The organism is Roseivirga sp. AWQ4_251 (assembly GCF_056158225.1).
The window spans coordinates 1,040,265-1,097,935 of record NZ_JBSWSW010000002.1; the positions used below are offsets into that span (position 1 = coordinate 1,040,265).

A 57,671-nucleotide genomic window follows, 5' to 3' on the forward strand; every position below is an offset into this window, starting at 1 on the left:
TTGCTGCAGTTAAACTGTAATTCTTCCAATATCCCAAGGAAATGAAAGGGCTCGAAACGACAATCTCACCTGTTTCATTGAAAGCAGCTTCAGTTCCGTCTTCCTTGATCACCTTTACTAATTTATCATCAACAGAATATCCAACAGGGATTACTCCTTCTTTCAAATCAGTTTTGTGATCAATAATCCATTCTGAGTGAACCGTTGCGATTTCTGTGGATCCTATTTCTGTATATACCTTGGCCTCTTTTGGAAACGATCTTTTGAATAAATCAATATCGGAGCTAAAAATTCGATCGGCCGCGAGGTAAACAAACCTAACCGATCTATAATATTCTGGCTCTTTATACTTCTGCATGAAGGCTCTGAAAACATTGGGCACAGAATGATAAATGGTGATTTTATGCTGGTTGATAAAATCAGGAATAGATAAAATGCCAGAACGCTTTAAGTTCTTTATATATAGTGAAGCACCAGAAAGTAATGCTCCATAAATATCGCGGATGGCACCATTTACACTTGGAGAATAGAATTGTGTAAGCCTATCCTCATTGTTGATTTTCAGTGTATTTCTATAAATCAGAATATCGTGAAGCAAGTTTTTCTGATTTTGAAAAACCCCTTTTGGAACCCCAGTTGTTCCTGAAGTATAAATAATATAAGCTATATCTTCTGGTGTCGACTTATCTCCAAACTCTTGATTGATGGGTTCAAGCTGATCAACAAAAACTACTTCATATCCATCATAATTGAGCTTACTGTTTGACGTGGTAAGAATTAACTTTGCTTCTGACTGTGATAAAATAAGCTGATTTCTTTCCTCAGGCATGTCTACATCCAAAGGAACGTAAGGACAGCCATTTGCCAAACAAGCCAACATGGCAATAGGAAAGTAAACACCCGATTCAATTGCAATGCCTATGGGTTGCTTATCGAAATTTCTAAGTGCAATTTGATTCGCTATTGCCGAGCTTAAAGCAGCTACTTCAGCATAAGTAAAGAGCTGGCTTTCATCTGATAGCGCTGTCTTATGAGGAAAAGAATGAGCTACTTCCTTAAATAGAGAGAAAATAGAAAGTCCTTCGTTCAATAAGGAACTTGGCTGCTCATTAAAACCTATTTCTGTAATCATTTTTCACAGTAAAAATGAAGTGCGATTTATTTAAAAAACATCAATTCAAAAAACTCCTTATCGTTTCGATAATGTGAAGTGAGTTTCTTGCATTCAAGATTTCATCATGATTTCCTTCCAAAGGAACAAACTTAAATTCCTTTGAGCGTTTCATCATATTCTCCCTTTCTGCTTCTGTAATTGAGCCTCCAGAATAGAAGTAATGAAAGTACCCACTGAAAGAAGTGCTTTTTCTGGAAAACATAATTCTCATTTTTCTTCGGGTTTCATAAGAAGCGAAGTCCTTAGGGTAGATTACTTTGATCAATGGACGCGTTATAGAAACCCTTTCATATAAAAGGCCTGAAGCGCGATATCTCAGGTTTTTAGATTTTAGCAATCGCTTAATTTTACCTAGTGCTCCGACCACATCATGAGTTTGATTATTGATGCGATAACTATAATCAATGATACCAACAAAGCGATCTGAAATATCTAACCCTGTTTCTGCCAAAAATTTAAACAAGACATTTGAGCCATTACAATGCCCAAGAAAACAAGTATCATGATCAATATGGCCATTTAATTGTTCTTGAATATGATTCTGAACGAATTTCCAGTCGTAACCCGATTTTTTGATTTCATCCATCGTTGGATAATGGATCAAATACAAATCGAAATCTTCAGCTAGTTTTCGAAAGAAGGCCCGAGCCCTTTCAGAGGTGCCTGCAATAGGAGGAAAATAGATGATCCTTTGAGCTTTCTTCTTTTTAGCTTTTACACCTTCAATATATTGAATCACATCCGAAGGAGTAAGGCTAGCAATGTTCCATTCTGAAGGAAGTGTTACGCCAAGTTCCGATTCTAACTGTACCAAAAAGTGAACCGCTTCCAAAGAAGAACTTCCCGATTCGCTCCAAGTTAAGTTTTGTTGAAAAGAAAGCTCATCGGCAAAACGACACCAAGTTTTCTTAACAATTTCAGCCACTTCTGAAGTCTGTGTTGTACTTGTACTTGAAACGGACTGAACTTGAACAACTGCCGACAGAATGTTCTTAAGCTGCTTATAGTTTGTTTTAAAATTATCTGATAAAGGAAAGTCTTCCAATCGAATCCATCGCTTTGGAATCATATGATTCGGCAAGGTTTGAGAAAGCCATTCACGAATTTGATGAGAATCAAGCTCATCATCACTTTCATAAAATGCATACAATTCGTTAGGAACTTTGTTGGTTGGTAAAACCCCACATTTGTGAATTTTAGGATGCTTCATGAGCGTTCCTTCAATTTCACTTACCTCAATTCTGTATCCATCAATTTTGGTTTGGCTGTCCTTTCTGCCTATAAATTCCAACAAACCATCTTCATTGATTCGCCCCAAATCACCGGTTTTAAAAGTCCTTTCTTCGGGTGAAGATCCATTTTTCTCAAAATGAATTTGAGTAAGCTCCTCGTTGAGCCAATAACCCAGCGAAACGAAGCAACTCGTGACAGCAATTTCTCCTGTTTCACCTTGAGCCACTTCAAGGCCGCTCTCACTCAATAGACGCATGGTTCTGTCATCAACTTCATACCCCACAGGAGCCAAACCACTCTCCAAAGAGGTATTATGATGGACAAACCACTGACGATAAATGGTCGCAATTTCTGTGGCGCCAATCCCGAGGTAGACGTAGCAACTTTCAGAGAAATACTGATTATAAAGGTCGATATCGCTTTTATAAATTCTGTCTCCAGCCAGGTAAATCAATCGAACAGAAGAGAGATCAATTTCGGGAGAAATTTTCTGAAGAAAGGTTCTAAAAATATTAGGGATGGAATGATATATAGTGATTCCATTTTCCTGAATATACTCGGGGATTGAAAGCACTCCCGATTGCTTCAAGTTCTTTACAAATAGCGTTGCTCCTGAAAGTAGGGCTCCATAAATATCACGAATTCCGCCATTAACACTAGGTGAGTAAAGTAGGCTGAGGCGATCTTCAGAAGTTAATTGAACCGAGTTGATATACTGCATTACATCGTGCAGCAGATTTCTTTGGTTCTGAAAAACACCCTTCGGTTGCCCTGTTGAACCCGAAGTATAAATAATATACGCGTGGTCATCGGGCTGAGCCAAACATTGAAGCTCTTGAGAAAACGGTTCTACATCTTCAATATAAAGTACTGTTTTGTCATTTGTATTGAAGGAAACCGTCTTCGAACTGATTATAACTTGAAGCCCCGATTGAGCAACAATCAAAGCATTTCTATCGGTAGGGAGATTTATATCTAAAGGAACATAGGGCTTACCCAAAGCCAAACAGGCCATCATCGCCACCGGAAAATTGACCTCAATATCCAATGCTATTCCTATTGGCCCTTCAAACTCTAAGGTGTTGATATAATGAGCAATTCCGGAAGCAAGTTCAAAAACCTGCTGATAGGTTAAGTTTTTGGATTTTTGAGAAAGCGCAATTTTATCTGGAAACTTCTCTGCAACGCTTTTAAAGTGGTTAAAAACAGGGGTTTCAATCCAACTGTTTTCCAACTTCACAAAACCATCTCGCTTTGGCAATTTCTTGAAACCCTTCATTCTTAAGCCCTTTTTATTGCTTCAATCCACCGCTTGAGTTGCTCTTCAGGAAAATCCAGAGGAATGACACATTCAGCCGTGACAACTTTCAGATTAGGGTAATCACTTTTAAAATTTGCCAAGAAAGCATCTATTTCCTCTTCTTTAATAAGATTTCTCATTACCGCGGTTGGTATTCCATAGGTTGAAGAAACCCCTCTCAATGCTTCCTCCGCGGATTTATCGGTATAATGAATAATACAATTCTCTGGAATATCGCTTAAAGATGGCACCACGTGATCACCATGCAAATGGAATATACTGTACTCAAACTCTTTGCAAAGAAGTAAACACTGTGTGTCTGAATCCATTCCAAAATCGCGGTAGACAGCAGGCGGAACAAGGGTATCTTGCATATGTTGAGTTACATAATACAAACCTTTCGCTCCATTCTTTTTAAAAGCCTCTATCAGCCATTTGGTATTCTCGGTAATCTGAGCAATTCCTTGTTTTACCTTCTCAGGATGTTCTTCACAATGCTTCAAAAACAACTCTAAACCAGTCATTTGAATGGCCTGTGAAATGGGACAAAACATGGTGGGGAAAACAGCCTTATAAATCTCTGAACTCTCTACCACCAAACGGCAAGCTTCTAACATTTCCTTTAAAAGCTGAGGTTGATCGGCACTAAAATCAATTAGATTCAGCCAATCTTCAGAGCTTTCAATTTTCGCTTTAACCACTGACCTTCTTCCTAAATTGTCATTTTCTAAAGACTGATCCTCTGCTCCATGACACACCGCTTGCCAAGTACCAGCTGGAGTAATCTTCACAAAATCACATTCAAATTCAGCCTGAAAATCAATGGTTGCTTTGGCCAATGCCTCTGCTTTTTGATCGAGAATAGGGAAATGCTTCCAAAAGGATACTTTCATAAACGCTAAAGAGTTGCTGTTGATATTGATTTCCAATATACTAAAACCAGAATTGGCTTAAGTTAAGGGTATGAAAATTCCAGCTAAAAGACCAGCCAGAATGATAAATGGAGGAGGAACTTTCGTGTAAGTTAAAAGCAAGAAAGTGCCCACAATTACACTCACATTGAGAAAAGAGTTTTCGATAGGCTCGAACAAAACAAAAGCTGCCGCTGCCACCATGCCCGCGCTTGCCGCATTAATTCCTTCTAAAGAAGCGCGCACGACCCTATATCGCTTTAAATCTTCCCAAAAACGAATTACAAAGAAGATCAAAAAGGTTCCTGGAAGAAAAATTCCGCAAGCCGATATAAAGCCTGCTAAAATCTGAGTACCCAAACTCATTTCGCGAACCGAAAGTGTTCCTACAAAGGAACAAACGGAAAAAGTTGGTCCAGGAACTGCCTGAACCATAGCCAAGCCTGAAAGAAATTCTTCCGAACTGAGGTAATGCTTGAACTCTACAAATTCAGTGTGAAGAAAAGGGATAAGCACTTGGCCACCCCCGAAAATCAAACTTCCATTTCGATAAAAATTCTCAAAGAGAAGCACGATCCTGTCGTGTGTTGCAGCACCAAGCCCGGCCGCTACAATTAACACCAAGCCCCAAAGGGTAAAATTGCCCCATTTGATTCTGATCTTCTGTTTCTCTTCCGGAGCCTGCTGCTTATACTTAAAAGCGGTAAGGCAACCTGCAAAAACCAAAATCAGTGGCAAGGCTATCGGTTTCGATACAAAATAGGTGACAATAGCGGAAAGCGCCATTAAGCCTCCAGCAGTTCGTGTAGTTACTACTTTGGAAGCGATGATATAAGCCCCATAGCTCACAAAGCCAACCGCCATAGGCTGAATAAAGCGAGTAAATGCCAAACTGAAATTTTTCGTTTGATAAGAATCCACTAGAATCGCGGCTGTGGTCATCACTGCCACAGCGGGAATCATCCAAACCAAAAGCGTAAGGTAAGCCAGGTTGGGCCCGCCAATTTTAAAACCAATTGCAGTAATCGTTTGGGTAGAAGTTGGGCCCGGCAGCACTTGACAAAGCGCATTCAATTCGATCAATTCTTCTTCCGTAAGGTAGCCACGCTTCTTCACCATGATTTTTAGAAGCATGGCAAAATGAGCCTGAGGGCCGCCAAATGCACTGACAGCCATCACGAGAACATCGCGCAAAAAGATATAATATCGAATACGCTTTATCAATGGGTAAAAATTCCCTGCTTACTTTTTGAGCCCTAGCTCAACGAGTTTTTCATTCAAAAATTCACCCGCTGTGATATCGGCATAGAGTTTTGGATGTTCCTCATCAATGCAGTTTTCCAAGCAGGTTAGATCCATATTGGATCTTGGATGCATAAAAAATGGTATTGAAAAACGCGAAGTCTTCATCAACTCTTTAGGTGGATTCACCACTCGGTGGATAGTAGACTTCAATTTATTGTTAGAATGGCGCGACAACATATCGCCCACATTTACTACAAGTTGCTCTGGCAAAGCAGTAATCGGAATCCATTTGCCATCTTTTCTTAATACCTGAAGTCCATCAGCACTTGCTCCCATTAAAAGTGTAATCAGGTTAATATCGCCATGCTCTGCAGCACGAACTGCATCTTCAGGAACTTCTTCTGGATTTTCAATTGGGAAGTAATGAATCGGACGCAAAATGCTATTCCCATTCTTTACTTTATCATCGAAATAGTGTTCATCCAAACCTAAATAAATGGCAATTGCTTGAAGCATTTTAATACCTGCAGCTTCTAATGTTTTATAAACATCTACTGCGATTTCTTCCATTTCAGGAAGTTCTTTAGGCCAAATGTTATCTGGATATTCTTCTTTTATTGGATCACCATCGGTTACTTCTTGCCCTACATGGTAAAACTCCTTTAAATCGCCTGTTTTACGGCCTTTAGCATGCTCTTTACCCTTGCCAATGTAACCTCTTTGACCAGCCAATTCTGGCACTTCATATTGCTGTTTTACCTCATCGGGTAAGGCGAAAAACTTCTGAATGGTTTCGTAAAGCTTTTTTGTTTGAGCATCGGTTAAACCATGATTTTTGATAGCCACAAAGCCAATATTGTTATAAGCCTGGCCAAGTGCTTCTACAAAAGCTTGTTTCTTTTGTGCGTCACCTGAAGTAAAATCCGCCAGGTCGAGTGAAGGAACTTCATCATATAGTTTTTCGCTCATAACTCAATTTCTTTTAAACAGTGTAATTTATTAAATATTCAATGAATGTCGTTTAAGTAAAAGGCGATTATTGTCGTTTTTAAAACCTCCTTCTTGCTTAGATGTTCAAGAGTTTGAAAGTGTTACCCTATTCGCGCAGATTTCTTCAACTCATTACTTCCTTCAACACCTCAAGCGATTTTATTTCATTCAAGCCAGCCACGTGTATTTGATAAAACTTAATGATATGAGAAAGTATATCTCTTCTCAATTGGCTTCCCAGCTGAATTTCGCTCCCCAAAGGTAGGTTCATTAAGTCTGAAATTAAGCTTCTTTCTGCTTCTAATGTTCTAAAATGAAGTCCGTATTCCGCCAATTCGGCTATAAAAGCCTCAGCTGATTCGGGTTGAAAACCTAAATGCGCGCTGCATTTCATCAAAAACTGTAAGTGGAAATTACTCACCGACTTCTCCATATGATCGAAAATCATGATGGCCTGAAATACATAGTTGAACAAATCGTGATTTTCAGATTCCTCTCTTAAAATCTTACTCAATATTTCTGTAAGAAAAATGCTGACCCCAGTTTTTATGGGTTCGAAAGGAATGGAAGAAAAGGCAAAGTGAAATTTAGCTTCTGAAATGCGTTGAATATCCTTTCCGGGTTTGTGGTACACCACCAAATCTAGCAAACTCAAAGGCTGATAAAGCGCCATTTTACCCCGAGCCTTTGGGCTACGAGTTCCGTTAACAATATAACTTTGCATACCGAATTGCTCGGTAAAAATTCTCACAATAATGGAAGTTTCTCTGTACTTCACATAGTTGAAAACGATGCCGCGCGTGCTATGCAACATTAGATTACAGCGATTTTGCCAACAAAGGTCTGGGTTCCGTCCGCATTAGAACTAAACACCAAATAAATACCGGTGCTCACCCTTTGGCCATTGTAGTCGCGGCCATTCCAAGTGGCGGTGCTTCCAAATGCTTGAGCTTCGCGAACCAATTTGCCAGAAACATCGGTAATCTTCAGCTTGGCATTGTTTGCCAAACCTTGAATAACCACAGCATTGTTGAAATCCTTGGTAACAGGATTCGGGTAAATTTCCACATTTTGATGTGCGAAAGAACCTTCTGTAGCATCGCTTCTGAAGGAAACCAAACCTTGATCTGTACCCATGAAAACTTCGCCAGTCTTATTGTCCACCAGCAAACTGGTGATTTTATTGGAAGGCAGCGGACTATTTTGCACCGTAAAATGATGCACAAGTTCCTCGCCCGTTTCGCTGAAAAGCCAAACACCGTTGTTATTCGTTCCAAACCATTTTCTATTGGCAGCATCAATGGCAATGCTGGTTATATATTCTTCGCGAAGCAAAAGTCTGTTTTCGTAAATCGGGATGCTTGCCGTAATCGATTGGCCCTTTAAAATGGCATCGGGATTTGGGAAAAAAGCAATGCCTTCATTCGTACCAACCCATATAAATAAGTTCTGATCCGTAACCATGGAAGTGATGTAATTGCCCGGCAATCCACCTTGACCTCCGTTGGTATTTAAGTAACGTTCGCTATCCGAAGTCTCGTTGAAAACTACAATCCCTCCACCTTGATTTGGGTCTACAGCTAGCCATTTATCTGCGTTAGGAGCCACAAACACATCCAACGCATATTTTGCGCGCGAATTCCCCAATGTATAATTCTGCCAAATGTTATCTGCTATATTCCACTGATAAAGCGAATTGGTAGCGCCATAATTGGTAAGCCAAAGCGACTGGTTTTCCAAAGCCATTCCCGTGAGCTTAAGGTTTCCCGTCAAATTTTGAATGGGAACAGACGAGAAACTTCCGTCAGAAAATTGATACAATCCGTTTTGAAAAGAGGAAAGCAATAAGCTTGGATTTTCATTTTCACCTGTAAATTCAGCGTCAGTGAAATCCATGATAGCGGTTCCATTCGATTTCAGCTCGAATGAAGACCACCCTTCTGAAGGAATGAAAAAAGAAACCGCAGCATTTAGGTTAAGTGGGCTTATTGATTCGGAGTAGCCTCCTGCAATCTTAACGACTGCATCGTTCTGCTTATTCAACAGCCAATTTTCGTCACTGAATGGGCCAGAAGGTTTATAAGATTGTTCAGAAGAACCACTGATTTTTAAAAGCCCTTGCATGCCATCGCCTATCCAAATAGCTTCATTGGTAAGAAGAATTTTATTTCGAAGAACTGCCTGATTTTCGAACTGATGAAGGGAAGACAATTCTTCTTCTTCCAATTGAAAAACACCTTCCGAAGTGAGTAATAAGAGGTTGTTATTTTGCTGCGATAAATCCCGGATTTCCTGTGAAGCAGAAGTAAGAAAAGTCCATTCGTTATTCTGATTGATAAAAATATCAGCTCCGGCACTGGCATAAAGCGTTCCATTTACCGCTTCAATATTTTCAAAGTCAATCCCGGTAAATGCTCTTTTCCAGTTGTTAAAATCCTGACGATTTCCCCCAAGCATACTTGTGGAAAGAATTCCATCTTCCGTAGCGGCATAAAGGCTGTCCTGCGCAAATAGAATTTCTGAAACAGCAAGCGCATCTCCATTCGGTCCAATATTTTGATACAACTCTATGACTTCACCCAAGGCCAGATCAAGAACTACCGTTCCCAAACCTCCATTGAAATAGGCCTTTCCGGCCTGAAAAGTGATACTTCTGAAAGTTTTATTCTGAGTAGAAGAAGCTTCTAAAACGGTTTTAATGTTTGTGATTCCATTTTCAGAAAGCAAATCGATGTTGCCGTTTGCATAACCTACGGCCAATATTTTATCAGCTTCAGAATAACCAATGGCGCCAATGCTAACATCGGACAAACCATTATTTTTTGTAAGTCGATTTACTGAACCTTCTGTTAAATCGAGAAAAAACAGACCATTCGGGGAAGCTGCGTAAATGAGTTCATCGGCCTTAGCGAGATCGATTACGTTATTATAACTGATGTGCGAACGCCAAGTGAAAACGGGAATGCTGCCTTGGGCTAATGCTTTTAAGGGCAAAAGTCCTGTGCAAATCACAATAAGCAAGGCAGACAGTCGCTTAATCACTTCTTTCGATTCTTCTTTTCTTCTAAACCTTGATAGAAATACTTTCTGTTTCGGGCTTCATAAATGTCAGTTTCGCCCAATTCCACAGTTTTTTCCGAATCGGAAAGCTTGTATGAAAAAGAAGCCAAACTTCCACTTACCGAGCAAATGGCATGAAGCTTAGTAACAAATTCGGCAATGGCCAGCAAATAAGGCATTGGGCCGAAGGGATTTCCTTTAGCGTCCATATCGAGGCCAGCCACAATTACACGCTTACCATTATTTGCTAAAGTGCGACAAACATCTACGATTTGATCGTCAAAAAACTGGGCTTCATCAACGCCAACCACATCGCATTCGCCTGCTAACAAAATAATATCCGAAGCAAACTGCACTGGCGTTGACCGAATGGCCGTTCTGTTGTGCGAAACCACGTTTTCTTCGTCATAACGCACATCAATAGCCGGTTTGAATATTTCTACCTTCTGTTTAGCAATGGTCGCCCTTCTCATTCTGCGGATCAGTTCTTCGGTTTTACCCGAAAACATGCATCCACAGATCACTTCAATGGAGCCTGAAGCGTGTTCTCCTGCAATATTTCCCTGGGGTTCTAAAAACATATCAATCAGAATAAGCCATATGCGGAAACTTATTGGTCTCGGCCACCCTCACCACTACATCGCCACAAGGCACAGTTTGGCAAGCTAAACGTTCTCCCGGTTTAAGTTTACCTAAATCATAGAATTTTTGTTCGCATTCATTCACGGGCGAAAGTTGTTCTTTACCTTCAACCACAATAATTTTGCAAGTAGTACAGCGGCCCTTTTTTCCGCAAGCGTGCATCCAGTCAATGCCGTTTTCGTGAATAATATCCAGTACCGTTTTTGAGTTATCAATGTTGGTGACCTCTTTATTATTCAGGTTTTCAATAACGATCTTCGCCATAATTTCTAATTTACAAATCAAAAGAAATAAGCTATGAGCTACAAATTAAAGCATGAATCTATCTCCGGTTTTTCAACAGAAGTGGCCTCAGAAATCTGCGATCGCTTCTATTCATCTCAGAATCGGATGACTGGAGAGGCTTTAATGAACCTTACGGATTCCAAACAGGTGAACTCATTTCTTATTAAAGGGCTGTTTGCACAGTGGCAAAAAGAAATTGTCAATCTTAAAAGTCCATATTTTAATTATGATGAACCCGAGGTTCAAAAGGCTTTAAAAAGCTTTATGAACACGCTTTCGAACTTTATTAGTGTGGAAAGGCCTCACTTAGAACCGCTTTTGGTAGAAGCTTTGGCCGATACCGTTAGGCTTACCTTTGACGCCCGCGATTATATTATCGACAGCTTACCGTTGTTCGATAAAGTCAACTTTTTAAAAGCTGAGTTAAGATATTTCAAAACCCATAAAGAAGCGCTTAAAACCCTAAGCGAACGTATGGAAAATGGAGATTCTTCTGAAGAAATCAGGGCAAAAATGGACGCTTTGGTGTATAAGTTTGAAAGTGCCGACCCAGGTTTGTTTCTGAAAGAATTGAATGCTTTCTCGCATTTAACCCAATTGTTCGAAGTTGTGGCCGATGAGGTAGTGGTGAAGAGCAAACCAACACCTGCTCCCGCTTCTGTTTCTGCACCAGAACCTGTGACTGAAACGCCAAAACCAGAGCCTCAACCTAAAGTTACTTCTGAAGAAAGCTCAAAAGAAACCATAAACGATAGATTCAACGGTAAATCCAGCGGTTTGACATTGGCCGAAAAGCTTCAGAAAAGTGTGAATCAATCCATTGAAAAGAGCCTGACTCTTAATGAGCGGATTATGTTCACGAATGCGCTTTTTGGAGGCAAGAAGGAATTGATGAGCGAAGCCCTTACAGCTATAGATTCTTCAAATACTATGCAAGAAGCTATGACTACGGCCAAGCGCTACAATCAAAACTGGGACATGGAAAGCGAAGAAATGGAAGCTTTTATGCAAGTTTTGGAAAGAAGATTTAATTAAAAACCAACTACCTCACCAACACCTGAGTACGGTGCATATCGATTTTAAGCAGAATAAAGAGCATTACCGTAAAAGACCACAGCGATGAACCTCCATAGCTAAAAAATGGCAGTGGAATACCTACCACAGGAAAAAGCCCGATAGTCATGGCAATGTTGATGGTGAAATGGAAAAAGAAAATACAGGCAATGCAATAGCCATATATTCTAGCAAATTGAAACTTTTGCCTTTCGGCAATGGCCACAATCCGCATTAGTAAAACTAAAAACAGCAAAATCAACACAAAACAGCCTAACCATCCATGTTCTTCGGCCAAGGTACTGAAGATGAAGTCTGTGCTTTGTTCAGGCACATAACCATACTTGGTTTGGGTTCCTTCTAAAAAGCCCTTTCCAGAAAAACCTCCGGAACCAATGGCAATTTTTGACTGGTTCAGATTATAGCCCGCTCCCAAAGGGTCGACAGCATTCGAATCGAAAATAACCAGAATACGATCGCGCTGATATTTTGGCGCCAAGTTGTAAAAGGCGTAACCAAAGCCATAGGAAAAGCCCATGCTGACGACCACTAGAATCAAAGTAATTACGATGTTCTTCCCCGATTTTGAAGTAGCCAAAATCCATAACAAGCCTACCACTCCGATTACAATAGCCACCGTAGTGAATGGCAAAAGGATGGTCATAACACCTACAGCTGCGCAAGCTCCTCCCACAATCAAATAAATAGGAGGCATCCCTTCTCTAAAAAGAGGAAACAGAAATGAGAAATAAACCAATGCTGAACCTAAGTCAGGTTGAAGCATGATAAAACCAACTGGCAAAAAGACGATAATAAAGCTGACTAGTTGGTGCTTAAAAACTGTGAGTTTTACGTTGTTATCCGATACATATTTGGCTAAGAACAAGGCTGTAGCCAACTTTGTAAACTCGGCAGGTTGAAGCCTAAAACCTCCCCCCAATTCAAACCAAGCTCGTGCTCCATTAATTTTGGCCCCGAAAACCAGAACCAACATAAGAAGCAATACAAAAAAGGCATAGAAAAAGGGGGCAAAGGATTCGTAGATTCTAAAATCCAGAAGCAGCACGATAAAGATCAGAACCACCGAAGTGAAAATCCACAATAGCTGTTTTCCCGAGTTTAAGTCCAGATCAAAAATGTTGGAGGCAGTTTCAGGATCGTAAACCGAAGCGAAAATATTGAACCAGCCCATGATCACCAAAATGGTGTAAAGTAATACTACGGACCAGTCTAGATTTTTAAATATTGATTGTGATCTGTTCAATTTATTTCTGAATTGAGCTTTCTCTGCTTTTCTTGCTTAATTTTTTCCAACTTCCTCTTTTGCTCTTCATCCAAGAAATCTCCCTTCAGAACAAACTCTTCGCGGTTACGCCAATCCTTTTCAATATAGCCTTTAAGGTACATTTCCATTACCAAACTGGCTGTACTGGCGGCCGCTCTACTTCCCCACCCTGCATTTTCAACATATACTGAAATTGCAATTTTTGGATCATCAACAGGAGCAAAAGCCATGAAAACCGAATGGTCCATGTTTTCATCTTTAAGGCCATTTTCGGCCGTTCCTGTTTTTCCAGCAATAGGAATTCCCTTAATAGGCGCTCTGTAAGCATGATTTGCCGCTCGAATCATTCCCTCAATAATAGCAGGATAGTAATCAGACCCCTTACCCGTGTAGTTCTTCTCAAATTCAATATTTTCAGTAACTCCATCTTTCTCCAAAGCTTTTACCAAATGAGGTTTGATATAGTAACCTCGATTGGCAATAATGGCAGCCAAATTCGCTACTTGAAGCGGAGTAACTGTAAGCTCGCCCTGCCCAATTGAAAGCGAATAGATGGTTCTGTATAGCCAACCTCTTTCTCCGTAAAGTTTATCATAATAAGAAGCTGTAGGCACTAAACCCGGGTCTTCTCCTGGAATATCAATTCCCACGAGGCCACCAAAACCGAAACGTCTTACTGCATTTGTCCAGTTTTCCATCCCCAAGTGTGTGTCTTTGTAAGGATTTGAATTTTGGTTCTGGTTAATCACTCTTCTCATCACTTCATAGAAGTAGTTGTTGGAAGAAAGCTCAATTCCTTTGGCTACATCGTAATAGCCCGCGGGAGCATGGTCTCCTAAGTTTGAAAGATCACAATAGATTTCTTCGTTAGGTTGAATTACACCCTCATCTAAGCCAATAAGCGCCTGAACCGTTTTGAAAACCGAACCTGCCGGATAACGCGCCATATGTGCTCTGTTGAAAAGCAATTTTGAGCTGTCAGAAGCAATTTGAGCATAATTCTTCGCGAAGTTTCTTCCTGAAAGATCGTTAGGATCATAAGCAGGTGAAGAAGCAAATACTAAAATTTCACCTGTTGATGGTTCAATGGCCACAACACTGCCCGTTTTTCCTTCCAGAAGTTTTTCGGCATACATCTGCAAGTCCATATCGATGGTGGTGATTAGGTTTCTGCCAGGCACGGATGCGGTATCAAGAGCGCCATCTTTAAACGATCCTTTTTCAATTCCACGAACATTTACCTTTTTGTAGCTTACCCCTCGCTTTCCTCTCAGTTCCTTCTCATAATAACGTTCCAAGCCTGTCAATCCAAGGTTATCCCCAGACCGGTAGTAACCAGAAGTATCGCGGTCTAGCTGGTTTTTGCTAATTTCACCGGTATAGCCGAAGCCATTGGCCATAATAGGTTCCGTGTAGCTTCTTACGGTACGCGGGTTTACATAGAATCCATTGTATTTGTAAAGCTCATCTTGAATTTTGGCATATTCTTCTTGCGAAACTTTTTTAAGAAATGCTGAAGGCTTTACCCACGAATACTTTTTGCTAGCCTGCATGTTGGCTTCAAAAACGGACCTTTCGATCCCCAAAAGCTCACAAAACTGAAGGGTGTCGGAAATAGAAACTTCTCTCGGAACCACCATCAAATCGTAAATGGGTTCGTTGTACACCATTAAGTTTTTCTTACGATCGTAAATAAGCCCACGAAAAGGATAATTGATGATTTTTTGAATCACATTTCGATCGGCCTTGGTAGCGTAATCTTCATCAATTACTTGAATAGCAAAAAGCTTGACCAGAAATACCAAGCCTATAAAGATGAAAATGCCTTGAATTACATACCTTCTATTGTCCCACATTACCTTTTCTCTTTAGCATAAAAAAGATACTGAATAGCAAGCATAAAAACCAGTGTAAAAGCTGTTGAAATGGCTGTTTTCGCCAAGGAAAGACCAATTAATCCTGCTGCGGCACCTTCAATCATAAACACGGTTAAAGCATGAATAAAAACCAAAGGCAGCGCATAAGTCAAAAACCAACCTAAACCATAATTGCCAACAGTTGGCAAATCGCCCACTTCATAACCACTTCGGGGCTTGTTCATGCTCATCCAATAAGGGCGAATAAACATAATGAAAACAGAAGCTGCGGAATGAATGCCCAGCGTGTGGTAAAATATGTCGACCAAAAAGCCACTCAAAAGGCCAAGCAACATGGCTGATATGAAGCCAATTTCTTGCGGTAGCATGAGCAAAAAGAGCACATACAAAAAGCAAAAGCCCATACCAAACACTACAAAATGCTGAAGAATTAGCACTTGAATAGCGATAAACACCAAAAAGGTGAAGGCCAATATGATCGTATTCCTACTCATTGTTGATCAAGCGGGTTTGCCTGCTGTAATGAATCTATTTCTTGGCGATAAATATTCTCGATGACATAAACGTAAGAAAGCATGCCAAAATTGGCACTTAGCGTTACTGAAATGTCCAAGTCTCTTTGATTGGCATCGGGTTCAACTTTAGCGACAGTACCCACCATTAAACCTTTTGGATAAATAGCATTGAAGCCTGAAGTCACAATGGTATCGCCTACGGCCACGTTTACATCGCGCGTAACGTACAGCAGTTTGGCTTCGTGCGGATTACGGCTGTCACCATCCCATTGAATGGTACCAAATCGGCCGGAGTTTTTGTGTTCAGCAGAAACTTGATTCTTGGCATTCAACACTGAAATTCCCACCGAAAAATTCTTCGATACCGAAATAATTTTACCCACAACCCCCTTCTGATTAATTACCCCTTGGCCTTGCTTAATGCCATCTTTTAAGCCCTTATCAATAGTAAAGAAGTTATTGGTTTGGCGAATGGAATTATCAACGATTTCGGCCATAGTAAGCTTATACTGAACCGAATCGGTAGTATCAGGTTCAATTTCATAAACCTCCAATGTATCTAAAGGAATTTCAGGCTGCTGAAGCAACAACTGCTTGAGCCTTGCATTTTCTTCTGCCAACTCTCTGTTTACAGCGCCCAAAGTGAAGAAATCGGAAATGTTATCCGTGGTTTCATTCACAGAGCCTACAAAACCAGAGGCCACCCTAAAATAGGCAGCCCGTTGATAGTTGTTATGAGATACGATGAGCCACACACATAGCAGCTCCAGAGTCAGAAATGTGAAAAACGCTCTATATTTATAAAGAAAGGCTAATAGCTGACCCATTCATTAATTAAGTCATTAGCACCGCTCTGTACGAGTCAATATTTTTAAGGGCTTCGCCAGTTCCTCTTACTACCGCTCTCAATGGATCGTCAGCAATATGGATCGGAAGCTTGGTTTTCAAAGCCAAACGCTTGTCCAAACCTTTAAGCAAGGCACCTCCACCAGTAAGGTGAATACCACGATCGTAAATATCGGCTGAAAGTTCTGGTGGCGAAATTTCAAGGGCTTTAAGCACAGCTTCTTCAATTTTAGAAACCGACTTATCAAGTGCGAAGGCAATTTCAGAATAAGAAATCTTGATCACCTTAGGAATACCCGTCATCAAATCACGACCTCTGATTTCGTAATCTTCTGGCGCGTCATCCAATTCTGTTAAGGCAGAACCAATGGCAATTTTCACCTTTTCGGCAGATCTTTCTCCAATCAAAAGGTTATGCTGCCTTCTCATGTAATCCAAAATATCCTTGGTGAAGGTATCTCCTGCTACTCGAATCGACTGATCGCAAACAATACCAGAAAGGGCAATTACCGCAATTTCGGTAGTTCCTCCTCCGATATCCACAATCATTGACCCCATAGGTTCGTCAATCTTAATTCCCGTACCAATGGCCGCAGCAATTGGTTCGTAAATCATGTAAACCTCTTTGGCGTTAGCGTGTTCTGCAGAGTCTCTAACCGCACGTTTTTCCACTTCGGTAATTCCTGAAGGAATACAAATTACCATGCGATGCGATGAAGGCATAAAGCTTCTTCTGTTTAGGTCGATCATTTTGATCATCCCTTTAATCATCAGTTCAGCCGCTTCAAAGTCTGCAATTACTCCATCCTTCAATGGTCGGATGGTCTTAATATTTTCGTGAGTTTTCTCGTGCATATTCATCGCATCCTTACCAATAGCCAATACCTTGTTGGTATTTCTATCAATGGCAATGATGGATGGTTCGTCTACCACAATTTTATCCTTATGAATAATCAGGGTATTGGCGGTACCCAAATCTATGGCAATGTCACTTGTCAGAAAGTCGAAAAACCCCATGTCCAGTCTGTCTCCTATATTTTATGAGAATGAAAGTTACGAATTAGCCGCAATTTCCATTCGTGTTGAAAAATCTTTTAATGCTTAAAATGTCTCGTTCCTGTGAAGACCATAGCCATGCCATTTTCATCACAGAAATTGATAGAAAGTTCGTCTTTAATTGAACCTCCTGGTTGAATTACCGCGGCAATTCCTTCTTGGCTCGCAATCTCCACACAATCTGGGAATGGGAAGAAAGCGTCTGAAGCCATCACAGCTCCATTCAAATCAAAACCAAAAGCTTTTGCTTTTTCGATGGCTTGTTTCAGCGCATCTACACGCGAGGTTTGACCCACTCCGCTAGAAAGCATTTGACCTTCTTTAGCCAAAATGATGGTATTTGATTTGGTGTGTTTGCAAATTTTGCTGGCAAAAACCAAAGCTCTATTCTCGCTTTCAGTAGTTGCTTTTTTGGTTACTTGCTTAAAGCCAGAAGCTTGGTCGGTTACCAAGTCTCTATCTTGAACAATCACACCATTCAACAAGCTTTTATACTGCTTGGTTGTGCTCAAGTTCTGCTTCTTCACCAACAAAATTCGGTTTTTCTTTCCTTTCAAAAGTTCAAGAGCATCTGCATCAAAAGCTGGTGCAATTAAAACTTCAAAGAAAAGAGAATGTAGTTCTTCAGCAGCAGCTAAGTCGATGGTTTGATTGCAAACCAAAACGCCACCAAAGGCACTGATCGTATCTGCTTCGAAAGCTTTTAAGTAAGCTTCTTTTACAGAATCGCCTGTAGCTACGCCACAAGCATTGGTATGTTTTAAAATGGCAAACGCATTTTCGTCTTCGCTAAACTCTTCGATAAGAGAAACCGCAGCGTCAATGTCTACCAAATTATTGTAAGAAAGTTCTTTCCCATTCAATTGCTCGAAAAGCTCGTTCAAAGGACCAAAGAATTCACCTTTTTGATGTGGGTTTTCTCCGTAACGCAAAGTTTGACCGCTTCTTTCGCTTACCTTGAAACTCTCAACTGCTTGGTCTTGATTAAAGTAGTTGAAAATTGCTGAGTTGTAATGCGAAGAAATGTCGAAAGCCTGAGCCGCGAATTTCTTTCTATCAGCTAAGTCCGTAGCACCTGCTTTGGTGTCTAGCAATTCTTGAAGTGCAGGATACTGTTCGCGAGAAGAAACAATCAGCACATCTTTGAAATTCTTGGCCGCAGCTCTGATCAAAGAAATACCTCCAATATCAATTTTCTCTATAATATCTTGCTCCGAAGCACCAGAAGCTACGGTTGCTTCAAAAGGATATAAATCCACAATTACCAAGTCGATTGATGGAATTTCAAATTCTTTGGCTTGATCTAAATCTCCTTCATTGTCTCTTCTGTGAAGAATTCCACCAAAAACTTTAGGGTGAAGGGTTTTTACTCTTCCTCCAAAAATTGAAGGATAACTTGTTAAGTCTTCTACAGCAATTACACCAACTCCTTGTTCTTCAATAAAACTTTGTGTTCCTCCAGTTGAATAGATTTCGACACCTAATTCGCCTAATTTTTTAACAATTGGGGCAAGGTTATCTTTATGAAAAACAGAAATTAATGCGGATTTTATTTGAACCTGAGACATTTAGGTTGAATTTTAATTAAGTCGCAAAACTAGACATTTTAGTGCTGATTAAGAACTAGATTCTCAATCACTTTAGGATAATTTTCGTGTTCTAAGATTTGAACCTTTCTGGCAATTTCCTCGGGCGAATCTTCAACCTCAATTTGACAAGCAAACTGGGCAATTATTTGGCCCTCGTCATAGTGCTGATTTACCCAATGAATCGTGATTCCTGATTCAGTTTCTTGAGCTTGTTTCACCGCTTTATGGACATGCATACCATACATTCCTTTACCCCCAAATTTGGGGAGAAGTGAAGGATGAATGTTGGTGATTTTTTCAGGAAATGCATCCACAAAACTTTCTGGAATAAGCCACATAAAACCGGCTAACACCACAAGGTCAACCTTTTCATTTATTAGCTTTTCCACAACCTTCTGCGATTCGTAAAAATCGGTTCTAGAAAACACGAAAGTAGGAATGGCATATTTTTCTGCACGCTCCAAAACCAAAGCATTGGGTTTATTGCAAGCTAACAGAACGACTTCTGCCGCCTCGTGATCTTGAAAATGATTGAATATTTTTTCGGCATTCGAGCCGCTACCTGATGCAAAAACTGCAATTCTTTTCTTACTCATATCAACGCCATGCTGACAACGCCCATCAGCATGATTAATTTACAAAAGGTGCTTAGCCGATTAAAATCCTTAACCTTGTCGGCTTTGTAAATGGCAAAGATGAGGAAAATCATAATAACTGAAAGCCCAATGGGAAGAATGATGTTAACGGACTGCATTAATAGAAATACGGTAACTAAATATATCATTGCAATACCATAAATCACCCATTTGGTTTTGGCCACTCCCAAAACAATAGGCAGGGTTTTGCAACCGAAACGCGAATCGCCTTTCAGGTCTTCCATATCTTTAATGATTTCTCTGATCAGCGTAATGAATGCAGCAAACACTGCATAGCATAAAATCAGATATTCTCTTTCTCTGAAATATTGGCCTACTACAAACAGAGTTGCTCCAGTCAATAAAGCAATGCTAAGATTGCCCACGAATGGCATTCGCTTTAGCTGATTAGAGTATAACCAAAGTAGAAACGTAGCGCCAAAGTTGATAACGCCAATGATGGGATCTACTAAAAAGCCAATGGCCACGGCTATAATGTTGAGAATGGTATGGAAAATTATGACCCATCTGCGCTTTAAAGTCTTGCCTACTTGCACCCGATCGGGCCGGTTGATGTAGTCAATCTTTATATCGTAATAATCATTAATTAAGTAGCCTGCAGCAGAAATCAGAATGGTTGATGAAACCACTAAAAACAAACCTTTATCTGAAACAATTTGAAGAAAGCTGTTCTCTTTTCTCAATAGAAAAAGAGCCGTAAAATATTGGGTTAAACCTACGATAAGCAAGTTCATTCCCCGAATCATTTTCAGGTAGTTCAGCAAAAACAAGGGCTTGTTCAGGGCAAGTCTAATCATCAATAGCAAATACGGCACAAAGATAGGTTGGTTAGCTCATCCTACGTGAATTCTTCATGAATTATCGTGATTGGAAGAAAACGGCTCCAATTCCCAATTTTGGAAAACCACTCCCAATACGGCTTTTGGCTTTATTAAAATTTATTAGCAAACAATATTTTATTTTACCAAATTACGATTTGTACCGTATTTTTTGATGTTGGCATACGTTTTTCTACCACTTAATGCTGACAGATTTTATTGGTATATCGATTGATACCTCAAGGATAAATATTTCGCCAAAACACTTATCGCTATGACTACTCGTAATAGTTTGCTTCTATTATTGGGGATTTTATTCTTTTGCTTTGATTCAAATCTAGCATTTGCTCAAACTGCTATTACCACGATCAACGTGGCAAGTACTGCCGCACCCGACAGCCAATACAATCAAGTAGCACCAAGTGATGCCAGCAATAGTATTTCGGCCAATACCACCTACACCGTAAGAAATGGTCAAGGCAACGATATGGCTGTTACGAGTTATGTTGTTGGGGGAAATACTTACAATAATTTTCTTGTTCCGGATACTGTGGCCCTTAGAAGAACCGATGGCAGCCGTTTCATCAATATTTGGTATTCACTAACTCAAATCAATACTGGCACTACTCCAAATCAACTGGACCTAGACCCGCGCGCGGTTGAAGATGCAGATCTTATTTATAAAACCAGAAATATAAACGCTGGCTACGATAACATTTTAGTAAATGATGATGACCTCGCTGCAGGAAGTATTCAAGCTCAAACCGAAAGAGTCGATATCATTTGGCATACGGGCATTGTAACATGTGAGCCGGCAAATGCTGTATTTCCTGTAGTAGAAAGAGGCGGCAATGACAACATTCGAGTTGCGGCTATCACCTCCTTAGATGAATTTGGAAATCCTTCAGGCTATACGCCAACCGTACTTATTTCAAGTTCCGACTGGAGCGGAAATGGAGTGACCTTTAACAACTACCTGATTCTCAGAAGACAGACTTTAGGCCAAGACCCTCTTCCCTTACTTAACATCGGTACAATTGTAGGCCAAGCCGCACAAACTGTACAAGGTGTAGCCGTTTCGTTTACTGAATTGGGAATTCAACCGAATCAAGTAGTTTATGGCTATTCAATCTTTGCTTCTGATACGGATGAAAACACACCAGGTATAGACTTAACAAACATCAACACCTTCCCAACCAATACTCAATCTTCAGTGAGTGGGCTTGACTTAGTTGCCGGAGTAACCGCTGCCGTTTCTTCAGATAATTGTCTTAGCCAAGCGATTGGCCCTGGTGGCTACAAAGCGGCTTTAAGCACTTGGCTGAAAGCCAATGTTGGTGTTACATCTTCAACAGATGGAGGAACCGTTACAGATTGGCAAGACCAATGGGTTGGCGATCATGATGCCAATAGCGGTTCGGGAACTGCCATTTATCGCAGTACTTCAAGCAGCATCAATTTTAACCCTACTGTAGATTTTGGTTCTGGGTCGAACACACTAAACATTGACAACAATACTGACTTTAACACCGCCAGTGATTATTCTTCTAAAGGAATCAATTTGGCATTTAGAACAAGCTCCAGCGATATAGCTAGCAGGCAGGTAGTGTATGAACAAGGCGGAGGAAGCCGTGGAATGAACATTTACATACGCAATGGCGACCTACATTTAACGGCTTGGAACCGAGCAAACGATGGCCCTGGCTCGCCATGGAATGACGGTTCAACTCAAACCATAAGCACGCCAATCTCTTCAAACACGGAATACATTGTTACGCTAGAATATTTAGGAAACAGCACTTCTTCAGGAACGATCAAGGCCTACTTGAACGGTCAGGAGATTGGCAGTTTAACAGGCGTTGGTTTGTTATACAGTCACTCTGGTGGAATCGAAATTGGAGGATCTGATGGAGGATCGAGATTTGATGATGGCAACGACAACAACACCAATTCCTACTTTGGAGAAATTAGCGAATTTATTTATTGCAATGAGCCAGGAAGTTTCACCACCGTTCAACGTAATAAAACTGAAAGCTATTTGGCAATTAAATACGGTATTACCTTAAATCAAGCCACTCCTTATAATTATGTTAACTCATCAGGCTCTATCATTTTCAATGCAACCAGCAGTGCTGCCATTGGTGGTTATTTAGAATACAATAAAGACATTGCCGGTATTGGCCGTGACGATAATTCAGCCTTAGAGCAGCAACGTTCAAGAAGTGAGAATACAGGTTCTGTAGTAACGGTAGACCATGGTAGTTCTTTTAACAGCAATAATTCATGGATGGTTTGGGGAAATAATGGTGGACTAACTACAGATACCGAAACTACAAATGTGCCTGCTTTGATCTCACAACGTGTGGAAAGAATATGGAGAATTGCCGAAACCGGAGAAACAGGAAACAACAGCATATCATTCGACATTTCTAATTTGAGTATTTCCGGAAGCCCTCAGGCTTCAGACTATAGCTTATTGATCGCGAATAATGAATCAAATGGTGATTTCAGTTCGGCCAGTATCATAACCGGTGGTAGCTTAGTAGGCAATACGCTCACCTTTTCCGATGTCGATTTATCGAATGGTCAATACTTCAGCTTGGGCACTTCCTTTATTGATTGCGCCCCAGGAAATGTAAGTTCGAACTTAACTCTTTGGTTAAAAGCCGATTTAGGAACCAACACCATTGTTAATGGTGCTAATGTTTCCAGTTGGACCGATCAAGCTGGCAGCAATAATGCTACAGCACCCTCTGGAGATGAGCCTAATTTTGCTTCATCTTCCATTAATTATAACCCTTCTCTCAATTTTGATGCAGCCAATACTGAAGAATTGACTGGAAATGGAGGTTTTAATTCTTCTGCCTATTATATAGTGCTCAATACCGACCAAACCTATAATAATGCGAGTACGAGCGAATTGTTAGTGGTTGAATTTGAGGTACCAGCAACCGCAACAAATCAATTTGGAAGCTTACTCTTTGGCTCTGCCACAAGCGCTTATGAATCTGAAGTTGTAACACATGCCATTGGCGGCACCGGCACGCGCTGGAGAAGAGGAGTAAGCCAAGCCAGTTTCGGCTCTTTAAATATTGACAATACTTATCTGTTTGGAATTAAGAACAACTCCGGAAATAACAGTACTGAAATGTTTATCAACGGACGCAACTATGCCGACCTAAACAGTGGCACATTTTTGACTTCTGCAGATGCTGCTTATCGCATTGGCGGCAACTTAGACGCTAACACATTCCTTAGCGATAACTTCGATGGACAAATTGCCGAAATTATTTCCTTCTCTGCCAGACCATCGGATGCTGATCATGCAAAAATTCAATCGTATTTGGCTTTAAAATATGGCATTAGTCTTAACCAAACCACAGCTCAAAATTACGTGAACTCTGCGGGAAGCTCCATTTGGAGTGCCTCCTCTAACGCTAGCCACAACAATGACATTGCAGGAATTGGAAGAGATGATGGTTCATGTTTAGAGCAGAAGCAATCGAAAAGTGAAGATGATGACAGTATTGTAGCCATAGGTTTAGGGGGAATTTATGCTAGTAACATGGCCAATACCAATAGCTTCACTGCGGATAATTCGTTCTTGATTTGGGGAAATGATAATGGAGACATAAATCAATCCGGCAGCAATACTTCTGATATACCTAGCGGAATAACGGAACGTATGACTCGCGTTTGGAAAGTTCAAGAAACGGGTTCCGTGGGTAATACTTCAGTCTCTTTCGATTTATCAGGTTTGGGATATTCTTCAATAGCTACTGATTTTCATCTGTTGGTTTCATCTAGTTCTACTATGGCAAGCGCTGTTTCTATTCCTGGCGGCACTTTAAATGGAGATGTGATTACCTTCAATAATATCGATTTTGAGAATGGGGACTTTTTCACTTTGGGAACCGCAAGAGAAGCTTGTGGACCTGGTGGCGTGACTGCAAACTTAGCTCTTTGGTTAAGAGGCGATGCAGGAACTAACACCAGTGTAGATGGTGCTTCAATTTCCGACTGGGCAGACCAAAGCACTGCTGGCAGAAATGCTAGCGAAAGCGACCTTTCAGGTGCTTCGCCAGTTTTGCCTACTTACGAAACCAATGAAATCAACTTTAACCCAGCCATTAACATCAAGGACCCAGGTTCAAGCAACGCTTCTTACATGAAAACCACTAATGGTAATAATGTTTCAGATGACATGACCTTGATAGCGGTTTTTGAAACGGGACAAGCGGGTGGTTCTACTACCAATTTTGAGGATGCACCAGCAATTATTGGAGGAGGAGACTCAGGAGGAAGTGCAGATTATGGCCTTGGCATTTCAGGAGGAAGACTTCACTTTAACGCGGCCAACAATTCATCATTAAATGCCAGAACACCTTCGGGAATAACTTACAATAACTTTGAACCTTATATTGTTACAGGTACTCGCATACGGTCTAATTCTTCTGGATCCATTCAGCTTTATGTGAATTCAGCCAATGTAGCTTCTGGCACATCAACCAATACTTCCTTAACCGGCCCAGGTTCCTTTGGTATCGGAAACCAAGATGACGCCAATGTAAATTCTCAGTTCAATGGAAGAATTGCTGAAGCCATTGTTTTCTCAAACGACCTAACAGCCGCAGAAAGACAAAGAGTTGAAAGCTATTTGGCCATTAAATATGGTATTACACGCGCGGGAAGTACTGGCTTTCAAGATTACTTGGCAGCCGACAACGGTATTGTCTGGGATTGGGATGAGCAATTGAGCTATAGTCATGATATCGCTGGAATTGCCAGAGACGATAGTGGTTGTTTCATGCAAACCAAATCTAAGAGCGAAAACGATGATGCAATAGTTACCATGGAGGTAGCGGGAGCTCTTTCACAAAGTGATTCCTATATGCTTTGGGGTAATGATAATGTAGCGATTGAAGGTACACGAGCGGAAGGAAATACCGAATACAACACTTCGCAAGTTCATGGTAGGTTGTTTAGAGAATGGTATGTTCAAGAAACTGGAACAGTAGGTTCTGTAAAACTAACTTTTGACTTGGCGAGCATTAGTGGCCCTCTTGGTTCAGGAACCAACAATTTGAACCAATTGAGACTTATGGTGGACAACGATGGAGATTTCACTTCTGGCGTAAGCCTAATTTCTCCTTTGTCCATTAACTCGGTAGCCAAAACAGTTACTTTCTCAGTAAACTTTACTGACGGGCAATTCTTCACCTTAGGTTCTGTTGAAAACAGGTCGCTACCAATTACCCTCGTTTCTTTTGAAGCAGAAGTGAATTCTGATTACCAAGTGCTAACGGAATGGGTAACTTCTTCCGAAGAAAACAATGCTTATTTTTCGTTGGAAAGAAGTAATGACGGTTTGAATTTTGAAACTATTGCCACATTGCGAGGAGCAGGTAGCACTGAGAACATCAACTATTATGATTACCTCGATACGCGCCCGAATAAAGGCACAAACTACTATCGCTTAAGACAGACCGACTTAAATGGAAGTTCTACAACTTCGGAGGTAAGAAGAATCTATATTCCAGAAATCAATATTGTTCAGCAAGAATACAAGCTCTACCCTAATCCAGTTTCGGCTGGGCAGGCGCTAACCTTGGAATATAGAGTTTCACAGCAAACTGAAGTTGCCATTCATGTCAGGGATATGAGGGGTGTGAGTCACCATGAATTGACAACTACTTTAAAACCAGAAATGGGAAATGTGACGATTCCTACTGATAGACTATTATCGGGAATATATATCGTGGTAATTACTGACCTTACCAACAACAGCTCGAAGTCGTTTAAACTTATGGTTCAGTAGGGCATTTATAAACCGAAGAGAAAATGAGGCCTTTCATGCTTTCATCAAACTGAATGCGTGAAAGGCTTCTTCTTTCAAACAATTCGTGATAATCATAAAGCGTTCTGGATTCGATTTTTGATGCATATTGAAAAAATTTGAGCATCAATTTTATCAGAAAAGTATGGTTCGGTTTTCCTGTATTTTTGAACTCTGTAATTACCCAAAAACCATCAGGTTTCAGTTTAGCCTTCAGATCATCTACCACAATTTCCAGCCTTTCAGGGTTAAACAGATCGAGCACAAAATTGGTGATAATCACATCGAAAAGCCGATCGGGCACACAATCTTCTTCACCATGAATCAGCTCTACTTGCCATTTTGGGTCTAGCTTCTTTTGGGTAAGTGCCGTCATTTTGCTTGAAGCCTCAACATAAAACACCCTTCCATGGAAACCGGTAGCATACAGATCTGTGAGGATATTTCCCGTTCCACCACCTAAAATCAATACCTCTGCTTTTTTCGGAATCAGCGGTAAAAAATGCTTCTGAGCCAACCTCAATTTCTCCCCAAAAATGATTTTGGCCAGCAAATCGTAAACCGGAGCTACAAGGTTGAACGTATTCTTCACATCAAAAGACCTAATAGTGGAATAAAGAAAATGCCATCGCCCAATAAACGATAGCGGTCGTGTTTTTGGAAGTAAGTCTCGAAAGGAAGTAGAATAAAAAGTGTAAGGTTCATTCCGAAAAACACCAATTGAGAAGTGTTCCAAATCGGTTTATTGTGCGAAACCCATCCATAAATCAGCAATCCAAAGTTCAGTACAAGAATGAAATAAGCCAGAGCTTTTACAAAACGCTTTCCTCCCAATGTGGCTATGGAATGTATACCATCTGCACTATCGTTTTGGTATTCGAAAAGGGGAAAAATCATAAGGTTGGCAAATACAATTAGAAAGAATTCTATAAACACCAACCATTGATGGATTTTGTAAACGTCAATCAAGGATAAAGGCGCTACAAAAACGCCAACAGTGTAAATAACAGCGGCAAGCACTTCTTTATGCCAAGTTCTGCTCAGGTTCAACACGTGTAAAGTGCCCAAGTAAACGCCAACTAAACAAGCCAAACCTAAGCCCATATAGATGGTTTGCCGTGGCAAATACATCAGGTTAACCAAGCCAATCAAAAAAACGATAGCAGCCAGGCCTGTTAGTAAGTTTCTGTTTCGTTTATGGAATTCATGCCGTTTGTTGGTAGAAGTTTGGGTTGACTTTCGGGCATCCATCAAATGATCGACCGTGTAAATAAGCCAAATAGCCACAGCCAAACCAATCAACATGGAGACACTCAAATCCACCTGAAAGATTTTAGCCATAAAAAGGCTAGAAATCACCGCTCCTGCTGTAACATCTAAACTGAGGTTTTGAATAAATTGAATGACTTTAAGCATAAAAACCCTGATTCCGAAGGATCAAAATCAGGCTTTAAAGATAGGGCAAATCATACCACAACAATACTGTCTATAATGATTAGAACAAATTTGACCAATACCAGTCACGCAAATCAAGTAACATCAATAGTGATTTTTATCGTCTATATTGGCTTTATTAGTTCTATTAAAGAAATATATATTATTTACAACAAACATTTTTCTATGTAAAAGTTAAAAATGGACTGCTATCAATAGCTATGATTATGAGTACATCAATTGTATTTTTTGTAACACCCAATGATGCTAAAACTGACGAATTAGTTAGAAAAATTTGATGTCAAGATTCTGCTGATGGTTTTACGGATATCACAAGCGAAACATGTCATGAGGATGATGAAAGAACTACTCAAATATGTACAGTAATGAAAACAAGGCTGCCCGAGAGATAATTAGTTATGGCTAAACATCTTTAAGGCAGGCTTAAACACACACTTTGACTTCTATTCGATTTTATGCGAAACATTATTTTACTGACATTTTTGGCTTTATTTTTTGGTTGCCAAAAACAAGAAGTTAACGTCTTTGATTTTGACAATAAACACGATTCTATATTTACCCTTACTAGCAATAAAATAAACTTCGATGAACTTCTGATTCCTCTAAAGTTAGATATCAAAGAAGATATTCTTATTGTTAGAGAATCATCTAGAATTCCTCAGGACAGACCTTTCATTCATTATATAAAGCTACCTGACCTTAAGTATATACAAGCAAAAGGGAAAATGGGCTATGGCCCCTTAGAAATAACTGACGTAGATAAGTATGACCCAGGCTTCAACGATTCAATAATTTGGATTAATAGTGTAATCGACAAAACATTGTCTCAATTCTCATTACACAACAACTTTCCACTTCCCGAGGTAAAATTAAAGCTACCTAACACAATGCAAGTGGCAAATTATGTGCTACTAGGGTCAGATAGTACCTATATATGTATGATAACAACTGATGCCTACAATTTTGTAGAATTCGACAAGAGAGGTAATCGAACGAATGGATTTGGTTTAAAAGAACCTATTAAAAGGCTTGCTAATGATGGATCTTCATACCTTAACAATTATCTTATTTCTCGCATTAACGCAGGAAAATTCGTTAAAGACCCATACAGCCAGCTATTTGTGCAGTCATCTCTATACAGAGATAGGCTCTCATTATTTGACAACGAATCGAAAGAAGTCCTCTATATTCATGGACCAAGATTGGAAATACCCGAGTTTGAAATTACCGGCTCGGGCAACAATACTGGAATCGCCTTTTCAGCCGAACTAGACTATGCTCATCGAGATGTTACTTTTGGCCCCAAATACATTTACGACCTATATGGCGGATTTAGCGAGATAGATTACCGAAGGGATGGCATAATGGCCAAAACAGTCTATGTAATTACAAAAAAGGGCGAGGTACTGTACAAGCTAGATTTAGACCGATCTGTAATAAATATTGCCGTGGACGAAACCCTAGGCAAGATATACGGCATTACAACCGATGAAAATCCGGGCATAGCAGTATTCGATATACCACAAGAACTGCTGAACCTATTGGCCAACTAAAAGAAAAAAACCTGATTCCGAAGCATCAAAATCAGGCTTTAAAGATATTTCAATTCGCATTTTAGCCTAAACACTTTCGTAATCGATTTATAAAATCCCGACTTATTGTAGTGAGTTTTTAAACCAGACAAAATTGAACTACATTAATAGTTATGAATGTAAAAAGTCAATTCATCTGTTTATTTATACTCACCATTATCCTTGTTTCCTGCCAACCTAGAGAAAAAAATCATTTCGATTTTGAAACAAACGGCAAACCTATTTTCAAGCTCACCAATAGCAAAGTCCACATACCAGAATTAATCATGCCTTACAAAATTGAGCGTAAGGATAGTTTTTTGATTGTGATTGAGTTGTCAAGGATTTACGAGGATAAACCACTCATTCACATCATCAATCAAAAAGATCTAAGCTATCATTCTGCAAAAGGCAAAATGGGAATTGGCCCCAATGAAATTACAGATGCACATTTATTTGATCCTGGCTTTTCCGACTCTACATTTTGGGTAAATAGCACCATTAGCAAAAGGATGGCTGAATTTTCCATTTATGATTCATCTAAACTTTCGATATCTGAGTTCCGTCAACCACAAAGCATGTATCCCGCCATCAATATGCAATTAATAACAAACTCAAGTTATTTATGTGTAATGGCTGCAGATTCTAATAAGCTCGTTGCCTTTAATCGTAAAGGAGAAAGACTTGAGGGTTATGGCCAATGGGAATCTCTGGAAAGTAGCGGTATTAAAAGCAATGGAACAGTAGTCAACAATTATATCATATCCGAAATCAACTCTGGCTGGTTTAAACGATCTCCATTTGACCAACTCTACGTAAAAGCCAGCATACACCGCGATAGACTCGATATATTCGACTTTGAAATCAAACGCTTTATAGAATTAAATGGCCCAAGAATGGAACTCCCAGCATTTGAGATTGCTGGGTCAGGAACAAACACCGCGGTAATCATAGATGAAAACAATGCCTATGGACATAGAGACGTTGCTTTTAGTAAAAACTTCATCTACGACCTGTATGGAGGCTATTCTGAGCAAGAATATAGAAATGATGGAATTCTTGCTAAAACAATATATATAATTTCAAAAGCTGGAGAAGTCAAATTTCAACTCAATCTAGATTGCTCCATTCAATGCCTAACAGTAGATGAAAATCTTGGCAAAATATACGGCATTACAACCGATGAAAATCCGGGAATTGCGGTATTCGATATGCCACAAGAACTGCTGAACCTATTAGTCGAGTAGAAACAAAAAAACCCTTCTGATTTCTCAAAAGGGCTTTTATATATGATTTTGTGAATCTTATTTATCAGAAGCAAGCGCTTCTGCACCACCAACAATCTCGAGGATTTCCTTGGTAATGGCTGCCTGACGAGTTCTATTGTACATCAATTTCAAGTCTTTCAACAACTCACCTGCATTATCAGTTGCTTTACCCATGGCAGTCATTCGAGCGCCATGCTCAGAAGCATTAGATTCTAATACAGCCTTGTAGAATTGAATCTTCAATGATTTAGGAATCAATTCCTCTACAATAAAGTCCTTAGAAGGTTCGAAAATGTAATCAGTGTTAGTATTAACCTCAGATTCTTCAATTTCAGCTTGAACGATAGGTAAGAATTGCTCAGCTCTTACAACTTGAGTAGCCACATTCTTAAATTCGTTGTATACCAAAATCACTTTATCGAAATTACCTTCTTCAAAGCCCTTCATGGCAAATTCTGCAGCTTCCTTCACTTTATCAAAGCTTAGGTCGCCAAACACATCCCAATAAGAATTGATGATGTTTACATTCTGCTTTTTGTAGAAGTCGAAAGCTTTTTTACCAATCGGCATAATGTGGAAACTAGCTCCTGCATTTACATTCATGTAAGCTCTCACCCCTTTAATAATGTTAGAGTTGAAAGCGCCACAAAGGCCTCTGTCAGAAGTTACAGGTACAATAAGTACATTCTTCACTTCACGCTCTTCAGCATAAGTGTTCATCGACTCATCGCTAGTTCCTGAAGATACATTGGCAAGAATTGCAGCCAATTTTTCAGAATAAGGTCTTAATTGAATAATCCTATCCTGGGCTCTTCTCAACTTTGCTGCCGCCACCATTTTCATGGCTCGGGTAATCTGCTGAGTTGAACTAACCGACTGTATTCTCTCCTTTACTTCCTTTAAATTCGCCATCTATAGAGATTTGGACTTTTTGAAATTAATATCTGCTTGCTAAGTCTTTCGCTGTCTTTTCGATAGCTGAAGTAGCAGTATCGTCAAGCTTACCAGCTCTTAAAAGGTCTAGAGCTTCTTTCTGAGAAGTTCTCATAATTGTTAAGAACTCTTTCTCAAACTCTTTCACTTTTTCTACAGGAACAGCATCCAACATACCTTTAGTAGAAGCGTAGATAATGGCTACTTGCTCTTCTACTGATACTGGAGAATACTGACCTTGCTTCAATATTTCTTGGTTTCTTCTACCTCTATCGATAGTCAATTTAGTAGCTGCGTCAAGGTCAGAACCGAACTTGGCAAATGCTTCTAATTCACGGAACTGAGCTTGGTCAAGCTTCAAAGTACCCGCTACTTTTTTCATTGACTTGATTTGTGCTGAACCACCTACACGAGATACTGAAATACCTACGTTAATCGCTGGACGCACACCAGAGTTGAAAAGGTTAGTTTCAAGGAAAATCTGACCGTCAGTAATTGAAATTACGTTGGTTGGAATATAAGCAGAAACGTCACCTGCTTGAGTTTCAATAATTGGAAGGGCTGTTAATGAACCACCACCTTTAACTTTTCCTTTCAATGAAGGAGGAAGGTCGTTCATGTCAGCTGCGATCTCATCGTTAGCGTTGATTTTCGCTGCTCTTTCCAAAAGTCTTGAGTGCAAGTAGAAAACGTCACCAGGGTAAGCCTCACGTCCTGGAGGTCTTCTTAAAAGAAGAGAAACCTCACGGTAAGCTACCGCTTGTTTTGAAAGGTCATCATAAATTACCAAGGCAGGTCTTCCTGTATCTCTGAAGTACTCACCAATGGCAGCACCGGTAAATGGAGAGAAGAATTGCAATGGAGCCGGATCAGATGCAGAAGCTGCCACAACAACAGTGTAGTCCATAGCACCACCTTTTTCAAGAGCGGCAACCACACCAGCAACAGTAGAAGCCTTTTGACCTACAGCAACGTAGATACAGAATACAGGCTCACCTTTTTCGTAGAACTCCCTTTGGTTCAAAATGGTATCGATAACTACAGCAGTTTTACCTGTCTGACGGTCACCAATTACCAATTCACGCTGACCTCTTCCGATTGGAATCATAAAGTCAATCGCTTTGATACCTGTTTGAAGAGGCTCATTTACTGGCTGACGATAGATAACACCAGGAGCTTTTCTTTCCAATGGCATTTCGAAAGTTTCGCCTGAGATAGGACCTTTACCATCAATTGGGTTACCAAGGGTGTCAACCACACGGCCAACCATTCCTTCACCTACCTGAATTGAGGCAATTGTACCTGTTCTTTTAACAGTAGCGCCTTCTTTGATCTCGCCAGAATCTCCAAGAAGTACAGCACCTACGTTGTCTTCTTCAAGGTTCAAAACAAGGGCTTTAAGTCCGTTTTCGAATTCAAGAAGTTCACCCGATTGCGCTTTAGACAAGCCGTAGATTCTGGCTACACCATCACCTACTTGCAATACGGTACCTACTTCTTCTAATTCAGCTTCTGATTTAAAGTTTGAGAGTTGTTCTCTCAAAATTGCTGAAACCTCATCAGGTCTTACATCTGCCATTTTCTGATACAGTTATGTGTTAAATATTTTAAAACTCCTTTACGTAAGGGTTTTTACTAAATTCTAATTTTAAAGCTTTCAACCTTGAATTGATTGAATCATCAATTTGACGGTCGCCAATTTTAAGAACGAAACCTCCAATAAGGCTTTCGTCCACTAATTCTGTAAGTTCTACTTCCTTTCCGGAAATTCTCTTTACCACTGCTTCAAATTCCTTTCTCAGACCTTCGTCTAGAGGGAAAGTTGTAGTTACAGTTGCCTCTGCAACACCTTTTTTGGCATTGTACTGATGGTGAAACTCTTTGGCAATAGCCGGAAGAAATGCTTCACGGTGTTTGCGGGTAAGGATGTCGAAAATGCCTTGGGTTAGGTCATTTACTTTGCCATCGAATACCTGCTTCAGTACCTTCAATTTTTTATCATGCGCTACAATAGGGCTCTTCAATAAAAGAAGAAAGTCCCTGTTCTCGCTCACTAGGTTTGAGAACAGCTGCATGTCTTTGTTTACATCTTCCAATACGCCTCTTTCGTCAGCTAATTCTAGCAACGATTTGGCATAACGGGAGGCAATTCTGTATTCAGACATTTATACCTATTAATTAAGGTTCAAATCATTTACATAGCCATCGATCAACTCTTTCTGAGCTTTTTCATCGGCCAATTGCTTTCTGAGTAATTTCTCTGTGATTTCCAATGACAAAGTTGCCACTTGGTTTTTCACATCTGCCAAAGCAGCTCTTTTCTCGGTTTCGATAGTAGCTTTAGCGTCTTCAATCATCTTTGCAGTGATTTTAGAGGTTTCAGCTTTAGCTTCTTCTTTAATTGAGTTGGCGGTAGCTAATGCTTCTTTGATCATGTGATCTCTTTCAGTTCTAGCCTCGGCCAAAAGTCTTTCGTTGTCCGCTTGAAGGGCCTGCATTTCGTTTTTAGCTTGCTCAGCAGCAAGTAAAGCGCTTTCAATGCTTTGCTCCCTTTCCTTCAAACCACTCAGGATTGGTTTCCAGGCAAACTTACCTAGTACAAATAGAAGAATTAAAAAGGCAATGATCTGATAGATCAATAAGCCCATATCTGGTATTAATAAGTCCATAATGGTTTTGTTTTTAAATTGAATTCAGGCCATGCCTAATGCAATAGCCTGAATTCAGTAAATTAATTTGCTTGGATTAAAGAGCAGCAGCGATTGTTGCGTTGTTAGCCAACAAGAAACATACTACTACACCAAACAAGGCAATTACTTCAATAAGGGCAGCGATGATCAACATACCTGACTGCAATTTACTAGCAGCTTCAGGCTGACGAGCCATACCTTCCATAGCAGAAGCACCAATTTTTCCGATACCAATGGCAGCGCCTATTGCAACTAACCCAGCACCAATACCAGCACCCATAAGAGCGTAACCGGCAGTTAATAAAATAGCGAACATAATTTGTCTATTATAAATGAAACAATGGTTTCTAATTAGTGGTGTCCGTCATCTACGGCTTGGCCGATGTACATTGATGAGAACAAGGTAAATACGTAGGCCTGAATTAGGGCTACTACAACTTCAATCAAAGTAATTATTACCGAAAATGCAGTTCCTACAAAACCGATAGTAACACTTTGTAAAATAAAGCCAAGCCCTACGATACTCAACACTACAATGTGACCCGCTGTGATAGAAGCGAACAAACGAAGTGTCAATGAAATAGGCTTAGTGAAAATACCGATAATTTCTACAATTAAGATTACAGGCCTTACAGGAAGTGGAACACCAGGAGTCCAAAGGATGTGTGTCCAGTAAGCCTTTTTACCATTAAAGTTTGTAATGATAAAGGTGAACAAAGCCAAAGTAACTGTTACCGCAATATTTCCGGTAAGGTTGGCCGCACCTGGCGTTAAACCTAAAAGGTTGTTGAAAAGAATAAAGAAGAACAAAGTAAGTAAGTAAGGCATAAAACGCTCGTACTTATCATGACCAATGTTCACTTTAGCAATATCGTCTCTAATGAAAACGATAATAGGCTCCATGAAAGACTGAAGACCTTTTGGCGCAGCAATACCTTTTTTGTAGGTTTTAGAAACGCCCAAGAATACGATTATTAAAACAATAACGCTGAATAAAAGAGATGCAACGTTTTTGGTTATTGACAAATCAATGAATTCTGCATGGTGTACAGAATGAAGTTCTCCATGCTCAAGCATAAAGCCATCTACTTCTACTGGATGGTGCTCTTCATCTACAAAATCAGATGACATGAAGAATTTAACACCATGTCCTTTTTCATAAATGATTACAGGAAGAGGAATGGTTACATGCTTGTGACCTAGCGTAATTAGGTGCCATTCGTGCGAATCGGCAATGTGGTGCATGATGAACTCAGTTCCACCTGCAGGCGCCTCTTCAGTTTCGCTACCGCTGGCAGCTCTCAAATTTGTAACGTTTACAGCACTGATTACAGCAATTAAAAGACTAATGATCAGTGTCTTGGGAGTCTTAATAAATGGTAGCTTCATAATGGTTTCTCACCCTCTCTCGAAATCGCGCGCAAGTTAGACAGAATGCTATATATTTCAAAAACTAAGTACAATAAATAGACAGCAAAGAAATTGACAACCCACGTAACTACATAATCGCCAAGGCCTATGTATGTCATAATTCCTAAAAAGGCCATGCTCAATACAAGCCTTAATCCTGTGGTAGCTAGAAAAACATTGGTTCGTGATTGCGGATCGAGGGTACTAATTCCCCAGTGATTCACCATCACGATGATAATGCCTACTACAGCTGAAAAGATTACGATTGGCCAAATTTGTGGGTGAATAAACTGCTCAGAAACTCCTATTTGTTTTAGCACCACGATTGCAACTGCAATAACTGCCGTGATTATTAAGGAATTAACAAGCTGCTTACTCAATTTCTGCATGGCCGCAAAGATAGGTGAATTTGTTGTAAGTCAGCATGCTATGCGAAAACATAGTGCTAATTATTCAATCCATTCTATTGAAATACCGGATGTTCAATCTTTGGGCAAAGACTTATATAATTGATAGAAAGCACCAACGGCTCCTATAAATATCATGATGATGATGAAAAGTGGCTTTTCATTATTCCACCACTGATCCATTTTATAACCCAACCAACCGCATAACGCAATGGTAGCTGCCAGCTGAATTCCAAGCTGAGAGTATTTGAGGTAGGCATTGGTCTTTTTCAGACCTTCTTTATTTTCATCGAAACTCATAACATTAAAAAAGGAGGTTCTATCATAAGAACCTCCTTTTAGTTAATGGTGTTTATTTTTTACGCTCTTTTAACTGCGGGCTCGCGTTGTGCTTGAGCAAGTGTTTTTCCAATTTCAATTTCAGTAGCTAAATGGCCCATTTTACAACCTCCATTAAAGCTTGCGCCTGGCTCTACTACTAATTTATTGGTAAGAATATCTCCGTTAATTACAGCCGTTGGTTTTAAAACCAAAAGTTCAGAGATTTCAATGTTCCCTTTTACCGTTCCTGCAATTTCAGCAGTTCGGGCAATTACATTTCCATCAATTATAGATTCAGTACCCATTACCAATTTTGCTTTTGCAACAGCATGGCCATATACTTTACCTTCAACTCGGATGTTACCTATGGACTCAATGCTGCCTTCCAAAACAGTATCTTTGCCAATAATATTGCTGGTGCTGCTTAGGTCTTCGGTAACCTTTTTTTCTTCCTTTGATGAAAACATAACTTCTCGGGTCTAGTTGAATCTTTTGTTGACTGGGACGGGGTTAAAATACTATAAAATCTTCAGGATTCACAGCATTACCATTGTACCATAGCTCAAAATGCAAATGAGGGCCATTTGTAAGTTCCCCCGTATTGCCTATAATGGCTAAAATCTCCCCTGCGGTAATAAAGCTACCAACTTCTTTTGTTAATGCCGAATTGTGTTTGTAAACAGATATTAAGTTTTCTTTATGTTGTACGGCAATAACATTTCCTGCATCCTGTGTCCACGATGCAAATACCACAGTGCCGTCTGCAATACATTTTACTGGTTCATCTTTTTTCGAAACCACATCTATACCGAAGTGGTCGTTCATAGGATCGAAAGGTTGAGAAATGTAGCCACTGATAGGTGAAAACAGATAAGTTTGCCTCAATTCAAGGTCATCGATATTTTCTCCCAGAAGGAAATCTCCACGTGATTCAAATTCTGATTTGAACAGTGAATCGAAAGATTCGGATTCAGTGCTATTTGCCAACTGAACATTTCCTGTAGCTGGCGGAACATTACCCTCAAAGGTATCTGTGCTATCACCTTCCAACACGCGCTTGATGCTTTGTATAAAGAGGTCGCGATTTTCAAGCTCATTGGCCAGAGAATCGAGAGAAAGACTCATGGCTACCAGCTCCTTTCTGGTTTCTCTTTCAGCATAATTTGGATCGAACCATTGAGCCAAAACTGTTTTTACCAAAAAGAAACTGAGAAAGAAAATGAGTATTAAAGCAATAAGACTAAAGAAAACTACCCTAGCGTATGTAAAATTATAAGTAGCTTTATGAGAAAAGTCTTCTTCATTCTGAATGATCAGAATGTGCCTGTTATTCAACCAGTTCGAAAGTGTTTTTTTATTCTTCGCCACGGTTATTTTTTAAGGGAAACAAAAATATAGATTAATAGACAATACCCTTCCTTTATTTGTATTAATTAAGATATAATTTCGTTGCTTAAAGGGGTCGTAAGAAAATTGAGAGTAAGCTTTAGACATATCTACAAATTTTTAGCATTTCTGGCATTTTTGGCCGTATTGGTGGCTTGTAATTCCAAAGGGTATCAAAACTTAAACGCCAGGTTCAACGGATATTTTTATGCCGATCAATATCTGAATGAAGTATACCAGCAAATTGAAGACTCATACGATTATAATTACAATAAGATTTTAAGAATTTACCCTGATATCGATTCGGGGACTGTTACAGGCAACAAAGCCAAATTGGACGATGCCTTTAAAAAAGCTTCTCAAGTAATTGAATGGTATCCCGAAAGCGATTGGGTTGATGACAATTATTTAATCATCGGCAAAATTCGCCATTTACGAGCTGAATTCCCTTTGGCCGTTGAAACCCTTCAATACATAAACCAAACCAGCAAAGACGATCCGACAAGACACAGAGCCCTGATTAGCCTGATGCAAACTTATATGGATATGGGCGAAATGGGAAAGGCTAAAGAAGTTTCGAACTATCTGGAAAATGAAGAGCTAACGGAAGAAAACATCACGAACCATAAAGTAATGCTAGCCTATTACTTTCAACGAGAAGATGACTACACCGAAATGACGGCAAACCTTCGCGATGTAAGTGACATGGTTCCTGAAAAAGACACCAGATCTAGAATCAACTTTATTTTGGGCCAAATCTCGCAAAGCCAAAATAAAAATGAAGAGGCCTTTAATTATTATAAAGAGTTGTTGAGTGGCACACCGCCTTACGAGCTTACTTTTCATGCCAAGTTGAACATGCAACAGGTAAGCACTATAAACAGCGCTAGCGAAATAGAGAAAATCAGAAAGTTTTATGCTTCTCTTTTAAAAGATGGCAAGAACAAAGAATATAGAGGCAAGATTTATTACGAAATGGGTGAGTTTGAAAAAAAACAAAGCCATTACGATTTGGCCCTTGAAAACTACCTGAAAGCTGTAAGTGTTGAAGAACCTTCTCCTAGACAAAAATCACTTTCGTTTTTAAGAGCAGGTCAACTGTATTTCGATGTTTATGAGAATTTTGAGCTTGCCAGCAACTATTACGACAGCGCAGTGGCCATAATGCCTAACGATGTTGAAGGTTACCAAAGCTATGTCGACCGAAAAGATGTGCTCAACGAGTTCGTCACCAATCTGAAAGTGATTCACACCAACGACAGTCTTCTTTCACTTTCAGAATTGCCCGCGGTTTCTCTCGATGCATTTTTAGATGCCTATTTAGACGATGTTGAAAAGGAGCAAAAAGAGAAGGAAAAAGACGAAAGAAGACAGGCCAATTCTAGCGGAAGTAATGTGAGTTCGGGCCAAAGCGTTTTTACCGATGGCAGTAATTCAGGGCAATGGTATTTTTATAATGATGCCGCTGTAGAATTAGGAAATCTGGAATTTCAGCGAGTTTGGGGCAACAGACCTTTGGAAGATAACTGGCGAAGATCGAGTAAAGAAAGTAACAACAACCCCGACTCCAATTTGGATTCTCTGGTTCCCGATGAACTATCGGCAAGCACTACAGAAGAACCTAAAGATGAAGGTCGCGAGGCCAAAAAAGCAGAGCTAAAAGCTACCATTCCTTTAACTGAAGAAGCCAAACAGCAACTTCATTTAGCCAATCAAGAGGCTTATTTTAATCTGGGAAGGGTTTATAGGTTTGGTTTAGAGCGAGTTTCCAAAGCCGCAACTACTTATAAAACCCTGCTGGAAAAATATCCAAAAACTGAATTTAGATTAGAAACTCTTTTGGCGCTTTACACCATCTATGAAACGAGCGATCCTGCTCAGGCAGCCAATTACAAGCAGATGATCATTAGTGAATTCCCAGAATCACTGATCGCCAAAACCCTTATCAACCCAAATTATTTGGCCGAAAAAGAAGCTCGCAACAAAGCACTTCAGAAAGTATATGCTTCTGCTTACGATGCATACGAACAAGGAGATTATGTAAAAGCCGACCAAATATTACGCGAGGCTCTTAATTCTTTTGAAGATGTCGACTTTCTACCTACTGTAGAGTTACTCTCTGCCATTCTGAAAGGAAAAACCGAAAGTTTGTTTGCTTATGAAGAAGCATTAAAGGCATTCGTTCAAAAATATCCCGATGGAAAACTAAACACTTATGCTAAGGAATTGCTCAGCGCTATAAATCCAGTAAAAGAAACCATCATTAGAAGCGAAGATTTTGAGTATAGTGAAGATTTCCGCCAACTTCATTTGGTATCTGTAGTTTATAATGCTGAAGCGACCGATGGAGCAGAACTTAAAAAGGCGATTGAGGCCTATAACACTGCAAATTTCAGTCACCTTAAATTGAATATCGCACAACTGGAATTGGACACAGACAAGCATCTGGATATCATGTACGTCAATTCTTTTAAAGACAAAAAGACGGCCGAGGCATATTACCGTGCGCTGAAAAGTGCTATGTCCAATTTCAAAATAGAAGTCGATTCAAATTTTAATATTTTTGCAATCACTCGAGATAATTTCCAAATGCTTTTCAAATCCAAAAAGCTAGACGATTACTTCAAGTTTTATAAACGCTTTTACCAATAATCATGAGCAACGAAGAAGGAAAACCAAAAAGTAAAATACTCAAACGCCTCACTATATTATTATGGGTGGTTTTTGTTCTTGTCTTTGTGGGTTTACCAGCTTACATATGGGCGGTCAGCATTAATTTGGGTAACCTTTTTGGTGAACTGCCAAGCTATAGCCAGCTTGAAAATCCTGAACAGAATTTGAGTTCGTTGCTCTACAGTTCCGATGGCGAAATTTTGGGGTCATACTATCGCGATAACCGTAACCCCGTAACCTACGAACAACTTGGCGATAATTTGGTGAATGCGCTTAAAGCCACAGAAGATATCCGTTTCAACAGCCACTCAGGAATTGACCTTCGCAGTATGTTTAGAGCAGCTTTCGGAGTTGTTACTTTCAATCGTCAAGGAGGTGGTAGTACGGTTACTCAACAGCTAGCCAAAAACCTATTCGATACAAGAATTATTGAGGAAGAAGAAAAAGGTAAACTGGAAGGCGTAAATCATATGATCGACCAGCTGATTTATAAAACAAAGGAGTGGATTTTGGCTGTTCGTTTAGAGCGTTCTTATACTAAAGACGAAATCATGGCCATGTATTTCAACCAAGTAAGTTTTGGTAGCAACACTTTCGGGATTGAATCAGCCGCAAAAACCTACTTCAACAAAAAACCCAAAGAACTGGGGGTAGATGAAGCTGCGGTTTTGGTGGGTTTACAGAAGGCAGTAACCTATTACAACCCTGTTCGAAATCCACAAAATTCAAAAACCAGACGAAATGTGGTAATGAATCAAATGGTGAAATACGGCTATTTGAACAAGCAAGCTTATGACACCCTTGCTCCAAAAGATATTGAGCTGGATTATAACGTACAAAATCAGAACTTCGGTTTGGGCCAATATTTCCGAGCTGAAGTACAAAAAGATCTTATTTATATAGCCAAGGATTTAGGCTATGATTTGTTTGCTGATGGTTTAAGAATCTACACTACTGTGGACAGCCGCATGCAACGCTATGCTGAACAAGCTATGGACAGCACCATGCGCCAGGTTCAAGCAAACTTCTTCAACAAATTGAAAGATGCAAATGGCAATATGCGCGAACCCTGGATTGATAGTGATGGTCGTATTATTAAAGATTTTATCTCCAACGGCCCCCTTCAAAGAACGGAACGATACAGGAGTTTAATAAAGCAATTTGGTAGTGAATCAGATTCCGTGGATTACTATTTGAAAAAAAAGGTACCTATGAAAATCTTCTCTTGGAAAGGAGAAATTGACACTCTGATGAGCCCAATGGATTCGCTGAAGTATTATAAGCACTTTCTGCAATCTGGTTTTATGGCTGCTAACCCTCACACAGGTGAAATCAAAGCTTGGGTAGGTGGTATCAATTACAAATACTTCAAGTTTGATCACGTTCGCTTAGGCAAGCGTCAAGCGGGCTCGCTCTTCAAACCATTCTTGTATGCAACGGCTATAGAAAATGGTTATTCACCTTGCTTCGAATTCATCGATCAACCCATCTCAATCAAAATTCCTGGCCAAGCAAAACGCTGGTCTCCACAAAATGCTGAAGATAGATTTAGCGGTGAAAAAATGACCATGAAGCTGGCAATGGCAAAATCTGTTAACTCCATTTCAGCAAGAGTTATGGATATTGTAAAGCCTCAAAAAGTTTCAGAAATGGCAGGCCGCTTAGGTATTCAATCGAAAATTGATCCTTATTATTCTATAGCACTTGGAACGGTTGATGTTTCGCTCTTCGAAATTGTTTCAGCATTCGGAACCTTCGCAAATAAAGGAACGCATATCGAACCTCACTATGTAACCCGAATTGAAGACCGATTTGGAAACACCATATGGAGCAAAGTGCCTCAGAAAAAACAAGCCATTAGTGAAGATGTGGCTTACGTAATGCTCAATATGCTGCAAGAAACCACTACGCGTGGTTCAGGAACAAGGCTTTGGTCGGAATACAAAATCACTGACTACGCTCAAAAAACCAATGAAGTAGGCTCCAAAACCGGAACCACACAAAATGCTTCAGACGGTTGGTTCGTGGGTGTTACCAAAGATTTAGTAGCAGGAGCTTGGGTAGGTGGAGACGACCGCGCCATCCACTTCCAAAGTTGGCCCGATGGTCAGGGAGCAAGAACCGCTTTGCCAATCGTTGGACGTTTCTTTGAAAAGGTTTACAAGGATACGACCTTGAATATCAAGAAAGGCCCATTCCAACGCCCTGAAAAGTTGAGCCTGGAAATCGACTGTCAGAAGTTCCAAGATATTCTTGTGCCTCAAGATACAACAGGCAACAATTCCACGATTTATGATGCAGAAATCTATTAAACCGATTTATGCAAGCAACTCGTATTTCGCCTAAAGACATATCGCAACTGCCTGACAGCCCTGGTGTCTATCGTTATTACAATTCGGAAGACACCTTGATTTATGTTGGCAAGGCCAAATCCTTAAAGAAGAGGGTATCGAGCTATTTTAGCAAAGCAGCTGGCATTAACCGTAAAACCATGCGTATGGTTACGGAAATCAGAAGCATTGAAGTCACCTTGGTGAATTCGGAATTTGATGCTTTGCTACTTGAAAACAACCTAATTAAACAAAATCACCCCAAGTATAACATCCTATTAAAGGATGATAAAACGTATCCTTATATCTGTGTGTCGAATGAGCGATTCCCGCGCATTTATAGCACTAGAAAGCTGATTCCATCTAACGGAAAGTACTTTGGCCCTTTTACAAGCGTAAAGGCCATGAACAACATCTTGCGTTTGATCAATGGCCTCTTCACAATACGTACTTGCCGTTATGATCTTTCGCATGAAAATATCAGTAAAGGAAAATTTAAAGTCTGTCTAGAATATCATATTGGCAACTGCCAAGGCCCTTGTGAAGGCTTTCAGGGTGAAAAGGATTACCTGAACGATGTAGATCAAGCTTTGAACATTTTGAAAGGGAATCTCGGCCTGCCCAAAGCTTACTTTAAAACCCGCATGACAGAAGCCGCTGCTGAGCTTCAGTTTGAAAAGGCTCAGAAGTATAAAGAGAAGCTAGAGCTGGTAGATAACTTCCAATCTAAGTCGGTTATCGTCAGTCCAAATATTTCAGACGTTGATGTGTTCACCATCGTATCGGATGAAAAATGGGCCTTTGTCAATTACCTGCGCATTAAAAATGGAATGATCAACCTTTCCAAAACTTCGGAAATCAAGAAGAAGCTGAACGAAAGTGATGAGGAAATTCTCTCATTAATCATGATAGATTTGCGTGATCAATACCAAAGTATTACTAAAGAAGTGCTCACCAACAAGCCTCTAGAGATTCAATCTGAAAGTCTGGAAACTCATGTTCCCCAACGTGGAGACAAACGAAAATTGGTTGAGCTCTCCTTAAAGAATTCACTCTTTGCGAAGAAAGAAAAATACCAAGCGCTCGACAATGTAAAAGACAAGGGCAACCGTGTGCTCAAACAGCTGCAGAAAGATTTGCAACTGAAAGAATTACCTGTTCACATTGAATGCTTCGATAACTCCAATATTCAAGGTACGAATCCCGTGGCTTCCATGGTTTGTTTCAAAATGGGACGACCATCAAAGAAAGACTACCGCCATTACAAAATTAAGACGGTAGAAGGCCCGAATGATTTCGCTTCCATGACAGAAGTAGTGGGCAGAAGATATAAACGCCTTTTAGATGAAGCTGCCGATCTTCCTAAACTTGTGGTTATCGATGGAGGAAAAGGTCAATTGAGCGCGGCTTGCGATGCCCTAAAAGAATTAGGACTGTACGGAGAAATACCCATCATAGGCATTGCGAAGCGTTTAGAAGAGATTTACTTCCCTGAAGATACATTTCCCCTTCACATCGATAAAAAGTCCGAATCGCTTAGGCTTATTCAAAAACTAAGAGATGAAGCTCACCGATTTGCAATAACCTTCCACAGGGATTTAAGGAGCAAGAATAGCTTCAACTTTGAACTGGAACAAGTAAAAGGAGTAGGCAGAGTAACGGTGGACAAACTGCTAAAGGAATTCCGTACTATGAGCAAAATCGAAGAGGCTAGCCACGAAGCGTTAGTAAACGTAATTGGTGAGAATAGAGCCGTTCTTGTCGAAAACTTCTTCCAACAAAAAAGGGAAGCCTAAGCTTCCCTCTGTTATATCTTCAACCTTAATGGCTTAATATTCCCAAAGATTGTGAATCAACTCCAACAGTTGATATCTAAAGTCTCTTGAAATCTCCATAAGATTTCGTTTTCCTGAATCAATTTGTGCTTGGAAGAATTGTTCCATTGAAGCATCACTCGGATTAGAGAATTTCACAATGTTTGAACTGAACAATCTCAAGTCGAAAGCATTTACTAAACTGATGTCGTAGTTTCTTGGGTTTCTTGGGTTAAACCAGAATCCCTTTACCTTCTTCTCGTTGTTGGCCATAGTTTCACGGTAAACTTTATTCAAGTAAGAAACTAAATCCTTATACTTGATTCTTACCATCACTTTTTCAGCACCTCCAGCAATATCAGATTGGGCAACAACCTTGATTGACTGAATGTCCCAAATTGGCACAGACCTGTTTCTGTCAAACAACAAATCCTCTTCTATCTCAAGAATTGAAATTCTGTCCTTTGCGATAGAATCTGGAGCTAGTTTTTCCTGTGTCTTCTGTTGAACATAGTCACCTTCATCAACACCTCTTGTTCTAGCTTCAATTTTCCAATTGTCAATTTCATCCAAAGTAGGATCTTCACCCTTCGTTCCATCAATGATTACTCTATCTACATAATCATTTTTGTCCGTCAGTAAATCGTCTTCATCAAAACCTTCAGTAAAAGGGTCATAAGGTGGTATACCTTCAGCTTCAGCTGAGCTATACCACTTATTAATACCTTCGAAAATGATTTCAATGATTTTGGAATCCTTAGAATTCCAGCCTTCATTGATTTTCTCTCTCAGATCCATTTTTGACCAAACGCGAATGCTGAACATTACGTCTTCGCTACGAATAGGTCTCACTGAGTTAATATTGTATCTCTTGGAATTCTCCACACTATCTATTGGAGCTGTTCCATTAGAATTTGCTTGGCCAAAGCCATTCAATCCAATTAATAAGAGTAAACTAAATACTGAGAGAGTTCTCATATCAATTTATAATTAAAGTTTCTTTGTCGCTATAACGAACGGTTTCTCTAGCTTGGTTGTAGTTCAAACGAGTATATTCCTCAACAATTACAACCAATCTATCTCCTGATCTTATTCTTCCTTTCAAAGACCCTAAATCAAAATCAGATTGAGCTTGAGTAATGTCAATAGAAGGTCCTTGTCTACCATTTTGGATCAGTTGAATTTTACCTTTAGATACAAAGAAGTTAGCATCAGAAGGATAATTTGTCTTAAAGTCTGGATCTGAATTCAGCTTTAATGTCAGCCTATTTGGAGCTGCACCCAAACCTTTTTCTGCATCATAATCCTTTCCGTCAACTAAAACTTGGAATGTTGGTCTTGGAATAGATCTTACAGTAAAAACCTTGTCTCCAATTTTCGCTCCTCCACTACTCACGCCAATTGTAACGCTTCTAGTACCTGCTCTTGGTATAACCACTACCTCACCTTTCTTAGAACCAGACTTTTGATCAGCACCAGAGGTAGTAAAGCTTGGATTATAAGCTGGTCCTAATGAAGGAACATTAATTTGAAGCACGTTAGCTGCATTTTGATATAAATTCTGAATAGCTTCAGCTTTTACTTCAATAACTGGCTTAGCTACGGTATACTCATGAGTAATAGGAATAGTTTTCTCTTCTCCTCCATCACTATAAGTAATTGTAGCCTTGAATGTCTTTTTAGCTAAATCATCTACATAGTTGGTAGCAAAAGCTTTAAACTTAATTTTACCTCTTCCGTTTTCCACATCAATCTTATCACCTTCATAAGTCATGCTTGGTTGAATAGCTGAATTAGAAGCCGTTAAGAATAATTCTGCCTCAAAGTCAGTTCCAGCGGTAACGATGTTAGAAACAGGTAATACGGTAGCTGAAATTCGGTCAAAACCTTTTACAGCTTGTGCACCAACTCTACCTCCTAATAAACCTAATGCTTCTGATTCTCTAGCATAAATCTGGTTTTCGAAGAAAGTCAACTGTGCTAAAACTGCCGCCAATGGAGTTTTATAGAAGTTCAATTCTGCAAAGCTCTTTCCTTTTTCTTCAGGATTGTCTTTGTAGAAATCTATTTCATTTGCATCCAAAGCCAAAGAAGACCATGACTTATTGATTCCAACTTTAGAAAGAATTCCCTCTACATCTTGATTATAAGATTCCAATCGGGTTTTCAATTCTTCTGCATTCTTCTGCTCAACTAAATAATGAGAAGGCTCTTCGTATTTTTTCAAAGTAGCTCTTTCATATATAGCTTCTGGATCGTTTCCTGAAGATGCTAAACCCACAGCGGATTTCGTATCTTCTAGATAAGTAATGATCTCAGTTGTTTTATCGCGTACCTGCTTAGCTGCCGAAACAACAGCTATATCTTCTTTCTTACCTCCTTGATCATTAGCTGCCTTATCGATGCTACCCAATACCTGAGCATTCGATTTTTCGTAAACCTCGTTTGATGATTCCAAACCGGCTTCCATCAAAACGAACTTTTCAAGTACAGTATCCTTAATCTGCAAGGCAAGAAGAGCCGTCAGTACGAGGTACATCATACCGATCATCTTCTGTCTTGGGGTTTCCTTACCTCCTGCCATAGTTTAGATCAAGTTATTAGTTAGATTTCATTGCTGACAACATAGCACCATACACTTTGTTAAGTGAAGTTACATTGTTGTTTAGTTTACCCATTTGGGCTTTAAATTCTTCTGCTTCTTTAGTTGCAGCTGTAACACCAGCTAAAGCAGTATCGATATTCGCATAGAACGACTTGATCGCCTTCACGTGAGATTGTGAATCGTTCAATTCTTCTTTATATACTTTGTTCAAAGCGTCTAACTGAGTAGCTGCGTTTTGAAGTTGCTGCTGATATTGACCAACAACTGTTTTCAACTGACCTTGAGTTTCTCCTGCAACTTTAGCAGAATCGGCCATTTGAGCTAAAGCAGTAGCAGTAGCAGTAGTGCTCTGATTAATTTTTGATAAGCTATCTGAAGCTTTTTTAGCGTTGTCCGCATATGCGTTAGTGGCAGCAACAGCATTCGACATGTCAGACATTTGTTTAGCATTAGCTGCTAAGGTATTCATGCCTTCGCTAAATGCTTTAAGGCCGCCTTTGCTTACAGCAGCTTCTTTAAGAATGCTACCTAAAGTAACTTCATCCTTATCAGTTTGAGCAGCTTTTGCAGGCACTGGGTTTGCAGCGTTCGCTTCGTATAATTTTTTGGTGTAGTCTGTAGCTTTTGGTTCAAAAGCACTGAAAGCGAAAATCAAAGCTTCCGTACTCAAACCTAAAATCAACATAGGCGTTGCTCCCGCCCAACCTTCTAGTTTAAACATGGCACCAACGATTACAACCGCAGCACCTAATCCATAAATTTTCGGCATTATGTTGCCGTAAAACTTCTCAGTAAATGATTTGTTAGCCATATGTAAAATTTATAATAGGTTGAAGAATTCTTAGTTATTCTGACCAAAGTCGTCACCAGCTCTGCCCAAGTAATCCATTGCACAACGGAATCCAATGCTCGCAGATTCTACATCACGATATTCGTAAGTTCTTGTTCCTGTTTGTAAATAGTATGAAATGTCATTCCATCCGCCACCTCTCACTACTTTTTTACCATAGTGAGGATTGTTGGTTTCATCATCTTTATATAAGAAAAGAGGGTTCAAATCCCATACAAGTGGATTATAAACAGGAGAGAAATCGTCTAAACACCATTCTGCCACATTACCTGCCATGTTGTACAGGTTAAAGTTGTTAGGCAAGAAAGAATTTACAGGAGCTGTGTAAGGGTAACCATCATCATCGTAGTTACCTCGGCCAGGTTTGAAGTTAGCTAAGAAACAACCGTTTCTATTTCTTGTATAAGGACCACCCCAAGGATATTTGATGATCTCTCTACCACCGCGCGAAGCATATTCCCATTCTGCTTCAGTAGGAAGTCTGAAGTTAGGGTATCTTGCCTCTACAGGTAATGTACTTTTGAAAGTAGTATTTGGCTGATTGCCTGCGCCTGTTCCGCCAACCTGAGGTTGAGCTCCCAGTTGACCAGGCCCACCTAGACCTTGAACACCAGCAGGATCATCGTTTCCTTTCTTTTTACCTCCACCAAAAAGGCCTCCGCCTCCAGTGCCAAAGTAATCTGCCTCACGACCAATATTGAGGTGTTCCGTTCTCCACTCACTAAATTTAGCGGCAGATTCCCAGCTGATACCTACAACAGGATAGTCGTCAAAAGCTTGGTGGCTAAAATAATATTGAGTCATTTTATCGCCCATGTGGTAAGCAAACTCGTTATCCCAAACATTTGGATTTGGAGTAACCTCTTGTTTTACCTGTTGCGTCCAATACTGCTCATTAGGATCTTGAGAGATGGTATCGATAAAATTCAGGAATTGTCTGTATTCGTTATTGGTGATTTCCTCAGAATCCATCAAGAACGAGCTTACAGTAATTTGTCTGTTGAAGTTAATTTGAGAGGCCGCCACATCTTCATCGGCCTGGCCCATAAAGAAGTTTCCTCCTGGAATTTGAACCATTCCGTAAGGGGTCTCCTGATACCAGCCTTCCCTATCGGGAACACCCATCAGCTGACCTTCAGCATTCAGCTTCTCTTCCTTACTCATGCCTCCACCACCAAGAATGCCCTGGAACATAGAGCAACCTGTTGTGAAAGAGACGACAATAATAATCGCGAACCCAGCGTGTATTCTCTTCATTGATAGATTAATCTTGTTTTTACTTAACTGATAAGGCTCATATCTTATTGCCAATCAATTAAATAAAGCGCGAAAAATAGTACTTTCTATTCAGTATTCCAGTTTCACACTGAAATTTATAATAAACTTAACCTAGACAAAACTTTGATCTAGTACCTAAATCTAGGGGTTCTGATGATTCTTCTACCCGGTAATGATGGTGTAGAATTGAAATTATAAATCAACATTAACTCCTGAGATGTAGGTGCTTTGCTGTTGGGGTTGCCCACAACAAAATCAAAAGCATAGCCTAATGTCAAGGAACGATCATTCAATATCTTATAACCTAATATAGCCGAAGCTGATTCTGACTGTCTGTAAGCCAAACCAACTCGGAGATTTTTTTTGTACTCGCCCATAACGCTGACGTCAACATTGTAAGTATCAAAACCTACAGATTTTAACAGAACGCTTGGTGTAATGGTTAGTTGCGGGTTCAACGGATAGTTGTATCCCGCAGTTAAATAGTAGTGCCGATTTAATTGATTGGAAATCTGATTTTCACCGAAATCAAATTTTGGCTCAAGTAAATGATTTGTACTCAAACCACCAAAAAAATTTCCTTGAGTATATACAATCCCAACCCCAAAATCTGGCCTTATTTGAGCTTCTCTACCCGAAAAACTAAAAATCGGATCATTAGGATCGACCACAATTATCTCATCATAGTTGATGCTATTTGAGAACATTCCGAGGTTAATTCCGAGGCTCAAAACAGCCCCATTTGGCAAGTTCAAATTTGTGGAAAATGCTGTTTGAATCTGAAAGTTATTCGATGGTCCTAATTTATCGTTACTTAAAAACACTCCGTATCCACCCTTAATCTGGCTCAGATTTGATGAGAAACTGAGCATCTGAGTAGTGGGCGCCCCCCCCTGATTTAGGGTACCATCGTACCCAAACCATTGAGACCTATGAATAGCTGTTAAAGTTTTTCCTTGAGCGGTTCCAGCAAAGGCCGGATTGTAAAAAAGTTGATTATACATATACTGGGTAAACTGAGCATCTTGCTGAGCTTTTGCCTGATATGTGACCACTGAAATAAGGAGAACAAGGAAAAACCTAAAAGTTTTGTTCATAATCTCGTAACGACAATAATATCCGAAATATTGATTCGGCTCCAATATATTACAAGATAACTAAATTGTTCCCTTAGAGTTGCCCTGAAATCAATCTAAATTATTCGCTTTTTTTATGTAAAGTTCCAAAGCACCCGTCATAGAAGGAGCATTTGGTAATGGAGCTTCAATATCTATAATCAACCCAGCTTCTCTGGCGGCTTGAGCCGTAGTAGGACCGAAAACCGCGATTCGCGTATTGTTTTGCTTAAATTCTGGGAAGTTTACAAACAAAGAATTGATACCGCTAGGGCTATAGAATGCTATGATATCATAAAGCACATTGTCCAGATCAGAGAGGTCACTGGCTACGGTTTCGTAAATGATGGCTTCAGAAAACTGATATTTATTTTTCTCTAAAAATTCAGGGATATCTTCTTTACGGATGTTAGAGCAAGGGAAAATATACTTTTCGTTCTTATGCTTTTTAAGAATCTCGATAAGGTCTTGAGCTGTTCTTGAGCCTGTGAAAATCTTGCGCTTACGAACCACAATATACTTTTGTAGGTAGTTTGCGGTTTGTTCTGAAATACAGAAATACTTCATATCCGCAGGCACCTCTACTTTAAGGTCTTTACAAAGCTTGAAGAAATGATCCACAGCATTTCGGCTTGTAAAGATTACAGCGGTATGCTTTAGAATATCTACTTTTTGCTTTCTGAACTCCTTAACGTTGATGGGGTCAACCTGAATGAATGGCCTAAAATCAATCTTGATATTATATTTCTTTGCTAAAACATAATAAGGTGATTTTTCATCTGATGGTTTTGGCTGAGATACCAGGATGCTCTTTACTGAATTGAGTCTATCCTCTTGTGTATTTTTAGACATAAATTACCTACTTCTTCTAGATTTGGCCGGTGAGCACTAAAATAAACCCTATGGTAAAGGGCATTAATTCCGTGGCGCAAAGGTACGAAAATATATATAATTTGCTATGTGCGCGGTCGTTTAGCATTCTTACGTATAACAATAAGCTTCTGTAATAGTAGAATATAACCAACAAAATAAGCACTATGTTCAACAAATGTTTTGGTGGAACAAATGCTGAAAAGTTTATGGCCACCAAAAAGACTAACAACACCAGAAAAAAGAAAATACTGGCGTTTACCATATCGATGAAATGACGTGAGATAATCGGCCTTAAATCGAACAACAAACCAAAGCAGGCAATGAGTAAAAACTTTAGGTAAACGGACACATTAATGAGCACCGCCAAACCCAGCCATTGCAACATAGCCCAACCAAAAACATCTACTTTTAAAAAAACTGGCAACTTATTGATCAGAGGCAAGCCATTGAGCAAATAAAGCACAATAAAAGAGAAGGTTAGAGAACTTAAAGCCGTGAAATAAAGATGCTCCGAACTGAAAGGCCTCAAGTTTGTGCCTAAATCCTCTCGAACCCGAAAGCCAAAAAGGCGATTTGCAGAAATGATTTCTGAAAAAACTTTCGGGAACACGGTTTTGGATACTGCATAAATACACAGCAACAATACCGCAATTACGGTAAACGCATCCCTTCCCTCAATCCTCGTCAGCTGTGCAAAAATCATAAAACCTTAAAACCTCGTTGTGTAACCAAAATGGATTTTCGATTGGTTGAAATTAAAACCTCCGGAGCTTTTGGAAGAACCCAGCGCATAAATAAAATTAAACACGCCAGAACCTGTCGCAAAGCTCAAGCCCGTTCCCAAACCCAAAGCCCAATCATGAACTGGATTTTGCTTGAAATTTCCTTCCAAAAAAGCCAAGTCCGAAAACAACAGCAAATATGAGCTTTCGTCAAATAACAACCTACCCTCAATCGTGCTTTGGGCATATTGGGTTGCAAAAAAGAAGTTTTCATTAAAGCCACGAATGGTTTTTAAACCTCCCAACCTGAACGCATCGTTTCTAAATAAGTCCTTATTCAACTTAAGACCACCGGTTAATTTATTCACCAAAACGAAATTGTTCCGCAATCGCCAATAATGCTGAAAGTCCGATTGAAAAGTGTATTGAAGCGTTTTCAAGTCCAAATCTTGATATACTTCTGCAGGTAAAGCCGTATTTCTCGAGATTTTCTTATTTCCTGTAGAAGCTCTTATTGAGAAACCCGTGCCTCTAGAAATCACAAACGGATCGTCAAAATTATTCCAATTGAAACCCAAACCGTAAGAGCTCACATCAAAATCCAGCACATTCGGCTGCTCTCCGGGGTTCAATTTAGGAATACCTATAAGGTTTGTTCCCTCTATGGTTGAAAAGAGGTTTAAAAAACTATTAGCTCCAAGATTATAGGCTAAGCCCAAATCAAAGTTCCTTTTGGTGAAAAGAGTGTCTTGCTTCAGAAAACTGAAATCGAAATTAAAATTGATTCTGCTGCCCAATATTGCCGGATGAGCATATTGCAAATTGAGATTTTGAGTTTCTTCACTTAACCTTCGCCAATGCAATCCAATGTGTTTGCCAGAACCAAATGGATTGAGCAAATCAATATCTACCTGACCCGTAACCAACAAACCATCCGCCCGATTGGCATTGGGCAAAAAGCCAATAATTCCATCAATTTGGTTCACTGGCCGTTTTTCCAGTTTAAGATGAACCGTAGCTTCCGAATTCTGAAAAGTAAGTTTTGGCGCTTCAGTTACCGAAAGGTAAGGCAAACCTCTCAAGGTTCTACCCAAATTATTGATGTTCCGCTGATCGTAAGCCTGCCCTTGAACAATACCCAAATAGCTACCTAAAAATCTAGATTTGATGCTGAAATCGCTACTGATATCCAGACTATCGAAAGTAATTCGTGGCCCTTCATCAAAAAACAATGAGGCTCCAATGTTGTTTTCCACAATAGTGAGCGAATCGAGCCGAATACTTGCAAAGGGATGACCGTTCCTTTCGGCAAAAGTCAAAAGCGCCTTCTCTAACTTAGCTACTTGATTGTACTTAAAGGGTTTTCTCTTAAAGCCAAACTCCTTATATCCTGCCCTTCTTAATACTGCCTTTTCCACATTTCCTCTAGAAAGACGAAGCCAATCAAATCTTTCTCCAACATGAATTAAAGCATTGTATATCAAGGAATCACTAATGAAAATCTCCTTTTCATAGGCCAGTAAATAACCATCAGCATGTAAAGCATTGACTACATTATTGACTGTTTTAACCAAACTAATTGAATCAGAATGTTCCGTTTTATATTTCAGCTTTCTAATGGCTGAAGGCTGGTCATCGGCCCCAATTTTCAATATATAACTCTGCTGAGCATTGAGCATAACGGAGAAAAATCCCATCAGGAATAGGCAATAAAGATACTTTCGGTATATCTTCGACATTCGGGGCAATTAACATTCAAATTAACGATTCTTTGGCCGGATTATATATTCATATCCCTTTTTGCAAGAAGGCTTGCCATTATTGTGACTTCCATTTTACCCAATCGGTAAAACAAATGGACGCCATGGTTGATGCGATTATCAAAGAATTGGAAATTCAGAGAGATTATTTGAAAGAACCCGTAAATACGGTCTATTTCGGAGGAGGAACTCCCTCTTTGCTTCATGAGGAGCATTTGAAGCGAATTTTAAAGAAAGTTCAATTCAACTTTGAGTTAGCCAGCAATCCAGAAATAACCCTAGAAGCCAATCCTGATGATTTGAAAGAAGACAAATTGAAGATGTTGGCGCAATCGGGCATCAATCGGCTCAGTATTGGCATTCAGTCCTTTCACGACCATCATTTAAAATGGATGAATCGGCAGCATTCCGCAAAGGAATCTGAAGAATGCTTTTACCAAGCTAGAAAAGCGGGTTTCGAAAATATCAGTATCGACCTGATTTATGCATTGCCGCATGTAAATCATGATCTTTGGAAAGAAGACTTGAAAAAAGCTATTCGTCTCAGGCCCGAACATATTTCATCTTACTGTTTAACCGTAGAACCGCAAACTGCTTTTGGCAATTGGGTGGCAAATGGCAAAATGGAAGATGTTGAAGAAGAATATGCCGCGGAACAATTCGAACTTTTGGTAGAAACTCTGGAGCGTTACGGTTACGAGCAGTACGAGATTTCAAATTTTGCTCAGTTGGGTTACGAATCTAAACACAACAGTAATTACTGGAAACAAGAAAAATATTTGGGCATTGGTCCTTCAGCGCATTCCTTCAACGGAAATTTTAAGCAGGCCAATGTTTCGAATAACGCTAAATATCTAAAGTCCATTGAAGAAGGAGCCATTCCATTCGAGAAGATTATTCTGACGAAGGAAGATCAATTGAACGAATACATTCTTACCAGTTTACGCACAAAATGGGGCTGTGATACGGATTTGGTTCAACAGAAATACGGCAAAAATTTACTCGCCTTAAAAGAAGATTACCTCGGCAAACTTTATCACCAAGGGTTTATAGAAGTAGAAGAAGGCTGTATTCTGCTCAATAAAAGCGGAAAGTTGCTGGCTGACAAGATTGCCTCTGACCTTTTTGTTTTTGAGGATTAGTTGAGAAAAAGGAAAGAGACACAACTAATTTTAGAGAAGCCGTAAAAGTATACTAACGAACCCGTACTTTTGAATTCTGAATTGGAGAGAAGTGAACAATCATCATTACCGCAACCATAGCAATAGAAAGAAGCAGCCCGAAAAATTAGGCGATGCGATCAATCAAATGCTGAAGTCTTTCAACATTGAAGACAAGTTTCACGAAACCAATTTAGTCAACTCTTGGGAGCGCGTGATGGGAGCAGCCATTGCAAAACGTACAACCAAGGTTTACATCCACAATAAAAAGCTCTATGTTCATTTAAATTCTGCGCCTTTACGCCACGAGTTGAACATGTCTAAAAATCAGATTTTGGTTTTATTGGCCAAAGAGTTTGGGCAGCCCATTGTAAACGAAGTAATCATCAAATAAAAAAGCCCGATCATTTGATCAGGCTATTTCATCTTCTTCAATATTTTCTTGAGAAAGCGAACTTCCCGCAAATAGCTCAATCGAAAATTCAATTCTATTTTTTGGGCTAAAGCCGCCACCAACACGAAAATAAAGAACCATAATAGCTCATTATCGGTGTGAAAGAAAAAGAGCAAAGCCCCCACCATTAAGCACACCAGAATGATGAATATGTTTGAAGAAAGTACATACCATCTCAATTCTTTCAAACGAGCCTTAGTGCCAAACTTTTCCTTTTGAAGTTTCTCTTTTGAACCAATCAATCTTTCAAACGGAGGCAGTGACTTCCATTTAAGTTCTTCTATTCTTTGTTTTATTTCTTGTTCCGTTTCCATCATTTCTCCCCTTTTAATCTCCAACGAACCACGAATTTACATAATTTTAAGTTAACATTAAAGAAACATTAAAATAACAAAAGGAGTGCATTCGGCATACAACTATCTTTAGCAACGTGCCGAAAATGTCTATTAAGCTTTCCAAACTAAAAAATCCTCCCCGAGCCTTTTGTTCAGGCTTATCATCAAACACAAGTATGTAAAATAAGAAAGCCGACCCTTCTCAGAGCCGGCCTTCACACCTCAACAAAACACTATTTCTTCTTTATTTCTTGGTTTAAATCACCCTCTTTATAGCCATCAGGAAGCTTCACAATTTTAATCATATTGTCACCCGTCAAATACTTGTTGATTGCCGCTACTATTTCTTCTTTGGTAATTTCCTTAGCTCTATCGTTCGACTTTAGAATCTCTTCTAATGGATCGCCAGAATCCAGATAAGCTTTCATCATACTTTGCCAATATGCATTCTGTTTGATTTGCTCATCGAAATTTTGAATGCGGGCACTGATAACTTTTTGTAGATCCTCTTCGGTAAATTCTCCAGATTTCAATTTCTCTAGTTCCTCCATGGCTGCTTGCGCCAACTTTTCAGCATTATCTGGTTTACATGGAAAAGAAATCGTGAACCTGAACATTTCCTTTGGCTCTTTTATCAAGCTTGCACTTGCACTAACGCCATATACTCCGCCCATGTCTTCGCGTAGCGTTTCAATCATTTTGTTCGTTAGCACTTTGGCAGCGGCATTCATCAAACCGTTGTTTTCCAAGTTATAATCATAGTCTCCTGAAAGGGTAATGATCACCATACTCTTGTCATCAACACCAGCATGAATGCTTTTTTCTATCACCCCATTCTTCAGGTTAACTCCTAAATCTTTTGATTTTTCCGATTGATTAGGATTAGAAGGAAGACTTGCAACGTACTTTTCGAGCAAAGGCTTAAAGGTTTCCATTTCAATATTGCCCACGAAAATGAAGGTGAAGTCCGCTGCATTCGCAAATCGCTCTTTATATACTTGAATAGCCTTTTCGTAATTGATTTTGTCAAAATCTTCTGGCTTAGGAAAACCCTTCAACCATGGGTTTTCTTCATACATTACTTTCTGCATTTCAACCTGATACTTAATGTCGGGGCTGCTGGCAAAATTTGCATAAAGGTTTTTAGTTCTGGCCTTCCAACTCTCAAATGCTTCCTTGTCTTCACGAACGGTTGTGAATTTCAAATACAGAAGTTGAAAGAACGTTTCTAAGTCCTTTAAGCTTGAAAGTCCAGACATTCCCTCTTCGTATTGGCCTATATAACTGGAGACAGAGGCTGTTTTTCCCGTCATGAACTTTCCAAAATCGGTTTGGTTAAATTCGCCAATGCCCAACTGGCCTACCACAGAACTGGCGTTAGTTAAAGTCCAATAGTCATCCGCTGAATAATTCGAAATACCACCTTCGCTAAAGGCTGTCATTCGCACTTCATCGTTTTTAAAATCGGTTGGTTTAATGTACACAACAGCACCGTTGGATAAAGTCAACTTATCAATTCCAGTAGCCTCATTCTTGGTTTCCTTCACAACTTTACCGGCTGCAGGAACTTTAGACATTAGCGAAGTTGCCAGTTTCTCTTCCTTATAAGCTTCGATAGATTTATCATTTCTTACTTCGGAAAGAATGTCCTTCAATTCATTTTCAGAAGGGATTTTATCTTCATCTTCAGTTTTGGCAGTGATGGTAATCGTGCGATCATCTTCTGTAATCCAGCCTTTCACCAGCTCATTAATTTCGGTCACCTTAATTTCTGGAAGCAGCTTTTTCATTAAATCAAGCTGCTGCTCCTCGCTGAGTAATGGCCCACCATTTAAAAAATGCTGCAAATAGGCATTTACAATTCTTACCGATTCCGTTTTATCAGCCTCT

The 57,671-nt window shown here is 39.7% G+C and carries 48 protein-coding genes (2 of these 48 cut by a window edge); 9 read left to right on the forward strand and 39 right to left on the reverse strand.

The window, feature by feature from the left end; all coding sequences use genetic code 11:
* From ACXACJ_RS18705 to ACXACJ_RS18745, 9 genes are all read right to left on the reverse strand, one after another.
* A protein-coding gene (locus ACXACJ_RS18705) for an AMP-binding protein (RefSeq protein WP_475135942.1) crosses the window boundary here: on the reverse strand, positions 1-1,132 show its 5' portion. It extends 1,367 nt beyond the left edge of the window; the window shows 1,132 of its 2,499 coding nt (coding positions 1-1,132); it begins with the start codon at positions 1,130-1,132; its stop codon lies off the left edge, out of view.
* A gap of 40 nt (positions 1,133-1,172) precedes the next feature.
* Positions 1,173-3,686: an AMP-binding protein gene (locus ACXACJ_RS18710; protein WP_475135943.1), complete on the reverse strand. Its 2,514-nt coding sequence runs from the start codon at positions 3,684-3,686 to the stop codon at positions 1,173-1,175.
* A 2-nt stretch (positions 3,687-3,688) separates the two neighbouring features.
* Positions 3,689-4,600, reverse strand: a complete 912-nt coding sequence (locus ACXACJ_RS18715; protein ID WP_475135944.1) for a uroporphyrinogen decarboxylase family protein — start codon at positions 4,598-4,600, stop codon at positions 3,689-3,691.
* Between the two features lie 57 nt (positions 4,601-4,657).
* Entirely contained in the window at positions 4,658-5,812 is a 1,155-nt protein-coding gene (gene chrA / locus ACXACJ_RS18720; RefSeq protein WP_475135945.1) for a chromate efflux transporter, read from the reverse strand.
* 48 nt (positions 5,813-5,860) lie between these two features.
* The gene (locus ACXACJ_RS18725; RefSeq protein WP_475135946.1) at positions 5,861-6,832 is read right to left on the reverse strand and encodes an isopenicillin N synthase family dioxygenase; all 972 of its coding nucleotides are present in this window, start codon (positions 6,830-6,832) and stop codon (positions 5,861-5,863) included.
* A 145-nt stretch (positions 6,833-6,977) separates the two neighbouring features.
* A complete protein-coding gene (gene recO / locus ACXACJ_RS18730) occupies positions 6,978-7,667 on the reverse strand; it encodes a DNA repair protein RecO (RefSeq protein WP_475135947.1) in 690 nt (229 codons plus the stop codon).
* Entirely contained in the window at positions 7,667-9,895 is a 2,229-nt protein-coding gene (gene porZ, locus ACXACJ_RS18735) for a type IX secretion system anionic LPS delivery protein PorZ (RefSeq protein ID WP_475135948.1), read from the reverse strand. Before porZ ends, recO begins: the two co-directional genes overlap by 1 nt.
* Positions 9,892-10,494 carry a thymidine kinase gene (locus ACXACJ_RS18740; protein WP_475135949.1) on the reverse strand — a complete coding sequence of 201 codons (603 nt, stop codon included), beginning with the start codon at positions 10,492-10,494 and terminating at the stop codon, positions 9,892-9,894. The genes porZ and ACXACJ_RS18740 overlap by 4 nt, the downstream gene beginning before the upstream one ends.
* A gap of 1 nt (position 10,495) precedes the next feature.
* On the reverse strand, positions 10,496-10,819 hold the full coding sequence (locus tag ACXACJ_RS18745; RefSeq protein WP_475135950.1) for a 2Fe-2S iron-sulfur cluster-binding protein: 324 nt from the start codon (positions 10,817-10,819) through the stop codon (positions 10,496-10,498).
* 33 nt (positions 10,820-10,852) lie between these two features.
* On the opposite strand from ACXACJ_RS18745, the gene ACXACJ_RS18750 reads away from it, so the two are divergent.
* On the forward strand, positions 10,853-11,875 hold the full coding sequence (locus ACXACJ_RS18750) for a hypothetical protein (RefSeq protein ID WP_475135951.1): 1,023 nt from the start codon (positions 10,853-10,855) through the stop codon (positions 11,873-11,875).
* A 7-nt stretch (positions 11,876-11,882) separates the two neighbouring features.
* Here ACXACJ_RS18750 and rodA read toward each other — a convergent pair whose 3' ends face one another.
* The 8 genes from rodA to ACXACJ_RS18790 all read right to left on the reverse strand — a co-directional run bounded on the left by rodA (position 11,883) and on the right by ACXACJ_RS18790 (position 20,451).
* Entirely contained in the window at positions 11,883-13,157 is a 1,275-nt protein-coding gene (gene rodA, locus ACXACJ_RS18755) for a rod shape-determining protein RodA (protein WP_475135952.1), read from the reverse strand.
* A complete protein-coding gene (locus ACXACJ_RS18760) occupies positions 13,154-15,034 on the reverse strand; it encodes a penicillin-binding transpeptidase domain-containing protein (protein ID WP_475135953.1) in 1,881 nt (626 codons plus the stop codon). Before ACXACJ_RS18760 ends, rodA begins: the two co-directional genes overlap by 4 nt.
* On the reverse strand, positions 15,034-15,549 hold the full coding sequence (locus ACXACJ_RS18765) for a Rod shape-determining protein MreD (RefSeq protein WP_475135954.1): 516 nt from the start codon (positions 15,547-15,549) through the stop codon (positions 15,034-15,036). Before ACXACJ_RS18765 ends, ACXACJ_RS18760 begins: the two co-directional genes overlap by 1 nt.
* Complete coding sequence (mreC, locus tag ACXACJ_RS18770; protein ID WP_475135955.1) at positions 15,546-16,397, reverse strand: rod shape-determining protein MreC; 852 nt, start codon at positions 16,395-16,397, stop codon at positions 15,546-15,548. The genes ACXACJ_RS18765 and mreC overlap by 4 nt, the downstream gene beginning before the upstream one ends.
* A 7-nt stretch (positions 16,398-16,404) precedes the next feature.
* Positions 16,405-17,433, reverse strand: coding sequence for a rod shape-determining protein (locus ACXACJ_RS18775; RefSeq protein WP_475135956.1), 1,029 nt, complete (start codon positions 17,431-17,433; stop codon positions 16,405-16,407).
* Between the two features lie 77 nt (positions 17,434-17,510).
* Positions 17,511-19,040 (reverse strand): bifunctional phosphoribosylaminoimidazolecarboxamide formyltransferase/IMP cyclohydrolase, encoded by a 1,530-nt coding sequence (gene purH, locus ACXACJ_RS18780; protein ID WP_475135957.1) that lies wholly within the window; start codon positions 19,038-19,040, stop codon positions 17,511-17,513.
* A gap of 38 nt (positions 19,041-19,078) precedes the next feature.
* Complete coding sequence (gene purN / locus ACXACJ_RS18785) at positions 19,079-19,657, reverse strand: phosphoribosylglycinamide formyltransferase (protein WP_475135958.1); 579 nt, start codon at positions 19,655-19,657, stop codon at positions 19,079-19,081.
* On the reverse strand, positions 19,654-20,451 hold the full coding sequence (locus tag ACXACJ_RS18790) for a geranylgeranylglycerol-phosphate geranylgeranyltransferase (RefSeq protein ID WP_475135959.1): 798 nt from the start codon (positions 20,449-20,451) through the stop codon (positions 19,654-19,656). Before ACXACJ_RS18790 ends, purN begins: the two co-directional genes overlap by 4 nt.
* A gap of 358 nt (positions 20,452-20,809) precedes the next feature.
* Here ACXACJ_RS18790 and ACXACJ_RS18795 point away from each other — a divergent pair, with 358 nt between their 5' ends.
* Positions 20,810-26,353, forward strand: coding sequence for a DUF8202 domain-containing protein (locus tag ACXACJ_RS18795; RefSeq protein ID WP_475135960.1), 5,544 nt, complete (start codon positions 20,810-20,812; stop codon positions 26,351-26,353).
* Here ACXACJ_RS18795 and ACXACJ_RS18800 read toward each other — a convergent pair.
* Together ACXACJ_RS18800 and ACXACJ_RS18805 are read right to left on the reverse strand one after the other, a co-directional pair.
* On the reverse strand, positions 26,340-26,963 hold the full coding sequence (locus ACXACJ_RS18800; RefSeq protein WP_475135961.1) for a class I SAM-dependent methyltransferase: 624 nt from the start codon (positions 26,961-26,963) through the stop codon (positions 26,340-26,342). The genes ACXACJ_RS18795 and ACXACJ_RS18800 overlap by 14 nt on opposite strands.
* Positions 26,960-27,787 carry a UbiA prenyltransferase family protein gene (locus ACXACJ_RS18805; RefSeq protein ID WP_475135962.1) on the reverse strand — a complete coding sequence of 276 codons (828 nt, stop codon included), beginning with the start codon at positions 27,785-27,787 and terminating at the stop codon, positions 26,960-26,962. The genes ACXACJ_RS18800 and ACXACJ_RS18805 overlap by 4 nt, the downstream gene beginning before the upstream one ends.
* A gap of 494 nt (positions 27,788-28,281) precedes the next feature.
* Between ACXACJ_RS18805 and ACXACJ_RS18810 the strand changes: the two genes are divergently transcribed.
* Both ACXACJ_RS18810 and ACXACJ_RS18815 read left to right on the forward strand, forming a co-directional pair.
* On the forward strand, positions 28,282-29,379 hold the full coding sequence (locus ACXACJ_RS18810) for a BF3164 family lipoprotein (RefSeq protein ID WP_475135963.1): 1,098 nt from the start codon (positions 28,282-28,284) through the stop codon (positions 29,377-29,379).
* A 152-nt stretch (positions 29,380-29,531) separates the two neighbouring features.
* Complete coding sequence (locus ACXACJ_RS18815) at positions 29,532-30,644, forward strand: BF3164 family lipoprotein (protein WP_475135964.1); 1,113 nt, start codon at positions 29,532-29,534, stop codon at positions 30,642-30,644.
* Positions 30,645-30,701: 57 nt separating this feature from the next.
* On the opposite strand, the gene atpG is transcribed toward ACXACJ_RS18815, so the two are convergent.
* From atpG to ACXACJ_RS18865, 10 genes are all read right to left on the reverse strand, one after another.
* Positions 30,702-31,577 carry an ATP synthase F1 subunit gamma gene (gene atpG, locus ACXACJ_RS18820; RefSeq protein ID WP_475135965.1) on the reverse strand — a complete coding sequence of 292 codons (876 nt, stop codon included), beginning with the start codon at positions 31,575-31,577 and terminating at the stop codon, positions 30,702-30,704.
* A gap of 25 nt (positions 31,578-31,602) precedes the next feature.
* On the reverse strand, positions 31,603-33,177 hold the full coding sequence (gene atpA / locus ACXACJ_RS18825) for a F0F1 ATP synthase subunit alpha (RefSeq protein ID WP_475135966.1): 1,575 nt from the start codon (positions 33,175-33,177) through the stop codon (positions 31,603-31,605).
* A gap of 28 nt (positions 33,178-33,205) precedes the next feature.
* On the reverse strand, positions 33,206-33,763 hold the full coding sequence (atpH, locus tag ACXACJ_RS18830; RefSeq protein ID WP_475135967.1) for an ATP synthase F1 subunit delta: 558 nt from the start codon (positions 33,761-33,763) through the stop codon (positions 33,206-33,208).
* A gap of 9 nt (positions 33,764-33,772) precedes the next feature.
* Positions 33,773-34,267: a F0F1 ATP synthase subunit B gene (locus ACXACJ_RS18835; protein WP_475135968.1), complete on the reverse strand. Its 495-nt coding sequence runs from the start codon at positions 34,265-34,267 to the stop codon at positions 33,773-33,775.
* 76 nt (positions 34,268-34,343) lie between these two features.
* On the reverse strand, positions 34,344-34,604 hold the full coding sequence (gene atpE, locus ACXACJ_RS18840) for an ATP synthase F0 subunit C (protein ID WP_475135969.1): 261 nt from the start codon (positions 34,602-34,604) through the stop codon (positions 34,344-34,346).
* Positions 34,605-34,639: 35 nt separating this feature from the next.
* Positions 34,640-35,677, reverse strand: a complete 1,038-nt coding sequence (atpB, locus tag ACXACJ_RS18845; protein ID WP_475135970.1) for a F0F1 ATP synthase subunit A — start codon at positions 35,675-35,677, stop codon at positions 34,640-34,642.
* Positions 35,674-36,087, reverse strand: coding sequence for a hypothetical protein (locus tag ACXACJ_RS18850; RefSeq protein WP_475135971.1), 414 nt, complete (start codon positions 36,085-36,087; stop codon positions 35,674-35,676). Before ACXACJ_RS18850 ends, atpB begins: the two co-directional genes overlap by 4 nt.
* A 93-nt stretch (positions 36,088-36,180) precedes the next feature.
* Entirely contained in the window at positions 36,181-36,405 is a 225-nt protein-coding gene (locus tag ACXACJ_RS18855; protein WP_475135972.1) for an AtpZ/AtpI family protein, read from the reverse strand.
* Between the two features lie 59 nt (positions 36,406-36,464).
* A complete protein-coding gene (locus ACXACJ_RS18860; protein ID WP_475135973.1) occupies positions 36,465-36,893 on the reverse strand; it encodes a bactofilin family protein in 429 nt (142 codons plus the stop codon).
* Positions 36,894-36,936: 43 nt separating this feature from the next.
* Entirely contained in the window at positions 36,937-37,794 is an 858-nt protein-coding gene (locus tag ACXACJ_RS18865; protein ID WP_475135974.1) for a M23 family metallopeptidase, read from the reverse strand.
* An 81-nt stretch (positions 37,795-37,875) separates the two neighbouring features.
* Between ACXACJ_RS18865 and porW the strand changes: the two genes are divergently transcribed.
* From porW to uvrC, 3 genes are read left to right on the forward strand one after another with little or no spacing between them, the layout of a single operon-like run.
* On the forward strand, positions 37,876-40,464 hold the full coding sequence (gene porW, locus ACXACJ_RS18870; protein WP_475135975.1) for a type IX secretion system periplasmic lipoprotein PorW/SprE: 2,589 nt from the start codon (positions 37,876-37,878) through the stop codon (positions 40,462-40,464).
* A 2-nt stretch (positions 40,465-40,466) separates the two neighbouring features.
* Positions 40,467-42,797, forward strand: a complete 2,331-nt coding sequence (locus ACXACJ_RS18875) for a penicillin-binding protein 1A (protein WP_475135976.1) — start codon at positions 40,467-40,469, stop codon at positions 42,795-42,797.
* 8 nt (positions 42,798-42,805) lie between these two features.
* Positions 42,806-44,611: an excinuclease ABC subunit UvrC gene (gene uvrC / locus ACXACJ_RS18880; RefSeq protein ID WP_475135977.1), complete on the forward strand. Its 1,806-nt coding sequence runs from the start codon at positions 42,806-42,808 to the stop codon at positions 44,609-44,611.
* Between the two features lie 33 nt (positions 44,612-44,644).
* Here the strand turns inward: uvrC and ACXACJ_RS18885 are convergent, their stop codons facing one another.
* The 8 genes from ACXACJ_RS18885 to ACXACJ_RS18920 all read right to left on the reverse strand — a co-directional run bounded on the left by ACXACJ_RS18885 (position 44,645) and on the right by ACXACJ_RS18920 (position 53,811).
* Positions 44,645-45,607, reverse strand: coding sequence for a hypothetical protein (locus tag ACXACJ_RS18885; RefSeq protein ID WP_475135978.1), 963 nt, complete (start codon positions 45,605-45,607; stop codon positions 44,645-44,647).
* 1 nt (position 45,608) lies between these two features.
* Positions 45,609-47,213 carry a type IX secretion system motor protein PorM/GldM gene (gene porM, locus ACXACJ_RS18890; protein ID WP_475135979.1) on the reverse strand — a complete coding sequence of 535 codons (1,605 nt, stop codon included), beginning with the start codon at positions 47,211-47,213 and terminating at the stop codon, positions 45,609-45,611.
* A 16-nt stretch (positions 47,214-47,229) separates the two neighbouring features.
* The gene (porL, locus tag ACXACJ_RS18895; protein WP_475135980.1) at positions 47,230-48,045 is read right to left on the reverse strand and encodes a type IX secretion system motor protein PorL/GldL; all 816 of its coding nucleotides are present in this window, start codon (positions 48,043-48,045) and stop codon (positions 47,230-47,232) included.
* A gap of 30 nt (positions 48,046-48,075) precedes the next feature.
* Positions 48,076-49,341, reverse strand: coding sequence for an SUMF1/EgtB/PvdO family nonheme iron enzyme (locus tag ACXACJ_RS18900; RefSeq protein ID WP_475135981.1), 1,266 nt, complete (start codon positions 49,339-49,341; stop codon positions 48,076-48,078).
* A gap of 149 nt (positions 49,342-49,490) precedes the next feature.
* On the reverse strand, positions 49,491-50,459 hold the full coding sequence (locus ACXACJ_RS18905) for a PorP/SprF family type IX secretion system membrane protein (protein ID WP_475135982.1): 969 nt from the start codon (positions 50,457-50,459) through the stop codon (positions 49,491-49,493).
* 90 nt (positions 50,460-50,549) lie between these two features.
* Positions 50,550-51,329: a uroporphyrinogen-III synthase gene (locus tag ACXACJ_RS18910; protein WP_475135983.1), complete on the reverse strand. Its 780-nt coding sequence runs from the start codon at positions 51,327-51,329 to the stop codon at positions 50,550-50,552.
* A gap of 16 nt (positions 51,330-51,345) precedes the next feature.
* Positions 51,346-52,053, reverse strand: a complete 708-nt coding sequence (locus ACXACJ_RS18915) for a DUF4271 domain-containing protein (protein WP_475135984.1) — start codon at positions 52,051-52,053, stop codon at positions 51,346-51,348.
* A 6-nt stretch (positions 52,054-52,059) separates the two neighbouring features.
* On the reverse strand, positions 52,060-53,811 hold the full coding sequence (locus ACXACJ_RS18920; RefSeq protein ID WP_475135985.1) for a BamA/TamA family outer membrane protein: 1,752 nt from the start codon (positions 53,809-53,811) through the stop codon (positions 52,060-52,062).
* Between the two features lie 32 nt (positions 53,812-53,843).
* Here ACXACJ_RS18920 and hemW point away from each other — a divergent pair, with 32 nt between their 5' ends.
* Together hemW and ACXACJ_RS18930 are read left to right on the forward strand one after the other, a co-directional pair.
* A complete protein-coding gene (gene hemW / locus ACXACJ_RS18925) occupies positions 53,844-54,974 on the forward strand; it encodes a radical SAM family heme chaperone HemW (protein WP_475135986.1) in 1,131 nt (376 codons plus the stop codon).
* A 91-nt stretch (positions 54,975-55,065) separates the two neighbouring features.
* Positions 55,066-55,386 (forward strand): DciA family protein, encoded by a 321-nt coding sequence (locus ACXACJ_RS18930; protein WP_475135987.1) that lies wholly within the window; start codon positions 55,066-55,068, stop codon positions 55,384-55,386.
* Between the two features lie 23 nt (positions 55,387-55,409).
* Here ACXACJ_RS18930 and ACXACJ_RS18935 read toward each other — a convergent pair whose 3' ends face one another.
* Together ACXACJ_RS18935 and ACXACJ_RS18940 are read right to left on the reverse strand one after the other, a co-directional pair.
* Positions 55,410-55,763 carry a hypothetical protein gene (locus tag ACXACJ_RS18935; protein WP_475135988.1) on the reverse strand — a complete coding sequence of 118 codons (354 nt, stop codon included), beginning with the start codon at positions 55,761-55,763 and terminating at the stop codon, positions 55,410-55,412.
* 251 nt (positions 55,764-56,014) lie between these two features.
* Positions 56,015-57,671, reverse strand: the 3' portion of a protein-coding gene (locus ACXACJ_RS18940) for a M16 family metallopeptidase (RefSeq protein WP_475135989.1). The gene runs 1,181 nt beyond the window's last position; 1,657 of the gene's 2,838 nt are visible here — the last part of the coding sequence; the start codon falls outside the window, past its right edge; the stop codon is at positions 56,015-56,017.

Coding starts and splice junctions, on each gene's coding strand:
- ACXACJ_RS18710 (WP_475135943.1), bottom strand. CDS start 3,686: ATGAAGGGTTTCAAGAAATTGCCAAAGCGAGATGGTTTTGTGAAGTTG.
- ACXACJ_RS18715 (WP_475135944.1), bottom strand. CDS start 4,600: ATGAAAGTATCCTTTTGGAAGCATTTCCCTATTCTCGATCAAAAAGCA.
- ACXACJ_RS18725 (WP_475135946.1), bottom strand. CDS start 6,832: ATGAGCGAAAAACTATATGATGAAGTTCCTTCACTCGACCTGGCGGAT.
- recO (WP_475135947.1), bottom strand. CDS start 7,667: ATGTTGCATAGCACGCGCGGCATCGTTTTCAACTATGTGAAGTACAGA.
- ACXACJ_RS18740 (WP_475135949.1), bottom strand. CDS start 10,494: ATGTTTTTAGAACCCCAGGGAAATATTGCAGGAGAACACGCTTCAGGC.
- ACXACJ_RS18745 (WP_475135950.1), bottom strand. CDS start 10,819: ATGGCGAAGATCGTTATTGAAAACCTGAATAATAAAGAGGTCACCAAC.
- ACXACJ_RS18750 (WP_475135951.1), top strand. CDS start 10,853: ATGAGCTACAAATTAAAGCATGAATCTATCTCCGGTTTTTCAACAGAA.
- ACXACJ_RS18760 (WP_475135953.1), bottom strand. CDS start 15,034: ATGTGGGACAATAGAAGGTATGTAATTCAAGGCATTTTCATCTTTATA.
- ACXACJ_RS18765 (WP_475135954.1), bottom strand. CDS start 15,549: ATGAGTAGGAATACGATCATATTGGCCTTCACCTTTTTGGTGTTTATC.
- mreC (WP_475135955.1), bottom strand. CDS start 16,397: ATGGGTCAGCTATTAGCCTTTCTTTATAAATATAGAGCGTTTTTCACA.
- ACXACJ_RS18775 (WP_475135956.1), bottom strand. CDS start 17,433: ATGGGGTTTTTCGACTTTCTGACAAGTGACATTGCCATAGATTTGGGT.
- purH (WP_475135957.1), bottom strand. CDS start 19,040: ATGTCTCAGGTTCAAATAAAATCCGCATTAATTTCTGTTTTTCATAAA.
- purN (WP_475135958.1), bottom strand. CDS start 19,657: ATGAGTAAGAAAAGAATTGCAGTTTTTGCATCAGGTAGCGGCTCGAAT.
- ACXACJ_RS18790 (WP_475135959.1), bottom strand. CDS start 20,451: ATGAACTTGCTTATCGTAGGTTTAACCCAATATTTTACGGCTCTTTTT.
- ACXACJ_RS18795 (WP_475135960.1), top strand. CDS start 20,810: ATGACTACTCGTAATAGTTTGCTTCTATTATTGGGGATTTTATTCTTT.
- ACXACJ_RS18805 (WP_475135962.1), bottom strand. CDS start 27,787: ATGCTTAAAGTCATTCAATTTATTCAAAACCTCAGTTTAGATGTTACA.
- ACXACJ_RS18810 (WP_475135963.1), top strand. CDS start 28,282: ATGCGAAACATTATTTTACTGACATTTTTGGCTTTATTTTTTGGTTGC.
- ACXACJ_RS18815 (WP_475135964.1), top strand. CDS start 29,532: ATGAATGTAAAAAGTCAATTCATCTGTTTATTTATACTCACCATTATC.
- atpG (WP_475135965.1), bottom strand. CDS start 31,577: ATGGCGAATTTAAAGGAAGTAAAGGAGAGAATACAGTCGGTTAGTTCA.
- atpA (WP_475135966.1), bottom strand. CDS start 33,177: ATGGCAGATGTAAGACCTGATGAGGTTTCAGCAATTTTGAGAGAACAA.
- atpH (WP_475135967.1), bottom strand. CDS start 33,763: ATGTCTGAATACAGAATTGCCTCCCGTTATGCCAAATCGTTGCTAGAA.
- ACXACJ_RS18835 (WP_475135968.1), bottom strand. CDS start 34,267: ATGGACTTATTAATACCAGATATGGGCTTATTGATCTATCAGATCATT.
- atpE (WP_475135969.1), bottom strand. CDS start 34,604: ATGTTCGCTATTTTATTAACTGCCGGTTACGCTCTTATGGGTGCTGGT.
- atpB (WP_475135970.1), bottom strand. CDS start 35,677: ATGAAGCTACCATTTATTAAGACTCCCAAGACACTGATCATTAGTCTT.
- ACXACJ_RS18850 (WP_475135971.1), bottom strand. CDS start 36,087: ATGCAGAAATTGAGTAAGCAGCTTGTTAATTCCTTAATAATCACGGCA.
- ACXACJ_RS18855 (WP_475135972.1), bottom strand. CDS start 36,405: ATGAGTTTCGATGAAAATAAAGAAGGTCTGAAAAAGACCAATGCCTAC.
- ACXACJ_RS18860 (WP_475135973.1), bottom strand. CDS start 36,893: ATGTTTTCATCAAAGGAAGAAAAAAAGGTTACCGAAGACCTAAGCAGC.
- ACXACJ_RS18875 (WP_475135976.1), top strand. CDS start 40,467: ATGAGCAACGAAGAAGGAAAACCAAAAAGTAAAATACTCAAACGCCTC.
- uvrC (WP_475135977.1), top strand. CDS start 42,806: ATGCAAGCAACTCGTATTTCGCCTAAAGACATATCGCAACTGCCTGAC.
- ACXACJ_RS18885 (WP_475135978.1), bottom strand. CDS start 45,607: ATGAGAACTCTCTCAGTATTTAGTTTACTCTTATTAATTGGATTGAAT.
- porM (WP_475135979.1), bottom strand. CDS start 47,213: ATGGCAGGAGGTAAGGAAACCCCAAGACAGAAGATGATCGGTATGATG.
- porL (WP_475135980.1), bottom strand. CDS start 48,045: ATGGCTAACAAATCATTTACTGAGAAGTTTTACGGCAACATAATGCCG.
- ACXACJ_RS18900 (WP_475135981.1), bottom strand. CDS start 49,341: ATGAAGAGAATACACGCTGGGTTCGCGATTATTATTGTCGTCTCTTTC.
- ACXACJ_RS18905 (WP_475135982.1), bottom strand. CDS start 50,459: ATGAACAAAACTTTTAGGTTTTTCCTTGTTCTCCTTATTTCAGTGGTC.
- ACXACJ_RS18910 (WP_475135983.1), bottom strand. CDS start 51,329: ATGTCTAAAAATACACAAGAGGATAGACTCAATTCAGTAAAGAGCATC.
- ACXACJ_RS18915 (WP_475135984.1), bottom strand. CDS start 52,053: ATGATTTTTGCACAGCTGACGAGGATTGAGGGAAGGGATGCGTTTACC.
- ACXACJ_RS18920 (WP_475135985.1), bottom strand. CDS start 53,811: ATGTCGAAGATATACCGAAAGTATCTTTATTGCCTATTCCTGATGGGA.
- ACXACJ_RS18935 (WP_475135988.1), bottom strand. CDS start 55,763: ATGATGGAAACGGAACAAGAAATAAAACAAAGAATAGAAGAACTTAAA.